The 57,671-nt window shown below is 58.2% G+C and carries 39 protein-coding genes and 1 tRNA gene (1 of these 40 running past the window's edge); 15 read left to right on the forward strand and 25 right to left on the reverse strand.

What is annotated here, in order from left to right:
• On the forward strand, window positions 1-243 hold a 243-nt coding region (locus CRI94_RS17780), incomplete at its 5' end, for a hypothetical protein (protein WP_218919379.1).
• A gap of 276 nt (window positions 244-519) precedes the next feature.
• Window positions 520-2,082: a DEAD/DEAH box helicase gene (locus tag CRI94_RS16365; RefSeq protein WP_098078618.1), complete on the forward strand. Its 1,563-nt coding sequence runs from the start codon at window positions 520-522 to the stop codon at window positions 2,080-2,082.
• A 124-nt stretch (window positions 2,083-2,206) separates the two neighbouring features.
• Here the strand turns inward: CRI94_RS16365 and CRI94_RS16370 are convergent, their stop codons facing one another.
• The 3 genes from CRI94_RS16370 to CRI94_RS16380 all read right to left on the reverse strand — a co-directional run bounded on the left by CRI94_RS16370 (window position 2,207) and on the right by CRI94_RS16380 (window position 5,361).
• The gene (locus CRI94_RS16370; RefSeq protein WP_098078622.1) at window positions 2,207-2,518 is read right to left on the reverse strand and encodes a GCN5-related N-acetyltransferase; all 312 of its coding nucleotides are present in this window, start codon (window positions 2,516-2,518) and stop codon (window positions 2,207-2,209) included.
• Between the two features lie 31 nt (window positions 2,519-2,549).
• Window positions 2,550-3,158, reverse strand: coding sequence for a short chain dehydrogenase (locus tag CRI94_RS16375; RefSeq protein ID WP_098078625.1), 609 nt, complete (start codon window positions 3,156-3,158; stop codon window positions 2,550-2,552).
• A gap of 73 nt (window positions 3,159-3,231) precedes the next feature.
• The gene (locus CRI94_RS16380) at window positions 3,232-5,361 is read right to left on the reverse strand and encodes a 3'-5' exonuclease (protein WP_098078629.1); all 2,130 of its coding nucleotides are present in this window, start codon (window positions 5,359-5,361) and stop codon (window positions 3,232-3,234) included.
• Between the two features lie 204 nt (window positions 5,362-5,565).
• Here CRI94_RS16380 and CRI94_RS16385 point away from each other — a divergent pair, with 204 nt between their 5' ends.
• From CRI94_RS16385 to CRI94_RS16405, 5 genes are all read left to right on the forward strand, one after another.
• On the forward strand, window positions 5,566-6,558 hold the full coding sequence (locus tag CRI94_RS16385) for a ligase-associated DNA damage response exonuclease (protein WP_218919415.1): 993 nt from the start codon (window positions 5,566-5,568) through the stop codon (window positions 6,556-6,558).
• 73 nt (window positions 6,559-6,631) lie between these two features.
• A complete protein-coding gene (locus CRI94_RS16390; protein ID WP_098078636.1) occupies window positions 6,632-8,260 on the forward strand; it encodes an ATP-dependent DNA ligase in 1,629 nt (542 codons plus the stop codon).
• Complete coding sequence (locus CRI94_RS16395) at window positions 8,257-10,806, forward strand: ligase-associated DNA damage response DEXH box helicase (protein ID WP_098078641.1); 2,550 nt, start codon at window positions 8,257-8,259, stop codon at window positions 10,804-10,806. Before CRI94_RS16390 ends, CRI94_RS16395 begins: the two co-directional genes overlap by 4 nt.
• A gap of 389 nt (window positions 10,807-11,195) precedes the next feature.
• Window positions 11,196-11,882 carry a ligase-associated DNA damage response endonuclease PdeM gene (gene pdeM, locus CRI94_RS16400; RefSeq protein ID WP_098078644.1) on the forward strand — a complete coding sequence of 229 codons (687 nt, stop codon included), beginning with the start codon at window positions 11,196-11,198 and terminating at the stop codon, window positions 11,880-11,882.
• Window positions 11,883-11,947: 65 nt separating this feature from the next.
• Window positions 11,948-12,208 carry a DUF3253 domain-containing protein gene (locus tag CRI94_RS16405; RefSeq protein ID WP_098078648.1) on the forward strand — a complete coding sequence of 87 codons (261 nt, stop codon included), beginning with the start codon at window positions 11,948-11,950 and terminating at the stop codon, window positions 12,206-12,208.
• 93 nt (window positions 12,209-12,301) lie between these two features.
• Here CRI94_RS16405 and CRI94_RS17785 read toward each other — a convergent pair whose 3' ends face one another.
• Window positions 12,302-12,463, reverse strand: coding sequence for an avidin-fold protein (locus CRI94_RS17785; RefSeq protein ID WP_179862367.1), 162 nt, complete (start codon window positions 12,461-12,463; stop codon window positions 12,302-12,304).
• Between the two features lie 99 nt (window positions 12,464-12,562).
• On the reverse strand, window positions 12,563-16,324 hold the full coding sequence (locus CRI94_RS16410) for an FG-GAP-like repeat-containing protein (RefSeq protein WP_098078652.1): 3,762 nt from the start codon (window positions 16,322-16,324) through the stop codon (window positions 12,563-12,565).
• A 481-nt stretch (window positions 16,325-16,805) separates the two neighbouring features.
• Here CRI94_RS16410 and CRI94_RS16415 point away from each other — a divergent pair, with 481 nt between their 5' ends.
• The 3 genes from CRI94_RS16415 to CRI94_RS16425 all read left to right on the forward strand — a co-directional run bounded on the left by CRI94_RS16415 (window position 16,806) and on the right by CRI94_RS16425 (window position 21,338).
• A complete protein-coding gene (locus CRI94_RS16415; RefSeq protein ID WP_098078655.1) occupies window positions 16,806-17,852 on the forward strand; it encodes a hypothetical protein in 1,047 nt (348 codons plus the stop codon).
• 256 nt (window positions 17,853-18,108) lie between these two features.
• Window positions 18,109-18,909, forward strand: coding sequence for a hypothetical protein (locus tag CRI94_RS16420; protein ID WP_098078658.1), 801 nt, complete (start codon window positions 18,109-18,111; stop codon window positions 18,907-18,909).
• Between the two features lie 497 nt (window positions 18,910-19,406).
• A complete protein-coding gene (locus CRI94_RS16425) occupies window positions 19,407-21,338 on the forward strand; it encodes a hypothetical protein (RefSeq protein WP_098078662.1) in 1,932 nt (643 codons plus the stop codon).
• 128 nt (window positions 21,339-21,466) lie between these two features.
• On the opposite strand, the gene CRI94_RS16430 is transcribed toward CRI94_RS16425, so the two are convergent.
• Window positions 21,467-21,814 (reverse strand): hypothetical protein, encoded by a 348-nt coding sequence (locus CRI94_RS16430; protein WP_098078666.1) that lies wholly within the window; start codon window positions 21,812-21,814, stop codon window positions 21,467-21,469.
• Window positions 21,815-22,596: 782 nt separating this feature from the next.
• Here CRI94_RS16430 and CRI94_RS16435 point away from each other — a divergent pair.
• Window positions 22,597-24,987 carry an outer membrane protein assembly factor BamB family protein gene (locus CRI94_RS16435; RefSeq protein WP_179862368.1) on the forward strand — a complete coding sequence of 797 codons (2,391 nt, stop codon included), beginning with the start codon at window positions 22,597-22,599 and terminating at the stop codon, window positions 24,985-24,987.
• A gap of 121 nt (window positions 24,988-25,108) precedes the next feature.
• Here CRI94_RS16435 and CRI94_RS16440 read toward each other — a convergent pair whose 3' ends face one another.
• The 5 genes from CRI94_RS16440 to CRI94_RS16465 form a co-directional block, all read right to left on the reverse strand.
• On the reverse strand, window positions 25,109-26,875 hold the full coding sequence (locus CRI94_RS16440; RefSeq protein WP_098078675.1) for an outer membrane protein assembly factor BamB family protein: 1,767 nt from the start codon (window positions 26,873-26,875) through the stop codon (window positions 25,109-25,111).
• Between the two features lie 66 nt (window positions 26,876-26,941).
• Window positions 26,942-28,807, reverse strand: a complete 1,866-nt coding sequence (locus tag CRI94_RS16445) for an AAA family ATPase (protein WP_098078678.1) — start codon at window positions 28,805-28,807, stop codon at window positions 26,942-26,944.
• Between the two features lies 1 nt (window position 28,808).
• Window positions 28,809-30,134: a PEGA domain-containing protein gene (locus CRI94_RS16450; RefSeq protein ID WP_098078685.1), complete on the reverse strand. Its 1,326-nt coding sequence runs from the start codon at window positions 30,132-30,134 to the stop codon at window positions 28,809-28,811.
• A 54-nt stretch (window positions 30,135-30,188) separates the two neighbouring features.
• Window positions 30,189-31,856 (reverse strand): outer membrane protein assembly factor BamB family protein, encoded by a 1,668-nt coding sequence (locus CRI94_RS16455; RefSeq protein ID WP_098078689.1) that lies wholly within the window; start codon window positions 31,854-31,856, stop codon window positions 30,189-30,191.
• A gap of 443 nt (window positions 31,857-32,299) precedes the next feature.
• Window positions 32,300-32,677 carry an avidin-fold protein gene (locus tag CRI94_RS16465; protein WP_218919416.1) on the reverse strand — a complete coding sequence of 126 codons (378 nt, stop codon included), beginning with the start codon at window positions 32,675-32,677 and terminating at the stop codon, window positions 32,300-32,302.
• A 208-nt stretch (window positions 32,678-32,885) separates the two neighbouring features.
• On the opposite strand from CRI94_RS16465, the gene CRI94_RS16470 reads away from it, so the two are divergent.
• Window positions 32,886-34,106, forward strand: coding sequence for a permease (locus tag CRI94_RS16470; protein WP_098078697.1), 1,221 nt, complete (start codon window positions 32,886-32,888; stop codon window positions 34,104-34,106).
• 58 nt (window positions 34,107-34,164) lie between these two features.
• On the opposite strand, the gene CRI94_RS16475 is transcribed toward CRI94_RS16470, so the two are convergent.
• The 5 genes from CRI94_RS16475 to CRI94_RS16495 all read right to left on the reverse strand — a co-directional run bounded on the left by CRI94_RS16475 (window position 34,165) and on the right by CRI94_RS16495 (window position 43,531).
• On the reverse strand, window positions 34,165-34,644 hold the full coding sequence (locus tag CRI94_RS16475; protein ID WP_098078702.1) for a GNAT family N-acetyltransferase: 480 nt from the start codon (window positions 34,642-34,644) through the stop codon (window positions 34,165-34,167).
• A 153-nt stretch (window positions 34,645-34,797) separates the two neighbouring features.
• Window positions 34,798-37,059, reverse strand: a complete 2,262-nt coding sequence (locus CRI94_RS16480; protein WP_098078705.1) for a sensor histidine kinase — start codon at window positions 37,057-37,059, stop codon at window positions 34,798-34,800.
• Between the two features lie 508 nt (window positions 37,060-37,567).
• Window positions 37,568-39,028: an MATE family efflux transporter gene (locus CRI94_RS16485; protein ID WP_245846238.1), complete on the reverse strand. Its 1,461-nt coding sequence runs from the start codon at window positions 39,026-39,028 to the stop codon at window positions 37,568-37,570.
• A 158-nt stretch (window positions 39,029-39,186) separates the two neighbouring features.
• The gene (locus tag CRI94_RS16490; protein WP_098078707.1) at window positions 39,187-40,227 is read right to left on the reverse strand and encodes a hypothetical protein; all 1,041 of its coding nucleotides are present in this window, start codon (window positions 40,225-40,227) and stop codon (window positions 39,187-39,189) included.
• A 448-nt stretch (window positions 40,228-40,675) separates the two neighbouring features.
• Window positions 40,676-43,531, reverse strand: coding sequence for a choice-of-anchor D domain-containing protein (locus CRI94_RS16495; RefSeq protein ID WP_098078710.1), 2,856 nt, complete (start codon window positions 43,529-43,531; stop codon window positions 40,676-40,678).
• A gap of 438 nt (window positions 43,532-43,969) precedes the next feature.
• Here CRI94_RS16495 and CRI94_RS16500 point away from each other — a divergent pair, with 438 nt between their 5' ends.
• Both CRI94_RS16500 and CRI94_RS16505 read left to right on the forward strand, forming a co-directional pair.
• Complete coding sequence (locus CRI94_RS16500) at window positions 43,970-45,130, forward strand: heparan-alpha-glucosaminide N-acetyltransferase domain-containing protein (protein ID WP_098078714.1); 1,161 nt, start codon at window positions 43,970-43,972, stop codon at window positions 45,128-45,130.
• A gap of 701 nt (window positions 45,131-45,831) precedes the next feature.
• Entirely contained in the window at window positions 45,832-47,091 is a 1,260-nt protein-coding gene (locus tag CRI94_RS16505; protein ID WP_179862370.1) for an OmpA family protein, read from the forward strand.
• A gap of 16 nt (window positions 47,092-47,107) precedes the next feature.
• Here CRI94_RS16505 and CRI94_RS17790 read toward each other — a convergent pair whose 3' ends face one another.
• Window positions 47,108-47,275, reverse strand: coding sequence for a hypothetical protein (locus CRI94_RS17790; protein ID WP_179862371.1), 168 nt, complete (start codon window positions 47,273-47,275; stop codon window positions 47,108-47,110).
• A gap of 427 nt (window positions 47,276-47,702) precedes the next feature.
• Here CRI94_RS17790 and CRI94_RS16515 point away from each other — a divergent pair, with 427 nt between their 5' ends.
• Window positions 47,703-48,200 (forward strand): hypothetical protein, encoded by a 498-nt coding sequence (locus CRI94_RS16515; protein ID WP_098078726.1) that lies wholly within the window; start codon window positions 47,703-47,705, stop codon window positions 48,198-48,200.
• Between the two features lie 280 nt (window positions 48,201-48,480).
• On the opposite strand, the gene CRI94_RS16520 is transcribed toward CRI94_RS16515, so the two are convergent.
• From CRI94_RS16520 to CRI94_RS16555, 8 genes are all read right to left on the reverse strand, one after another.
• On the reverse strand, window positions 48,481-50,886 hold the full coding sequence (locus tag CRI94_RS16520) for a PAS domain S-box protein (RefSeq protein WP_179862372.1): 2,406 nt from the start codon (window positions 50,884-50,886) through the stop codon (window positions 48,481-48,483).
• Between the two features lie 1,689 nt (window positions 50,887-52,575).
• Window positions 52,576-53,049, reverse strand: a complete 474-nt coding sequence (locus CRI94_RS16525) for an RES family NAD+ phosphorylase (RefSeq protein WP_179862373.1) — start codon at window positions 53,047-53,049, stop codon at window positions 52,576-52,578.
• A gap of 39 nt (window positions 53,050-53,088) precedes the next feature.
• The gene (gene parS / locus CRI94_RS16530) at window positions 53,089-53,550 is read right to left on the reverse strand and encodes a type II RES/Xre toxin-antitoxin system antitoxin (RefSeq protein WP_179862374.1); all 462 of its coding nucleotides are present in this window, start codon (window positions 53,548-53,550) and stop codon (window positions 53,089-53,091) included.
• Window positions 53,551-54,299: 749 nt separating this feature from the next.
• Window positions 54,300-54,373, reverse strand: a tRNA-Val gene (locus CRI94_RS16535).
• A gap of 158 nt (window positions 54,374-54,531) precedes the next feature.
• Window positions 54,532-55,455 (reverse strand): anti-sigma factor family protein, encoded by a 924-nt coding sequence (locus CRI94_RS16540; RefSeq protein WP_098078743.1) that lies wholly within the window; start codon window positions 55,453-55,455, stop codon window positions 54,532-54,534.
• Window positions 55,456-55,771: 316 nt separating this feature from the next.
• Window positions 55,772-56,806, reverse strand: a complete 1,035-nt coding sequence (gene holA, locus CRI94_RS16545) for a DNA polymerase III subunit delta (protein ID WP_098078747.1) — start codon at window positions 56,804-56,806, stop codon at window positions 55,772-55,774.
• A 77-nt stretch (window positions 56,807-56,883) separates the two neighbouring features.
• The gene (locus CRI94_RS16550) at window positions 56,884-57,468 is read right to left on the reverse strand and encodes a hypothetical protein (RefSeq protein ID WP_245846239.1); all 585 of its coding nucleotides are present in this window, start codon (window positions 57,466-57,468) and stop codon (window positions 56,884-56,886) included.
• A gap of 53 nt (window positions 57,469-57,521) precedes the next feature.
• Window positions 57,522-57,671 carry the 3' portion of a NuoI/complex I 23 kDa subunit family protein gene (locus tag CRI94_RS16555; RefSeq protein WP_098078750.1) on the reverse strand. The gene runs 570 nt beyond the window's last position, so the window shows 150 of its 720 coding nt (coding positions 571-720); its start codon lies off the right edge, out of view — the gene reads right to left on this strand; its stop codon occupies window positions 57,522-57,524.

A 57,671-nucleotide genomic window follows, 5' to 3' on the forward strand; every position in this document is an offset into this window, starting at 1 on the left:
TTTCAACTGCATCGCACGCGGCTGCAGGCCCCGGAGCGCATCGCGAGGCTCGTCCTTGTACTCAGCCTCATCTACGTCTGGCTCATCGCGGTCGCAAGCGCCGTCGTCAAGCGGGGCGACCGATGCTCCGTGGACCGATCCGACCGACGGGACCGAAGCTACCTTGCAATCGGCCTGCGATGGATCCGGCGATGTTTGCAGAACGACGCCCCCATCGACATGCGATTTACCCCCTATTTTTGAAAACTGTCCGGTAGCTAGCCTTGAACCTTGAACTCTGAACTGGCGCCAGCCCTCCAATTCACCCGAAGCAGACGTTGTGCTTGCATCTTTTCCCGGACTGGTTCCTTGAACTGGGATGTTGCCGCGAACTGGGTCGTCCGACTCGTGTGGAGCCGGTCGTCCCGAAGACGATGTTGAGGCTATTACTTGCAGGACGAAGACGCGGAGCACTTCGATTGTGCGGGGAACGAATCCCGATTCTCGGTCCCGCCTTCATTCTGCACGACTTCTTTCTGCATGTCTACGTCTTTTGCCTCTTTAGGCCTCAACTCGCATCTCATTTCCACGGTCAAGGATCTCGGGTACGAAACGCCCACCCCGATCCAGTCCGCTCTCATCCCCTCGCTTCTCGCCGGCCGTGATGTCGTCGGCCAGGCGCAAACCGGCACCGGCAAGACCGCTGCCTTTACGCTACCGATGCTGCACCACCTCGGCGGTGGCGTCGGCGTCATCCGCGGTCTCGTGCTCTGCCCGACGCGCGAGCTGGCCATGCAGGTCGCCAAATCCGCGAAGGCCTACGGCGCGAACGTGGGCATGAGCGTGCTTGCCGTCTACGGTGGGCAATCGTATAAGAAGCAGATTGGCCGCATCAAGCAGGGCGTCGACATTGTCGTCGGCACACCCGGTCGCATGCTCGATCTGATCAACAAGGGCCTCCTCGATCTCAGCAGCGTCGAAGTCGCCGTGCTCGACGAAGCCGACGAGATGCTCAGCATGGGCTTCATCGACGACATCGAAGAGATTCTCTCGTCGACGCCGCGCTCGCGGCAGACGGCCTTCTTCTCGGCCACGATGTCGCGCGGGTTCGAGCGCCTCGCGTCGAAGCACCTCGACAACCCCGAAACCTGCCGCTTGAAGGCAAAGAACCGGACGGCAGAAAACATCGAGCAGCGCGCGTACTTCGTCTCGAAGCGCAACCGCCTCGACGCCCTTCTCCGCCTCCTCGAAACCGAGCGGATCGACAGCGCCATCGTGTTCGCCCGCACCCGGGCCGATACGTTCCGCCTCGCCGATCAGCTTCAGGCGCAGGGCCACGCAGCCGGCGCGCTGAACGGAGAGATGGAGCAGTATGAGCGGCGCAAGATGCTCAACCGCTTCCGCAACGGCCAGGTATCCGTACTCGTCGGAACGAACGTGGCCGCCCGCGGCCTCGACATCGACCACATCTCGCATGTGTTCAACTACGAGCTGCCGACGGATCCGGAGGTCTACGTGCACCGCGTGGGTCGCACCGGTCGCGCCGGCAAGTCCGGGACCGCCATCTCGCTCGTGCCGAACAACCGGCGTAAACGCCTGCGCAAGATCGAGCGCTACACGAAGCGCGACATCTCAACGCACCAGCTTCCGTCGGAGGCCGATGTGCAGGCACACCGCGATGCTCAGGTCCGCGAAGAAATCGGCGAGTGGGTCGATGCCGACGACTGGAGCCGGGAGAAACAGATCGTCCACGAGCTGATGAATGAAGGTCGGAGCCCGGTGGACATCGCAGCTGCTGCGTTGAAAGCCGCCCGTTCACGCACCGAGACCGTAGCGGACGACAGCTCGACGGAGCGTGTCCGTGACTCCCACGAGGACGGCATGGTTCGCCTGAAACTCAACACTGGCAAGAAGAATGGCACGCGACCGGGCCAGGTCGTCGGGAGCATCGCCGGCGGCTCGGGCATCCCCGGAGGCTCGATCGGCAAGATCGACATCCACGGCGGCCACACCATGATCGACATTCCGGCGCAGTACGTCGATCAGGTCCTCGCCAAGAGCGGCCTCTACAAGATCGGCAACCGCCGCGTTCGCGTCGAGTAGCTCCTCAAACCACTTCAAACGCAACAATGCCCCGCTTCGGCTCAAAACCGGAGCGGGGCGTCGTTTATTTCGGGCACCTGGCAGCAAAGCGCGTCGTCCTCCCCGTCGGGATTATCAGGCGGGATCAAGAGGAGCGGCGATACGACAGCGATTTCCGGTTGAGTGCGTTCGCGCGGTCCGGCTGCTCCCGCATCGAGCGTAGAACGTCAATAGCGGTCGCAAGCTGCTCATCGGTCGCATATCGGTAGAAGGGGCGCTGGACCGACGCATCCCATTTCCTACCGACCGCCGCATCGAAGGCGATCCGCTTGAAGCAGTGGTCCTCCGTAACTGGATAGCGAGCGTCGGATTTGGCCTGCGCCGGTAACTCAACTTCGGCGAGATGCTCCATCGTCTCGACCAGACGACGCCGTCGGTGAAATCGCTCGTTCGTCATTGATCGTCGACCCGGACAGTCTCTGCTCCAATCATGCGTAGTCACGCGGATCCAGCACCTCGCCGCTCGCCGAGCCGGTGATGCTGTCGGCATACGCCTTCGCCACGACAGCGGCAGGCACGCCGTCGGACGGATCTTCGCCCATCTCCTCCAGCGTCTCGCTCACCCACGGCGGACTCACGGCGTTGACGCGTACCCCGTCCGGCGTATCGAGAGCCGCCGCCCGGATGAACCCTTCGATTCCGGCGTTGACCATGCTGATCGCTGCGCTTCCGGGCATCGGATGCTGACTCAAAATGCCGCTCACGAGGGTAAACGAGCCCTGACGCGGATTATCCAGATACGGTAGACCGTATCGGACGAGGTTGACCTGACCCATCAGCTTACTCTGAATGCTCAGGCCGAAGTCGTCTTCGCTGAGCTCGTCGAGGGGATTGAAGGCTGCGTTGCCCGCCGCGGAGGCGACGGCATCGAACGACCCGGCCTCCTCGTACATGTCGCGGATCGACTCGGGACTCTCGATGTCTACGCGGATGTCACCGCTGGTCCGAGCGACGCGAATGACATCGTGCTCGCTCTCCAGCGAATCGCATATGGCCGAGCCAATGGTCCCGGTAGCGCCAATTACAAGAATGGTCATGGTGTGCGTTAGAGCGTTTAGGCGTTGGTTCGTTCGAACGTGAGGTCGTTGGCGCCTTGGGTCATTGGCGCGTCTATGCGTCGAGAAGCGTCAGAGGAGCGTAGCGCAGGTTGAGCGTTTTCGTTCCACGGTCGTCGAACGTTACGGTCGCGACGTGCTTTTCTCCGTCCATCTTCACGTCCTGGACCGTTCCGGCGCCCAGCTTCGGATGTTCGACCCGGCGCCCGGCCTCGATCGCCGCGGCGTCCTCATCCGTCGGTCGCGTAGACGCCCTGGATGATGCCTGCTTCGTTCGCAGGCTGGCCCGGTAGTCGTTTCCGCTCTCCCACGATCCATCGCACGTCGGGACGGGGTCTAGCAGGTCCCAAAACCGAGATCGCGTCGTTGGCTCCTGGCGGCGACCGGTACCGCGACTCTTCGCCCAACTCAAAACCGTGTTCGACTCCGCCCGGCTGATTGCAACCGCAAGCCGCCGCTTCTCTTGCTCGATAAAGGCATGGCGACGCACGGCGTGTGTAGCGGGTAGACGTCCTTCTTCCAGCCCAAAGACAAAGACGAGCCGGGCCGTCACGTCTCGGACCTCGCGAAGTGTCGCGATCTGGATCTTAGCTGTTCGGTCAGTTGGCGAAAAGCCAAGAGCGATCGAATCGAGAAACGGCCTGAGTGCGTCGATGTCTCCACTAGCCGGAAGATCCTGCAGAAACCATTCAACCCGCTCCTCCCGCTCGATCTGCTCTCTCGTGCGTCCCCGCGTCACCGGCGTCAACAGTTCCGTGTCCGACAGCACGGCGCGCGCCACGTCCGCCGGCGACGCATCTCGTGCGTGCTGCACGAGCGGCTCCACCATCTCACGGAAGGCGCCAAGAACCCGACGCGCCCGGCTGCTCAGGGCTCCCTCCGATCGTGCACGGTCGATCGCCTCCCAGGCCGACAGGTCTCTCCCTGCGGCATACTCTCGGAGGCGCGCCTGCGTCTTCCGCCCGATCCCGCGTGACGGCCGGTTGATGACGCGAAAGAGATGGGGATCGTCATGCGGGTTGGCAAGGACGAACAGGTAGGACAAAACGTCCAGAATGGTCTCCTGTCCATGCCATGGCCGACCAAGAACCTCAACGGCCAGATCGCTATCGCGACACCTGTCGGCAATCTCATCGCGTAGTGACTGATTCGGTGCCACGACAGCGACATTCACCGCCCCGCCATCCCGTGCCTCCACCCTCTCCTGCATTGCACCGAGGATCCGATCCTGCTCGGCCGAGGCCGACGGCGCCGAAAACTTCTCCACTCGCCCCTCCGGCAACGTGTCGCTCCCACGGCTCGTTGCACGATCGCTACTCGACGACTCTTCTTCGATCAGCCTCCGTGCCGCGTCCAGAATCGGCGTGGTATGTTTGGCTGCGGCCAGCCATACACGGTCGTGGTCGTCGATGGAATCAAACCAATCGATCACGGCGGTTGAATCCGCGCCGAGCGAAGCCATCACGCAGGCTTCCGGATTCACCGCCGCCGTTACGGACTCCGGTCCCAAAGCCTGCAGGAGCAGCACCTCGATGGGCGACAGGTTTTCTGCATCGTCAATCAGGATGTGTGACACACGAACCGGGCTCTCCCCCGCTCGCTCCAGGTGCTCGACCGCACGCTGCACGAGGCGCGCACGATCCAGCGTTCGGGTTCGGTCAAGCGTAGCATCGTATCTCGTCCGCACCTCCGCCAGCGCTTCGTCCGTCAGAGGAAACGACGGGGGCACAGTTCGATCCCGCCCATTGGCAGCCTGCACGATCAACTCCCGCCAGACGTCGTACGGCGATTCGCTCAGGTCGTTGTATCCCATCGCCTCCAAAATGCGCCCGACACGGGCCTGATCGGCCTCCGGATGCGTGAGGGTCCAGTCGTCATCACCCAGCCTGCGGAGGATGTGCGCCGCTATCGCCGTCACCGTTGAGACCACGATGTCGGCGGCAGCATCGTGCGATGCGATCATGGACCGGCGTGTCTCTGCGCCCGTCCCCGTGTTTGCAAACACGTACACGGTTTCCTCTGGATCGATGTCGCGAGCACACCGGATCGCGCGAGCCATGAGCGCCGTCGTTTTTCCCGACCGAAGACTGCCGTAGATCGTTACCGCCCGAGCGTCGGACGATACCACGGCCCGCTGCCCATCCGTCCAGTCCGAGGGATCCATCAAGGGCAGTCGATCGGTCATGGAGTCAGCGAGCGGTGCTGGGTATGGGAAAATGCTTAGCGGAAGGATCCCATTCACGGATTGAAGCGGTGTTCCAGATCCCTCGCACCTGAAAAAATCTGGACAGATCCTTGGACGTCGGTTGCGAGCGAGATGTGCTACCGTGATACTGCCAGTCAGATCTCACACCTTTCGCTTTGCCTTTTTCACCACCGGTACTCTCCTGTGGACGGTTTGCTCACCGTATCGGACGATGGTCTGTACTGCCCGGCCGGGGACTTTCATATTGACCCGCATCGACCGGTCCAGCGAGCCGTCGTGACCCACGCCCACGGCGATCATGCCGCTCGCGGGTCGGAGCATTACCTGACGAGCGCCGAGGGCGAAGGCGTGCTGCGACACCGTATGCTCGACGGTGCCTCGATCCAGACGCTTTCATACGGGGAGACGCTCGACATAAACGGCGTCACGGTTTCGCTCCATCCGGCCGGACACATCCGCGGCTCGGCCCAGGTCCGCTTGGAGCACGGTGGCGAGGTCTGGGTCGTGACGGGCGACTACAAAGTTGCGGCGGACCGAACCTGCACGCCGTTCGAACTGGTCGAGTGCGACGTCTTCATCACCGAGTGCACGTTCGGGCTCCCGATTTACCGCTGGCCGGACCCGGCGGACGTGTTCGAGAAGATCAACCGCTGGTGGAAAAAGAACCAGGAAGAGGGCAAGACCTCTGTTCTCTTCGGCTACTCGCTCGGCAAGGCGCAGCGCCTGATCGCCGGTGTCGATCCGTCCATCGGGCCGATCTACTGCCACGGCGCGGTCCAGAAAATGAACGCCGTCTACCGCGAGGACGGCGTCGATCTGCCGCCCACGACGTACGTGTCCGACGAGAACGCGCTGGACGACTGGAGCGAAGCCCTCGTCGTCGCGCCCTCCAGCGCCGGCGGCTCTCGGTGGATGCAACGCTTCGACCCGGTGTCAACCGGCTTTGCCTCCGGCTGGATGCGCATTCGCGGCAACAAGCGCCGCCGCTCCCTCGACCGCGGCTTCGTCCTGTCGGACCACCTCGACTGGCCCAACCTGAACGCGGTCATCGACGGCACCGGGGCGGAGACCATTTACGTCACGCATGGCAACAACGACTCCTTCGCCCGCTGGCTAAACGAGGAGAAAGGCCTCGACGCCCGAGAGTTGCCCCTACGCTCACAATACGACGGCTAGCGCCGGTGTGAAAGTGTGGAGGTGTGGAGGTGTTAACACTGAACGTTGAACTCTGAACTTTGAACTCTGCCCCATGCAGGCCTTCGCTGAGCTTTACCGTCAACTCGACCGGACGACGAGCCGGAATGCGAAGATCAAGGCGATGGCGGCATATTTTGAGCAGGCGGAGCCGGCGGACGCAGCGTGGGCGGTCTACTTTCTGTCGGGGGAGCGGCCGAAGCGGCTTCTGAGTTCGACCGATATGCGGCAATGGGCCGCGGACCTCGCCGGCATTCCGGACTGGTTGCTCGAGGATGCGTACACGACGGTCGGCGACACCGCGGAAACGATCACGCTGCTCCTGCCCGACGAAGGCGGTAGCGCCGACAAGACGCTGTCGTACTGGGTCGAGGAACGCCTTCTCCCGCTCCGCAACAAAGACGACGAGGTTCAGCGCGAGGAGGTGACGGCAATCTGGCGGGAACTGGGCCGGTGGGAACGGTTCGTCTGGAATAAGCTCACAACGAGCGGACTCCGCGTCGGGGTCTCACAGGGACTCACGGTGCGCGGACTCGAAGCCTTCAGCGGCATCGACCGCGACGTGCTCACCGCTCGCATGATGGGCGACTGGTCGCCGACGGCCGAGTTTTTCAACAACCTGATCTCCAAAGACACCTCCGACGCCGACCGGAGCCGTCCCTACCCGTTTCTTCTGGCCCACCCGATCGACAACGACGCGCACCCACAGGATGTTGTCGGCGACCACGACCAGTTTCTCGCCGAATGGAAGTGGGACGGCATCCGCTCGCAGGTCATCCACCGCGAAGGCGAGGTCTTCATCTGGTCACGCGGCGAAGAACTGATCACCGAGCGCTACCCGGAGGTGGCCACTGCTGCCAAAGCCCTGCCGGACGGTGTCGTTCTCGACGGTGAAATCCTCGGCTGGAAGGACGGCGAGGTGCTCCCTTTCGGCATGCTGCAAAAGCGCATTGGCCGAAAAACCCTGCCATCGGACCTGATGGAAGAGGTGCCGATTTCGTTTGTGGCGTTCGACCTCTTGGAATGGGACGGCGAGGACATTCGCGACTGGCCGCTCCGAAAGCGCCGCCGGCAGTTGGAGTCGATCTTCGACGCCGGACATCATGGATCGGATATTCGTCTCACGACGCCGATTCGCGGCGATTCCTGGGACGACCTGGCCGATGTGCGTGCGGACAGCCGCGATAAGAAAACGGAGGGCTTGATGCTGAAGCGGCTCGACAAGAAGTACGCGGTCGGGCGACCGAAGGGAAACTGGTGGAAATGGAAGGTCGAACCCTACACCCTCGACGGCGTGCTGATCTATGCGCAGCGCGGCTCGGGCCGCCGGTCGACGCTCCACACGGATCTGTCCTTTGCCCTCTGGGATGAGAGCGACGAGCTCGTTATCTTCGCCAAGGCATACTCCGGCCTGACCGACGATCAGTTTCAGGAACTGGATAACTGGGTGCGCCGCCACACCGTGGAACGCTTTGGTCCCGTTCGCTCCGTCGAACCCGAGCATGTGTTCGAGATCGCATTTGAAGGCGTACGCCGCTCGAGTCGTCACAAGTGCGGCGTCGCCACACGCTTTCCCCGGATCAAACGCTGGCGCCGCGACCTTTCGCCGCAGGACGCCGATCGCCTCGGCGATCTGAAGGCTCTCCTCCCCGCCCTCCCCAATCACGTCGCCCCCGACGAATGAGTGCTTCCGCACCCTCGCCACGCCCTGCTGTCGATGCGGAGGCGTGGGGCGAGGCAGAATCTCGGCTTGAAGACTGGTTCTCGGACCGCGGCTGGTCGCCGTTCGACTACCAGCGCGACGTCTGGCGCGCGTACCGCGACGGCGACAGCGGACTCGTCCACGCCCCAACCGGGACCGGCAAAACCTACTCTGTCTGGTTTGCCGTTCTGATCGAGTGGATGGCCGAACAGATCGCCGCCGGGCGCAACATCGAAGCGTACGACGAGCTGACGCCCCCGCCGCTGTCCGTCCTCTGGGTCACGCCCCTCCGCGCCCTCAGCCACAACACGGTCACAGCGCTCCAGCGAGCGGCCCGCGACCTCCGTTTGCCGTGGCGCATCGAGGGACGCACGGGTGACACGTCGTATCGCAAGAAGAAAGGCCAGCTCTCGGATCCGCCCTCCGCTCTCATCACCACGCCGGAGAGCCTGTCGATCCTGTTGTCGTACCCGGACACGAAGGAGCACCTGCAGAACCTGCGTATGGTCGTCGTGGACGAGTGGCACGAGCTGATGGGCTCGAAGCGCGGCGTACAGGCCGAGCTCGGCATCGCCCGACTCCGCCGATGGAATCCCGACCTCCGGACGTGGGGCCTCTCCGCCACAATCGGCAATATGGATGAGGCGCGCGACACGCTCCTCGGTGAGCCCGACGCCGACGGACGACTCATCACGGCCGACATCAAGAAAGACATTCAGATCGACGCGCTGCTGCCCGAGGACGTGCACCGCTTTCCATGGGCGGGCAATCTCGGCCTGCAGATGCTTGACCATGTTCTCTCCGAGCTCGACACGGCGGACAGCGCCCTCGTTTTCACGAACACCCGCGCCCAGGCCGAACAGTGGTACCGCGCCATCCTGGACGCGCGCCCGGAGTGGGCCGGGCACCTCGCCCTGCACTACGGGTCGCTGAGCCGAAAGCAGCGGGAGGTGGTCGAGGACGGACTGGCAAACGGCCGGCTCCGGTGCGTCGTCTGCACCTCGACGCTCGACCTCGGCGTCGACTTTACACCCGTGGATCGCGTCTTCCAGGTGGGCAGTCCAAAAGGAGTTGCGCGCCTCCTGCAGCGGGCCGGGCGGAGCGGACACCAGCCCGGCGCGACGAGCCGCGTGACCGGCGTACCCAGCCATTCGCTCCAGCTCATCGAATACGCTGCGGCCCGCGACGCGATGGAAGCGGACGATATCGAGGCGCGTCCGCCCGTCCGCAAACCCATCGACCTCCTGGTTCAGCACGTCATCACCATCGCCATCGGGTCCGGCTTCTTCCCCGACGATCTGTTCGAGGAAATCCGATCGGCGTACTCGTACCGCAACCTGACCCGTAACGAGTTCGATTGGGCCGTGCGCTGCGCCTCGACCGGCGGCTCCGCGCTGAAGGCCTATGAGAAGTACCACCGGATCGAGAAGTACGACGGTGACCTCGAGAGATACCGCGGCATGTACGTCGGCACGAGCGACCGGCTGGCCCGGCGGCATCGCATGATGATCGGCACGATCACGAGCGACTCGAGCGTCGAGGTTCGCTACAAGAACGGACACACGATCGGACAGGTCGAGGAAACGTTCATCAGCCGACTGAAGCACGGCGACATTTTCAACTTCGCCGGCAAGACGCTCGAGTTTCTACGAATCGAGGACATGAAAGCCGTCGTTCAGAAAGCAAAGAGTGAACCCGACGGCGTCGTCCCGCGCTGGCTCGGCGGCCGACTCCCGCTGTCGAACCAGCTGTCGCATTGGATCCGGCGGCGGCTCGACGAAGCGGCCGAAGGCACGTTTCGCGGACCCGAGATGGCACAGGTCCAGTCGCTGATGGAATTACAGGGGAAGTGGTCGATCGTCCCGACGCACGACGATTTCCTGGTCGAGCGCGTGCACTCCCGCGAGGGCCATCACCTGTTCATGTACCCGTTCGCCGGTCGGCCGGTGCATCAGGGACTCGCCTCCCTCCTCGCCTACCGTATGGCCGAGGAAGTGTCGATCTCGTTTACGATGTCGTACAACGACTACGGCTTCGAACTGCTCTCGCCCGAGCCGGCGCCACTGCGCGACGCGATCGCGGGCGGTCTGTTCGATACGGAGAATCTCACGTCCGAGATCGAGGCGAGCTTAAATGAGTCGGAGATGAGTCGACGGCAGTTTCGAGAAATTGCGCGAGTGGCTGGACTCGTGTTTACCGGCTACCCCGGACAACCCAAATCCCTCGGCAAGATCCAAGCCTCCAGCGGACTCATCTTTGACGTGCTGGAGGAATACGAATCGGAGAACCCGCTGCTGGAGCAAGCGCGACGCGAGGTGCGGGAGCGGCAACTCGAGGAAGACCGCCTCCGCGACGCCCTCGACCGAATCCGTGACGCCACGCTTCACGTGATCGACGTGCCGCGCATGACACCCCTGGCCTTCCCGATCTACGTCGACCGCCTGCGCGACCGCATCAGCTCCGAACCCCTCGCCCAGCGCGTCCGCCGCATGCAGGAAGAACTGGAGGAGGCCGCGCGCTGGGAGTAAGATCGGGTATGGGAGAATAGGGGAGAGAGGGGGGAAAGGGAGCGGAGTGAGTTCAAAGTGCAGGGTTCAAGGTTCAGCGTGTATATGCTCCCCGGACCCTCACACTTTCACAACCTGTTTGGCGGATAGACCGCGACGAAGTAAACGCGGTCGTGCGTGTCTCTTCGCACGCCCGAAGGTGATTTTTTGGAACGGACGAGATAGACTCGATGCGTGAAATCAACGATGCCTCGTCTTGCGAGCATCGCGAGGCCCGACCACCAATAGGGCCCTACCTTTGGGTGGCCGGAGGCTGTCCGACGAACTGGTTTTTAACGTGACCACGTTCTATCAAACCAACGCCACGCACCTTCACACCTTCAAACGTCCACACTTTCAACCATTCGAGCATGCCGTCTTTCTCCCTTCCGCCACCGACCCAAGAGGCCGAGCTTGAGCTGTTGCCCGGACGGGCGGCGTACTGGGCGGAGCGGAAGACGCTGCTTGTTGCGGACGTGCACGTGGGCAAAGATGCGACCTTTCGGGCCGAGGCGATTCCCCTTCCGCTCGGGAGCACAGATAGCGACCTGCAGAAGCTAACGGGCTTGATTCGGCAAACAAGAGCGGAACGCCTGATCGTGCTGGGCGACCTGTACCATGCGCGGTCCGGCATGACGGAGGGCACGCTACAGGCGCTTCGAGCCTGGCGCAGCAACCAAAAGACGCTCAACGTCGTCCTCGTTCGCGGAAATCACGACCGGCACGCCGGTGCCTCCCCCGCCGACCTCGACATCGATGAGCACGAGGGTCCGCTGCACGAAGGCCCCTTCTGCTTCCGGCACGAGCCGAGTTCGTCCGACACCGGCTACGTCGTCTGCGGGCACCTCCACCCCGGCGTCGTGCTCCGCGGGCGCGGGGGACAGCGCGAGCGGCTGCCTTGCTTCCATGCGAATGAGTCCCGACTCATCCTGCCCGCCTTCAGCGAATTCACCGGACTACACATCCTCCATCCAGAGCCGGGCGATGACGTCGCTGTCGTTGCGGGAACGGATGTGATCGCAGTGTCTCCTGAGGTCCTGCGTTCGACACATCAATAGCCCGGCACGCCAGCGTTTGGTCACCCTCTCGCGTAGACGATCCAACCCTCGTACCCCGCAGCCCTATGCCCGACGAATCAACGATCCGATCGACGATTCTCGACCTTCTCTCGTCTCGTGATCCGGACGCGTCAATCTGTCCGTCCGAGGCCGCACGGGCTGTCTTCGACGACTGGCGTGAGCACATGGATGACGTGCGCGAGGTGGCTACGGAGATGCAGCAGGACGGTCTTATTTACGCCACGCAGGGCGAGGAGCGCGTCGATATCGGCGAAGCCAGCGGCCCGATACGCCTTCGTCTCGAGGAGCCGAACACAGACGAGTGAGCGGTTGAAGTCAGAAGATCGACTGTACCTTACAGTCACATCTCCTGTAAGCCCATCCGGTGACGTCAGCTCCCTGCTCGAAAAAATGCAGCATCAAGCGTAGTCGGGTACGTCATCACGATCCACCTCGATCAGTTCAGATGTCCCGTGCGACTGATCGCCGGTGAACCACTGCCATTCCTCCTTCAATACGAGGCGGTCATCCTCGTCCCGATGTGGGGTTGACGTGCACTGTCCGGCGCGCCTGTTTCTCATCGATTAAAACGTACCGGACGAACCCGAGTCTCGAATTGGAGCCCGGAGGGTTATATGGAACTTGGTGGGCACACCAAACCGCAAAAGCTCCTTCCGAAGTTAGCGTACGACTGTTAGGGAACGCGTGATTGATTGTCCACTGGCCTCAAGACGTAGAAAGTATGTCCCGCTCGCAAGTCCGGAGAGATCGACTTGCTTCTTTGCCCGTCCTCGGCCAACGCCGTGAGTAAGGGTACGGACCTTACGTCCAAGAACATCATAAAGCAGTAGCCTCATTTTGTCGCCATCGGGCACCGCGTACCGGAGTGTAACAGATTCACGCGCCGGATTCGGAACGGTCTTTTTGAGTTCTATCGGCGTTGTTCTTTCAATGGCTGCCGCGTCAGATAGGGTTTCGGATCCATCAACATCAATTTGCCGGAGCCGATATTCGATGCGATTCGCGTCATACGGAAGCTTTGTGTCCGTAAACTGATAGCTCTGTGGCTCCGTGGTCGTGTTCGCGCCTTCGACGAACCCAATTTCTGACCAAGCTGCAGCACCAAACTTGCGTTCGACCGCAAATCCAGCGTTATCAAACTCGGACGCCGTTCTCCACGTCAAGATTGCAGACTGGTTGCGCTCTGCGCGGGCCTCGAACGCTAGAAGTTCAACCGGTAGTACAGTGCTCTCTGTAGAGATGGCCTGATCGACTGTCCCGTCCCCGTCCGTATCTAGCATGACGGCCTTGTCGCCACGCTCATCGAATTCCCCTACAGACGTGCTCTCGAACGTCATGGAGTCTACATAGTCGATCTCCGCCGGGGAGTCGGGGTTGGGAGCCGCTCGCTCAAATCGAACGTTTCCAGCGACCGAGGACGTGATCCGTGAAACGTAGGTGCCTCCCGGTGGAACTGATATATATGTGCCTGTTTCGCCGGTCATCGAGTCGGTAATGACCCGTTCGACGACGGCTCCAGCTATTTCAGATACTCTCGTTCCATCGCCGAGGTACCCGGCACGGTCTCCTTGCTCATTTTCGACAATGACATACACACCTGGTGGTGTAGTTTTCGCGGTCGCATGGACCGACTCTGCGTTAGTAGACGATGTCATCACAGAACGTTTTGACGAATCGCCAGGGTTAAAGGCCGCGGCATAAACCTTCCCGGTATTGTCAACCAAGTCGGAGAGCGTAGACCTAAACCATTCAGAGTCTGGAAAAAACGGAATGCCTGTTGGGTCTACAGAAACCATCTTTGCAATTTGGAAAAGGTTCGATCCCGCCCCTAGGCCAGTAGCATATGACTTGAGGGTATAATCGACTGTGTCTTGCGCGTATATCAAGTCATATGTTGTGCCGCTAAAATTGCTATCATGGACTTCGATGATTTTATCTCCGCTTTGCTCAAGAGCGGTGATTTTTGTTGCCAGAACAGCGTGCCTCCCACCATCAGCATATTCAAGACCGATTATTGGAGTTATTCCGGTCGCCGTTATAAGCGTCTTCGCTCTGTCATACTCTGTCTGAAAGTTTGGAGATGCGCCAAGCCTGAACTTGAAGTCACTTAGACTTTGCGCGAGGTGGTAGTCAGCGATTTGCTGGCGGGTCTTCGTATCGGATTCTGGCTGTTCATATGTGGGGCCAGTAAACACTTTCTTCGTTGGGTCCGCAAAGTAGACGGCGGCAGTACCCGACATCCCAAAACAACGCCCGTCATTAACCCTGCTATCTTTGTATAGTGCAAACGCCAGACCGGCTAACCCTGGACCGGTTATTACTATCTCAGAAATCCATTCCTCTAGGGTTAAGTCCGTAAGATTTGGGAATTGGTACCCATCGATACGCGGGTCAAAAGGTCGGCCATCCCCTTGACGGCGAGCATAATATAGTGAGACGGATTCAGACGCCCGGTCTTGAGTGATAGACGCCGGGATAGCAGTAACCCGTACCGGAAGCTGTTCGGCGCCGCTCTCAAAGGTTTGGGAGGACACGAGAAGTACGTCTGCGTATCTACTATCCGCGCCTGTCTGTTCATGGTCGAATGGAAGTTGATCGATTCTATTATCGCCATCGGAATCGATGTTTCCGCGCATGACGGTCTGCATGACCTCGCCATTCAGCGTGGCCTTCACATCAATGTCGCTAGCCGATCCAGTAAATGCCTTATCGAGGGTTACGCGCGCACGAAGTACGACCTGATCAGCAGGATATCGCGTTGTTTCGATCGCTTGCGGAGTACCGATACTGACATCGGGAGCCGTCTGCAGCGTTAGCCGAGAGCCCTCAATCGATATATCCATTGGCGACGGTACGGGCGTAGCACTCGCTTCGGTAGCCAGGAGCCTCACGCTCCCGTCTGTCTCGAGCATCGTGACGCGATAGAAATACGTTGTACCGTTTACTACATCCGTATCGGTGAAACTATCATCAGGGATAAGAGCACCAGTCAGTCGCTCAGCATTCGCCGGGTCAGAAAAAGACGACGTCGAACGATACACGTGAAAGCCGGCGAACGTTGTGGGGATCGGGGCGCTCCATGAGATGTCAACATGACCATCTCCCGCTGTAGCCACAACGTCCGTTGGAGGAGGGGGTGAATCTGAGCCATCAATGCGTAGGTTCTCGAACCACAATACGGCCATATTCAGGTCCGTCGAGGACGACTCCCTGGTTGACAAGATGTCAACATCGCCGTCATTGTCCATATCTGTTGTGGAGGCGCACCGCACACTACTCATTGACTCTGAGATTTTGGAGGCAGTCCACGATGAGCCATCTCCGGTTCCAGATGTCCCATCGCCGTTGCTGAAGACAGCTACATCCGTGTAATCGAGAGGGGAGACAATGTCTCTATCTCCGTCCCCATCGACATCAGCGGTAGAGACACATTCAGCCCCCGCAGCGTTGGCAGTGACAACGACCTCCGTCCACGCCGAGCCATCTCCTGCTCCTGCAGTGGCATCTCCGTTCCGGTGCATTACGATCGTGTCATCGCCTGCAGCAACCGAGACTACGTCCTGGTCACCATCCCCATCAACATCGGCGGCTGACACACTCGCGGCGGCAGTAACGCTCGCAGTAATCACAACTCCGGTCCATACGGAGCCGTCCCCTGTTCCGGCTGTAGCATCCCCATTCCGATGCATTGCGATCGTGTTGTCACCCGAGGAAGCCGATAGGATATCTTGGTCTCCATCCCCATCCATATCAGCGGCAAACACGCTCTCTGCACCGATAGCACTGGTCGTGACCACCACCTCCGTCCATGTTGAGCCGTCCCCTGCTCCTGTACTCGCATCGCCATTTCGGTGGAACGCAACCTTGTCGTCCAATCGGGAAGCCCAGATCACGTCCTGGTCACCATCCCCATCAATGTCGGTGGTAGAGACACTGGCAGCTGCCGGCGCATTGACGGTAATGATCACCTCCGTCCACGCCGATCCGTCTCCTGTACCCGAGGTGGCATCCCCGTTCCGATACCATGCAATGGTATCCTCGCCTGGAAAAGACGATACGACGTCTTGATCGCCATCCCCATCAATATCAGCGGCGAAGACGCTGGAAGCACTTGGATCACTACCTGTGTAGTCGAAGAAGGAAACCGGGATCTCTTCCCATGAGGAGCCATCACCCGTTCCTGCGGTGGCATCTCCATTACGGTGGAAAACAAGTCTATTGTCGCCGCGTGAAGCCGACAAGACATCTTGATCACCATCCCCGTCGATATCGGCGGCATGAAGATCAACAGCACCAGTTAGCCCCGTCGAAATAGCGAGACTGTCTGAAAACGACTGTGCAGTCGCGATTGGCGTTGATACTCCCCACGCGACGGAAAGCGCAACGAGAACACAAATGTAAGACAAACGGCGGTCCATCATGTAGGTAGCGTGTGAGAACAAACGGGGATTAGTGCGAGACCGAAAACCGTATCTAAAGACAACACTCTTTCATCTAGCTCTTTGTTGTGTCCAATCAGTCCTTGCCGACTCTAACACCTGCTGAAACTGTCGTGCTACTAATTTCACTGCGTGTTCCAACGTCGGGTAAAGGGACTCGATGCAACCGGGCACAGCGGGAGCATCTGTCGCCCGCTCATCACGTGGATCGGTTCGCGAGGATTCTGCCACCCGCGCTGCGTGACGACCGGCTACTGAAGGTCACGTACTTCTAACATGAGAAATTCATCTTTGACGAAAGGATAAAGTGTGGCTATACTTTGGGCAAATCGTGTCGAATCGGAGTAGATGATGTCTCGGTTCGATCCCCCTACGATTCGTTTTCGTTTGCGTCGGTTTTATGGGATTTCCTGATTCCGCCCGATCCTCGCCTCGGCTACACCTTTCACGAGCATTAGCTTCCATGCTGGAAGGACGTGCCGGGCCCGAGGAAACCCGGACCGTTGTGACTATCTGCCATCGAATTGCCAAAGCATACCTGCAGACCTCGTATGTGACGAACCGATCACTTGCCGGACTCACGCTAGGCGACCAGGCGATGGATGCGATTGCGGATCTCTTTGAGCGATCCGGGCGACGCTTTCCGGTTCTGGAGGGATATTTCCGAGAGCCGCCTGAATTGATTGGTGCGATGTCGACAGACGAAATGATAGAGCGGCTCCGTCCGCTCGTACACGGCGTCGTGACGGACCGAATTTTCGAGAGCAATGGAGAGGTTGATGCATCGCTGTCTCGCCTCATCCGCTCAGTCAAGAGGGCGGTAAAGCAGAGCGAGGGAAGTACACTACAACGGACCATGAAGGCGCTCCACGTGGTGGTGCCCCCCGCGAACGTATCCCCTGAAGACAGTAGTCGCTCCGTGTCTCTTCCTACGATGCCCGTGGAGCGCTTGGCCGCTCATCTGGCACCTGTTGTCCGGTCAGGCGCGCAGGTCCCCGATTTTGTCGCCGCCGCAACTCACCTGCTCGACGCCCATCCGCGCTATGATCGGTCGGTGCCCGTTACGGCGATTGCTCTCGCGATCCGTGCCGCATCTGTTGAGGTTGGGCTGTCGACGACAGCATCCGGGCACGTCGCGTCTGTCGATAACACGATTCGTTCGGACGGATTAGATAATCTTGTAACTTCGGATATCGAGCGCCTCATCGATAAAACGATTGATCGGGTCCGAGCTGAGAAACAGTCACATTACGTGGAAGGAAATCAAGTTCCAGCGAATGTGTACGCCAGTTACTTCGAGGCCATTCGATCGTATCTCGAGGCACGGTATCTGCCGCCGACGGACGCTGATTTGACCCAGCACGAGGCACTTCGCATGCATCGATCTGAAATTACGCGAGAGATATATCGTGAGTGTCATCGATCAACCTTTGAATACCTCGTCCGTATCGTGCGCGACGACTTTGTGGAGACATTGCAGCGCCTTCATGATGACATCGACGAACCGTAACGGTATTCTGTCGGTACCGGAAATCAGAAGCTTGGTACCGTCCGCTTCCGTGGATAGCGGTAGTTGCCAATGTTGTAGAATTGAGACGAGAGTTTTGCTTAATCCAGCCTGTGGCGCCATTTAGATCTGGGTGCTCCATTCAATTCGTTCAGCAAAGAATCCCATTCGCAAGGATGTCTGAGCATGAGACTGCTAATGAACAAGACCCGATGATGCAGTCCCCCATCGCAACCTTGCCTCAATCCCCTGTCGACTCATGACAGATGAGGACGAAACCCTAATTGAAACTTACGTCCGGCGCCCGGATGCCCTTGACCCGACGATACGGCAACGGGTAGAGAAACTTGTTGCCGAAGATGCAGAAGCATCGGCGTGGGCGCGCATATTACAGTCAACCTATGAAGCGTTCGACACGATGAGCGGGGGGATGCCCGATGTTGTCGATCGATTTGTCGACAGCCTATTCAATCCACCGACGGTTCTTCCGCTAACGCCCGTAGACCGATCACGTCCCACCGTTCTATCTGCGGATTCCGGTCAAGCGGGACCGTTTGAGTCTATCGCCGTCTTATCATCGAAGGCGAATGGTGTGATGGTCCGTATCTTACGCGACAGGGAGCGAGATGAAGGGAGAGTTTACGTGCTGGCGCGTGATGCAGACGTATACGGGCATGCCCTATTTGAGTCAGGAGACAAGCGCCTTCAGGTTCCGCTTCCAAAAGATGGATTTGGCCGCTTTGACAACGTGAGTGAGGTACCAGAAGAGACGCTACAACAAGGTTGGCTTCGACGATGCCTTTGGAGCGGGCCGCTCGTGGCGGGAGAAGCGCCGGCCGATTTGCTACAAATTGCGAATGGATATGCTGTTCGCGCTGAATGGACGGGACCAACCACACTGGAACTACACTCAACTGCTCGCAGCGCAGATCGGCCTGCACTCTGCTGGGCAGGAATCGATGATGGCGACTCCGTCGATATCGTCGGATTCGAAGATGAAATGGCTACAATCGTCGTTCCGCGCGACGACGAGACGCGCGTTCTTCGCCTCTTCGGGTGAGTCCGTAATGTACACTCGGAATAGTAGCACGGCGTACGCTGCAGAGCGCTGATCTGGCATGTGCCGATTATGACGCATCCATATCTCAACCCCTCCTATTTTAAGGCCGACGTCTTCTCGTGCCGTCTTCAACCAACCCCTTCGTTATAGAAGAACGCTTTCGGACGGTATTTGATTACCTGCAGACGTCATCTGCCACAGCACGATGGTGTGTGCTCCAAAGCGTGGAGCGGCTCCCGTCGCCGCCGCTTCCTGGTGCAGAGCCATACCTTTTAGAATTAGCGGGTCCGCTGCATGAACAAGTACAACGCATGGATCCGCTGGGAACGACGCCTTGGCGATTGGAACGGGCGGCAAACCGCCTGCAAACATGGTGCACTGCCTGCCCCGCTCTGCATGACGTAAAACAGTGGAATGCTGCTATTCGGGTGCTCAATCGAGGTGCTGCTCACCTGTATGTTTTTGCCGGTGACCCCGTCCGAGCGGCGCGCGTGCTTATGCCGCCAACTGACGGGTCGCACACGCTCGTTCCCGTGTTCGATATGCCAAAGCGGTCGACGCGAGCAGAGATTACTCGTACCTTTCTCGATAATGTAGATCTCCCACCGCGTGTTAGAGGTCCTCTTCTTTCTGCACTTCGTGATCTTCACGATTACGATGGAGGCGTCAATCTACCGGTCGTTGAAACGCCGGTACAGGGTTCAAAGACCGATGGAATTGGGAGCTTGATTCAGCTTCGGATTGTGCAGGAGAGGGAATACGACGATTCATCCTCCTCCACATCGATTCGCATCGCAGGCGTCGATTTCTTCGGAAAGCGCCACATTGGTACGATCGAGCAGGCACTGCATACTGTTCTCAGTCGGCAGGGCCGAGATGAAGATGCCTCTCTTCATGGAACGAGTCAAGAAGTGACCGTCACCTGCCAACGAGACGATGCGTTGATTAATGGGACTTCATTTCAACTCGGTCTGGGCGGACTGGTGTTGAGCCGACTGGTCTCCCGCGAGATGAAACGTGTACGAGTCCGCATGACCCATGGCGTCGGCATCACAGGGGGGCTCAGTCCAGACGGAGCGGCCACGCAGGTGGACTCGCACACCCTGGACACGAAAGTAGAGGCCGCCTTCTTTAGCCCACTCCGTACACTTGCGGTTCCTTACGGCCAAGAATCGGCGGCGGCTGAAATGCTACACCGGCTGCAAGCCCGGTTTCCAAACCGCGACCTCCATGTGGTCGGCGTTCGATCCCTGCCTGATATTCTCGATCGGCGACGCCTTACACAGCGTACGGAAATCAGCCGGGTGCAACATGCTACGAGTCAAGCACGGGCCAACTGGGGAGTACTCGCCGGAGTCGCTCTTGTATCCGCACTAATCGCGGTTCTCGCCTACGTGCTTCTACCACCACAGGACCAAACCCCCGTCCGGGGCCGCTACTCTGGTTCGGTGCTAACCGTCGAAAACCGAGCCGGACAGGTTATTGAGGAAGTAGAGGTAGGAAGTGGAATCGTGAGGAAAGTTCGCGCACAGCGCCGGGCCCGGCCGCACGCCTTTCCCCAAACATCCGGCGAACACGGTGTTGGATTCGTATGGGCGGCGCGTGACTCGTCAGGCGGAGAGGTAATCCGGTCGCGACCGATCGGAACGGATCAACAGCAGTGGGAAATACCGGTTGCTCCGCAGGTTCAGTTTCCGCAGAAGCCATTCGCCAATGAACCGACATACGGCGTCGAAGACATCTACGCAGCAAATACGGATGGCGAACCGGGTGACGAAATCTACGCACTCTTCTGCCACTCACCGTATTTCCCCGCCCTCTTGGTCGAGATTGATGCTCAAACGGGTGATATCCTCCAGGCGTACGTCCATCCGGGTCATTTAACCGCTCGAATCCGTCATGTGGATTTAGACGGCAACAATCAACCTGAACTCGTTACGGGAGGATACAGCAACGCGTTTGACGGTCCCGTGGTCATCGCGTTGAATGCTGAGGACTTCAACGGTCATGGACCCGTAACCGCTGCATACACGCCGGCTGAAACGGTGCCAGCGCAGCATTACAAATACTTGCTGTTGCCGTCCAGCCCAGTGCAACGGGTCGCGGGCAAGACCAACCGACTCGTTCGATCGACGCGAATTTTGGAGGATGGAGTTCGCGTCCAGGTTGAAGATGGCACATGGGGCGAGGACGGATTGGTATCAGAGATCGAGTTATTCGTACGGTTCGATTCCCAATTGAACCCCGTTTCCGTTGTACCTAACAGTCAGCACGAACGACTCGCTCAAGAGCTTGTCGCAGAAGGTCGTCTAGATGCTGTTCCAGGCCCACAGGCGTTTCGAACGTACCTTAATGAGATTAAGTACTGGGATGGCACATCCTGGAAGCACGCTCCCTCAGATGGAATGCACGTTGAAGAGAGCAACTAACCACCCACGCGCATAGCCGTCCACTTCACGAGTCACGCCCAGAATAGGCTGTATAAGAGAATGAGCATAAGCAGTCCTATGATATTTAGAATTACGATAAGCTTAAGTATACGCCTAAAGGTTTCCATCTATCCTATATAACTCCCGCATACTTGGCACATGTCATCATCCTTCGGTGTTTCTTCTTTGCAATAGCGACACTGTTTAACCTCATCTCCTTCTGTGCTCTTCTCGTTTGAGTCTACTCGGCCATCAGAAGGGGGCTCGTCCGTTGTTTTGGCGTCACGATCTGGACGCGCTTCTGGTGAGGCTTCATTGACCAGCAAAGCCAACCGCCGATTTATTGACTTGAGTGTTGAAAGGATGTCGTTGATTTTCCAATACCACGTCACAAGCTCCCTTGCGACCAGAAAAATAACAATTAACGCGCCGAAGAGAAGAACGAGAAAGAATAGCGCACCGGCAAGTTTTTCCATGAAGTTGGGTTCCTCTGTGTGCGGCGAAATTAGAGCCTCGTAAAGACGGGTCGATTCCGAGGGCGAAAATTGGGAGCGCTAACTACTTGCGCCTCTCTCGGACGACGCGTTGATCTTTTCTCACGAATGACTCATTTCACATGACGCGCACTGCATAATCAAATTGTGACAAAAATGTAATGCACAGACATCGGTCCCAACAAGGGGCCTCTCTCCGGGCACGGATGTCCGTATAGTGAGTGCTAAATTGCGGACGATCGATTAGAAAAGAGAGTCATGGCATCTCTACTCTTCTATCCGTGCGATCGGCGATCATGGGCCTCTCGTCAATGGGTCGTTCGTCCGAACCGATGGAGGCGCATCGTACCATATCCGATTTGAAAACGGCTTTGTAGTCGCTGCAAATGTCGTAAAAGGGCTCACATGTTTTCAGCAGCAACGATGAATCGTCAGGACAACACCATGCGGTGCCCAAGAGCAATCCTGACAGCCCGACGTTTCATCCAATGGTCCCTGATTCCTGTCTCTGTAGCCGGAAGCTAGCATCGCTTCCTGCTCATGACCTTCCCCCACATTTCAGCGGGATCTTTCTGCTAGTGGGGTTCTTCTTATCCCTGACTATTTCCAGTGCGTCTGCACTGAGCGACTCGGACACTCGGGTGTTGAGCCATGCGGATGAAACCGAGTGGAGTTGCGTTCCTCCGCAACACAATGCGCTCATCAAAGAAGGAAAAACGAACAGGCCCGTTCGCCACCGTGATTGGTCGACGATAGTTTCATCGATGCCTAAGACAGCATCGCCGCCTCTCGAACGACCGGAACGAGATATTGCCTGTTCTACGTTAACGATTCCGGATGACTGGAGCGCGACGACCTCTGGACGCGAAGGAAAGGTCATTCGTGTTTTCGACCAGACGTACCGGGTCCACCAATATCTGGCTCCCAATGTACTGGATGGAGTCCAAACGGTGAAACGTAGTGCGGCGATCGTTCCTGTCGTTACAGCGGTATCTGACCCTGCCCGGCCCTCGGACGATCGTTCGATTAATTCCGGCGACGAGTTGCTCGGCGTACTGGCCCATTACATGAATGTTAATTCGAACGGGCTTTCTATTCGAGTCGAAAACGAGTGGGCCAAACGTGCACGCGAGTGGAAAGAACAGCGTCTAAATATTTATGACCCACGGACAGGAAAGGTAGCAACAGGATTAATCCAGGGAGGGAAGCTTTTGACCTCGGCGGGAGCGTCGATGGCGACGGCCGATATTACGGGATTGAGCAGCATCTCCGTGACAGCAGCTGATTTCGTCATCAACCTGGGCTCGACGACTCTCAGCTTCTTTGAGTCGATAACAGCCACACCTGACGACCGAAGTCTTGCCCCCGCTATCGCGGCGCTGGGAGACCTTGATCCAGAGTATCGCCGCAAAGTTATGGAGTTGCAGGGAAGCCGGCGCTACCTCCGCCGGTATTATGACGTCTCGTCTGACTTGGATGATGTGAGAAGCAATATTCAGTTCGCGGCTACTGAGTGGAAGAACATTTCTCGGGCCATTCAGAATTATCGTGCGGCTACAGACCCCGTCCTCATTAATACACGGGGTGGAAAACAGGCTCTCAGTAACGCCCATGAATTTATGGGTGCTTCCCTGGCCAGCGCGGGTCTGAGCGTTGCTGAAGAACTGGTCTTTCGGGACGTAGACGATCTCACGAGCGGCTTTAACGAGCTCATTTACACGGCGAATCTCTATGCGACCGTTCTGGAAGCTTACGCACGCCAGTTAGAGATGGAACAGTCTCGCCTAAATGAACCCGGTGGGTTTAATTCGTGGACCTCGTACGCTGAGGCCCTTGCCCAATACCAGTACCGGGTGGGGCGATATCATGAGGTAAAACTGGGGTTGATCACCAATCTGTATGAGTACGCGAACAAGCTGAATAACGTCTCAGGCTTAGGGTTCGGCATTTTTCCATCCATGTCTTCACTTTCGATTCCCGATGAGTCGGTCGAGACTTATCGAAAGCTCATGAGAAGACAGCGTGTCACGTATGAGCGAGTCCTCAAAGAGGTGACGGAGCAAATGCACGTGATCGACCTCACAGAGAAGCTTTATCCGGACTATGCAGAACGTGCGTGCTCAGAAGCCACACGTGGTATCTCAAAAGGTCCACTTCCTACTGTGAAGGAGTTGATCACGCGCAACGATAAAGTGTACGCACTTACCGAAAACGACGACGGTGAGAAGCTATGGAAGGAGTGGCTAAAGACGGAGCGCCCCGAGGCTCGCATTGCGCATCAGACAGAGCGTACGGCCTATGTTGTTGATGGTAAGGCATATCGAACGCGGGAGTCCAATTTGTATGCGCTGGCAATTCGAACAGGACAAGTACGCTGGAAGAAGGAGATCGGCGGATATCGACGAGCCAGCGTCGCGGCTGTGCGAAACGATACGCTGTTCGTTTCCCACACGGCGGGAAGCACATCCTCCCGAGTGTTAGCACTTGATGCTGCTACAGGAGACAACCTGTGGGTCTTCGACGAACACTATTTAGTCGCGTCTCGCTTTTCCTTTCATAGCGGCGTACTTCTTTTCGTAGACGGGGGCACTCCTTACGCAGGGTCTGGAGCTCGTTCTACCTCCTCCCTTTATGCCGTAAATGTTGAAACCGGAGACGGGCTCTGGTCGAAGGAGCTAACAGGTCGAACGCGAGCGCCCAACTCGAACGTCGATTACAGTGTTCGCGGAGAGGTTGTCGAAGCAAAAAACACCCGGACTGGGAAGACGTATCGACTCGACCTGCGAATCGGAGAATCGCTACAGCCGGAGAGGGTCTCTCGCTGCGACCGCAGCCGAGAGCAAGAACTCATTGAGTCGGCATTCGGCGAGTTCGCACCAAACAGTCCTGTGCCAGATGCGAGTGTTGACTTGAACAACGATGGAGTCAACGAACGATTTTTTCAGCAACTAGGGACAAACCGGAGAGGGCAAATTTTAGTCATCGCGATCAGTGGGGCTGCTCCCTGTCGTCAACTCTTCTCTTCGATCTTTTTTGATTCTGACTGGGATGAAACCCTTTCCCTGATGAGGAGACAACGGAATGGCTACGAGGTGTTTGAGGTCGAAGGTCGCACCTATGCATTCGATGGTGAGAGATACTCCAGAATCGACTAACAAAGCCGATCGTCTTCGCCCCGCTCCAATGGTATAAAGGAAAATCCACCCGCATCGTCTGATCGACATGGGTGGATTTCCCATCGGTATCGGGACTTTCAGGTTGTATACTCTCTAACATCTACTCTCTATCGGTGTCTGAAAACGCATAGAGAGTGCCCTGAACGTCTGCGAGATAAATAGTTCTGTTTGCTACAGTGGGAGCAGACCAGAATATATTCCCTTCGATCTCGTGCTCCCAGATCCACCGCCCCGACTCCGCATCCAGCGCGTAAAGTCTTCCTGCCTGGCTTGCGATGTAGGCGCGTCCATTCGCTATAGAAATCGGGGTCGAGACCTCCGCCTCCGTGTCAAAGCGCCATATTTCTTCTCCTGTATCTGACGCCAGAGCGTGTACTGTCTTCTGACCTTCGTTTGCAATATAAACGCGGGTATCGTCCACAGCCGGGGATGTGCGTATCTCACCTTCGGTGCTGAAGCTCCACGCCCGTTCCCCCGTATCTACGCTGATGGCAAGCATTTCCCCATAAGCTCCGCTGATATAGACATGGTCTGAATCCACAACCGGGGCGGACAGGCTTGCACTCCTGTGATCGATTATGTGCGTCCAAATCTCGCTACCGGATGCTGCTTCGATCGTAGTCACCCGCGTTTTGTACATATCATTCCCCCTATAATGACTCGTGACGTAAACACGACCATCTCGGTAGGCGAGAGTCGAAACGATTCGCTCATCGGTTTCGAACCGCCATAATTCTTGACCTGTGTCCGTGTCCAGGGCATACGTGGTGCCCGATTCCTCGCCTGCGACGTAGATAACGCCATCGTGAACGACCGGTGATGCAAAGATTCGACTTCCGGTATCAAACTCCCAGATCTTGTCTCCTGACTGAGCATTTAGCGAATATAACCGCCCATCCAAACTTCCGATATAGACATTCTCGCCGGAAATAGCAGGAGCCGTAAACACGGCGTCTCCGGTTTGGAAATTCCATATCCTCTGCCCCGTGTTCGTGTCTACAGCATACAGATTACCATCTCGGTGTCCAGCATACGCCACTCCGTCTTGTACGGAGATCGGTGAAAAGGCTAAATCATAACCCTCATCTGCTTCACTGGTCGGTGGCGGCGTAAACATCCATCGAACAACGGGTGCTTCTCCTGTCCTAAGATCGGGACCGGGGGCGTCGTAGTAGCCTGTTCGCGCAATACTACCTCTATACGCGGACCCGTCTGCGCCATTAGTTACCGTAACGGACGATCCGAACCACGCAGCGAGGGAGATTCCCAAGAGGGTTGCGCCGATGATCAGGCCTGCTCTTCGAGACACGGGCATAGACCACCCTTCGAGGCTTTCGGACACCAACGTCCCAACATGCTGCATTCCTCGAGGAAGAAGCTGCTTTACTCCATCTACGATGCCCTTGACGCGCCCACGAACTCTCGATTTTGTGTAGCTTACGTCTCCAGTTTCGGTTAAGTAGAAATTGATCTCGCGTAGTTGCCGATCAATGCTAGACGCTTCCTTCTCGGCCGTTCGTTTCTTACGTCGGAGGCGGCGACGATCCTCGCGATACGTGTCGTCATCAAGCGCACCGGCCTCATGCAGCGACGTTACCTCATCCAGTTCTTCTTTGGCTTCTTCGACCAGATCCTGTTGGTGAGCCAGGCGGTTCTCCAGTTCGAGCTTGCGAGTTTCTCCCTCCTCGGTGAGAGTTTCGATCGCCGTTTTGCATGTATCGAGCGTCTCCTGGTAGCGAGAGGCTAATCGCTCATAGCGCGACGAGTCAATCTCGTCTTTCTTAGCATTTAGGCGCTGGAGAAGCTCTCGGGTCTCAGCTAGCTCGTCTTTCAGTGAGGGCAAGTCAGCAAGCGGGCGATCGGGCATTCGTTTTCGTGTTTGTTAGCGCTAGAGCATATAAACCAATTGAAGCGGACAGAGAGTACGTCCGGTCTAGTCCACCACCTGTACGCGAGGACGGACAAAAGGCCCGTTCAGTCGTACGGTCAGCTTCGATCCACTAGCGGACACGGACGTCCCCGTCCACACCCTCATGGCGTCTGTAACCGATGACATCGTTCTAAAAGAAACGTCATCCATCTGCAGCTCAAGATCTCTAAACGAGGCGTCATCACCCGAGACCCGAATGTGTCCATCAGCTTTGAAGGTACCCACTCCCGTCTCCAGCGAAGACTCGCGGAGCGTGATGACTTGATTCTTATGCTCATAGTCGAGGTAGGCATGGACACCTTCTCGGAGCACGCTGGGCTCTAGACCTGAATCATCGAGCCGACGTTTCACCACGTACGGAAGACGCCCCGTAATCCGGCCGTTCTCAAGGCGTGCGATGAGCCGACCCTCTGGAAGCGGCGACGAACTCCCGAATGCGTAGGTGATTGGCGTATCGGTCCAGACTTCCACCTCGTCCGCCTGATACGTTGCGTCTTCTGAAAGAGCAGAGCGTACGTCAGTGGTAGACCATTCGCCCGTTACCTCCATGCGTGTTGGTTCGGGAGGACCGGCCGTCTGACCAGAGTAGTATATATTCGTCGATACGTCGAGGTACGAGTCGGGGTCTTCAACCACTAGATCAGAGATCCGCAGGACCCGCTGCTCCGGGTCGACGCTTGCGGTGAACTCGATCGACGACGCGTCAGATACGCCTTGCAGTGTCTCCTGTCGAACATCGTCCAGCTTTTCGATGGCGGCGCCCCCGGCGTCAAGGTCAGAAATCTCGACCGTTATCCGCTGTGGATGACGAAGAAGCTGGTCGAGATCGCCAGAACGTATCGTTCTCGTTCTTACACGTCCATCAAACTCTATGGTGGCTTCCGTAGCGTTCATCTGAATATCTTCATTCCCGACTCGCAGACCGGCTGCGGCGAAGCCAATGCTATGCACTTCCTCGATGGGGTTATCCATGAGAACATCCCAAGCCATCGTCGGAGACAAATCCAATGTCGCGGATCGAAGCTGAAGAGAACTGTTCTGTCGCTCGTCGACATCGACGAGGATGTCCGCGACGGAGACCGTCTGGAAGAGAGGGCTTACGGAAACATCTCCCCAGTTGAGACTGAGCGCCCTATTGTCTCGCTGCCACTGATACGCCTTCCGGGTCATGGCCTCGTCGACGGAATCGGCAAGATAGCTCCCCAGGACCGTATTCAGAAGAATTGTAAGTACCAGCACAGCGACTCCATACCACAGGTAGCGCGTTGAGGGCGGGCTCGTAGCTGATGGAGTCCCGAAGATGTCCGGACGCCCGAGCTGGGTCAACTGGGACGGGGTGAATCTTGAAACCCAGTCCGCACTGTTCGAAATGACTCGCCGGAAGTACGGGGAAACCGCTTTACCTGTCTGGCCTGTTAGTTCTTGGAGACGTGTTTGGACAGAACCATCGGCCGGCCGGGCCCGGATCGACGTAAGCTGATCCTTTAAAGTGGCCCGCTCTTGTTTCGCAGATCGTATATCGTTCTTCGCGTTGCGCCGCTCGAGTCGAATACGCCGCTTCTCGGTTCGGTACTCATCTTTGGGGATGAGTTCTTCGTTCCAGAGGTGTTCTATTTCCTCTTCCTCTGTCGCAAGCGCGTCGATCTGCTCCTGACAAGACTCGATGCGCTCCGTTAGATCATCAAGACGATCACGACCCTTTGTCTCCAGACGATCAATCTCTGAAATCAGGGTTTCCTCACGCTTCTCATAACGGCGCAGGAGGCGCTTTTCTCGACCTTTCTCTAGGTCAAGATCTTGTGATTTGACGTAAGAGTAGAGCTTTTGGGCTTCACCAAGATCGCTCCTCAGATATGGTAGACGTTTCATTTTATCTAGTAGATGCGGTTCCAAGATACATAATGCCAAAAGCACTGCCTATTAAGGCTACAGACATAAGGGCTCCCACTGATACTTTCTTCATCGTTGTCCAGTCATCGTCGTTATTTCCGGCTATACGCGCATCATCGAGCTCGAACTGGAAACTGGTATCTGGTCGAACGGTGACGCTTTTTTCTTCATCTCGAAACCCGTCTTTCTCAAGACGGATGTCATATTCTCCGTACTCGAGCGTGAGCGTGGTCGGTGTTTTTCTACCCGTTAGTTGGCGGCCGTCAACGTAGATCTGTGCTCCCGGGGGCTCGGAGTCGATGGAAATCCGGTACGTCTTGGGTTCGAGCGAATAGGATAGTGAGGTTTGTTCGGAGCCCGCAACTCTCATTTCGACGTTCTCCGGCTTATGATACTCAGCATCAATAGCAACCTCGTACTCGCCGACGGCCAGTTCCAGATTCGAAATCGGCGCCCGTTCGGAGAAGGATGATCCGCCGTCGAATGTCGGGCTGATATTCAGGTTTGCTCCCCGCGGGTAGCCAGAAATGCTGGCAAAGCCGAGGTCTCGCTTCAGGGAAAATGTGTACGTTTCATCCCCCCCGGGCTCTACGCGTATCGTTCGCTCACTCGCTGCAAATCCCGGTGACTCAACCCGTATGCGGTGCAGACCACGCGTGAGCGAAGCGCTCGTGTCCCCGGTGCCAACCTCTTGATCATCGACAAACACGGTCGCCGAATCCGGCGTGACATCAAACTGAGCTGTTGCGTTGTCGCACGACAGACGAACGCTGACTTTTGTCGCCTCGCTTCGACGGACTTGAACCTCTTTCGACGCCGACCTACATGCCCGGGACTGAACTTTTACAACGCGCCGTCCCGTCTCTGCAGTGACCTCTGCATTTCCAACCGTTACCTGTTTTCCATCCAAGTAGACCGTCGATGAAGCAGGATTCACTCGAATGTCCAAGGTGCCAACGGTTCGCACCTGGCTAAACGAAACACGTTGACCCGCCGATACATCGGTGAAGTCTGATCCGCTTACGACAGCCGTTGTATCTTGCGAGCGAGACACTGAACCTCTCCCCCTCTCCACAGTGACCTCTTGGCCAAAGGTCTCTTCCGTTCCATAAATGACGGCTTCAACACCCGATTCAACTTGTAAGCCATCATCAAGACTCACCGTCACCGATTCGTCTGATACCGAGAGGACCGTAGCGTGCGTTACTTGATCCTGTCCGTACAGTATTGCCGTTCGTGTTGACCAGGCGCCGACCAAGATCAACGTTGCTACAAGTATCCTGAGGACGTGCGATTTCAATCTCATATCCAGTGATTTAAAAATAGGGGAAGGTTGCAAATAGGTGCTAAAGCCTTCAGGCTATCTGAAGGCTTGGAGCTGGTTGCCTGACGCTACCAAGAGCATCGACCCGGCGGCTACGGGTGAGGTGGTTGCCGTCTCCTCTGTTTCGAGTGACCAGTGTGTTTCCCCTGTGTCCAGACCCACAGAAAGCACGCTGTGTCGGCTTCTCAGAATGACATGATTTCCCACTACGGCCGGGGAATAGCCAAACGGCTCATCATAAGCCGTCATCCACGCGCGACTCCCGTCTTCGAGACGGTAAGCCTGGACTTCCCCGCTCGTTGTTGAGGCAATGACGTAATCCCGCGACACGGCTACAGATGCCGAACCTCCTCGGTCAACATCTTGTCTCCAGAGTCGCTGCCCTGAGGACGCCGCGAAGGCGTAAATGGCACCTTGCCGACTCCGGACAATGACCTTTCCATCTATAAAGGGCGAGGTTGCGACAACGCCGGCATCGACTTCCGCAACCCATTTCTCGTTGCCAGTCTCAATGTCAAAAGCATGCACGAGTCCTTGCTCGTTTCCGACAAATACGGTCTTGCCGTCGCTCGATGGGGAGGAGTAGACTTCTCCACCGGTGTCTGCCTTCCACCTGAGATCGCCATTTGAACGATCTAACGCATAGATTTGGCCATTTCGACTACCAACGTAAACGACTTCATTGACGAGTAGCGGAGAAGAAATTACCGCGGCCCCGGTATCATAGCTCCAGACTTGTGCTCCGGACTCTGCATTTAGAGCGAGAACCTTCCCATTCATATTGCCAATGAAGGCTGCGTCCTCACCGACTGCAGGCGATGATGTATAAGACCCGCTGGTTTCTGTCTCCCATAACGGTTGCCCGTTCTGAAGAGCGGCCGCAAACACCGTCCCGTCGTCTGAAGCCAAGTACACGGCATCATTAGCCACTGCGGGAGTCGACCGAATCCGTGACGTACTTTGAAATGCCCATGCTTCGATCGGTCTGGCCAAGATTGCCTCGTAGGAGTAGAGGCCTGTTCTTGCTTCGCCTCCCCGATACATGGTCCCCGGATCTGGCTGCATCGTTATGACATGAAACAGCCGCTGCGCACTCCAGGAATTTTCCTGGATATGTGGATAAGTCAATGCGCCGACACCAACGATCAGAACTACTACGACGAGGACGCGAAAATACCGCGTCTGTCGCATAAGCCAAGTTAAATCTAGGAACCGGTACCAAGTGTCAGACATCCAGGCGGTAGAGTCCGAAAGACGATCTCTGACCTTCTCTTTGCTGTAGCTAACATCGCCAACCTCATTGAGGTAAAAATCAATCTCGTCCAGTTCCTTCCGTAGACCTCGTAGCTTACGTTTTGCCCCCTCTTTGCGTAGAGAAAAGCGTTGTTTCTCTTTCTGGTGATCATCTTCGCTAATCGCCCCGTCTTGGAGTAGCGAGTCAAGCTCGTCTATTTCCTTCCTGGCGAGACGTATCCGCAATCGTTGATGAACAATCTCGTCCTTCAACGATGCTGTCTTCTCTTTTCCATCTCGCGAAAGACTCTGGACTCTTTCCTGAAGATGATCGAGCTTTTGGGAATACTTCGCCTCAAGGTCATCGTACCGAGACGTAGATACATCATCCGCCCTTTCCTTTAGTCGAGCAAGGAGAGATCTCGTCTCTCGGAGGTCAGACCGGAGACGGGGCAAATCTGCTAGATCCATCTAGACGATATATTGCTCCTTTAGCATGATTTTATCCTTATTCATTCCGAGAAGCGAAATCTGCTGAATCGCGAATGTAACGCAAACGAAATCCAATGCTGTGATCATATCTCCAATGTTTTTTAATGACCCTAAAGAACAGCTGGATTATGCGGTGCAAGTAAACATAAATTGCACTGGGGTGAGTCCAAGCATCGGTCCGATCATGGTGAGGCTGCTGGTGAGATAGTAACAGAAGGCTTCCGCAGTGGCTTCGCGTTTTTTTACGGACCGCATTTCACGAGAGCGCACCACCGCGGAGTCAGCGCGCGTGTTCAGTACGACCGAGTCCGTCCAGTCCAGGACGCCAAGCCCGGCCGGACGTGGACGCCCTTCCGCCGGCTTCCCGCTGACCCGTGCAGCCACTCCGAAACGGCACCACTGGTCAAGATGCCACGTCACACCTAATCGGGTACCTCGTCACGATCGACTTCGATCAGTTCCGACGTCCCGTGCGACTGATCGCCGGTGAACCACTGCCATTTCTCCTTCAACACGAGGCGGTCATCCTCGTCCCGATGTGGGGTTGACGTGCACTGTCCGGCGCGCACGTGGGCATCCGTCGTGACGTGGTGATAGCAAAACTCCAGATGCCCGTCGGGGAAAACGCGACCCATCAGGTGCCCCTCCGCGATCGTTCCGCCGGCATAGGTGCCCGTCAGCCGATCCTCCGTTTGTTCGTAGCGAAAATACGTTTCCGCTCCGACCTCGCCGTTCTCTGTGTTCTGGCGTACGCGAAAGACGCGCTGGTCGTAATGGATCGATGGGTCTGAATCGGACATCAGTCTGGCGATTTTGTTGATATCGTTGGAGAGACGAGAAAGCCCCATCACCATCTCGGTCGAGACGTTTCCAGTTGAGAGAACGTCACGTCTAGGCTGCTCGCTTGCTCTCTAATGCAGAAACAGCTCCGAAAATCCAGCTGTTTGCACATCGTGCTCTGAAAACAAGACTCTGTCGCGTCCTCTTTCAAACGATGCCACAGACAGCATGTCAACCTCTTTCTGGGCCTCGTACGGCGAAGCGGCAAAGACAGCCGTCGGCTTCTTCTGGAAGAGCGGTTGGGCCTTCGTGCTCGGGTACACGATCAGCGCAATGATCCAGTCGTTCGTGCCCAAGGCCCGACTGACGCAGTACATGGGCGATCCCAATCTGAAGAGTGTCGCCCTCTCAACCGTCTTCGGCTCGGCATCGTCGTCTTGCTCTTTCGCCGCGCTGGCTGCGGCCCGCTCACTCATAGCAAAGGGCGCCCACTTCGTCGCGGCGGTGGCGTTCATGTTCGCCTCCACGAACCTCGTGATTGAGCTGGGCATCCTGATCCTGATCTTTCTCGGCGCACAGTACCTTGCGGCGGAAATCATCGGCGGGCTCATCCTCATCACGATTTCCAGCACGCTGATTCGATGGACCTATCCAGACTCGATGCTGGAAAAGGCGCGCGAGAAGGTCCAACGCGAAGCGCCGGACATGGAGGAGGACTTTGACTGGAAGGAGCGGATTCAGAGCCGGAAAGGCTGGTACCGCGTCGGACAGTCGTTCACAAACGAGTGGGGGATGGTCTGGGAGGAAATCCTGATTGGCTTCACGGTTGCTGGATTCGTCGCTGTGCTGGTGCCCGAAAGCTTCTGGCAGGCCCTCTTCCTCACCAACATGCAGGGGGAGCTGCCGGCCTGGTTCATCGCCCTGGAGAATGCTTTGGTCGCCCCGTTCGTCGCGGCCGCTACGTTTATCGGCTCGATGGGCAACATTCCGCTCGCCACCGTCCTCGCGTCGAACGGCGTCCTCTTCGCCGGCATCATGGGCTTCATCTATTCTGACCTGATGGTCCCGCCCCTCGTCGCGACGAATGCGAAGTACTATGGCTGGCCGGTCGCGCTCTACGTTGCCGGGATCATGTTCGTGAGTATCGTCGCCACGGCGCTGATCCTCGACGGGACGTTCGCCTTCGTGGGCTGGGTCCCGGAAGGAGCTCGCGAGATCGCCTCTCTCACCCAGTTCGCGATCGATTACACGTTCTGGATGAACGTGGCTGCTGCCGTCCTGGTCGGTGTCAACCTGTACCTTCAACGGCAGCACGAATCCGACCATGACGGCCACGACCACGGAGCGGACGACGAAGGCCTCTCTGCGAAGCAAGCGGTTGTGTACATCTTCATCACGGTGCTCATTGGCGGCTTGGTCGCCTTCGCCATCACCGGCGGCACGGGCTGATGCTACACTTCCTCGGTAACCGAATCTCCCGTCTGGGCTGTTTGCGTGTTGGCCGCACTCACAGACGTCGTTTGAGCAAGACACGATGCTCGCCTGGCCCGGCATGGTCGAGCGAAACGTCTACGCCGTCGATGCGATCAGGTTGGCGCTCAATCTCGAATCCAAGCGCTCGGTGGAATGCGATGGATGCGTGATTGTCCGGCGTCGTGATGGCCCGGACAACCGCACGATTGGCCCGCCGTGCCACAGCAAAGAATCGCTCGTACAGGCGCCCTCCCACGCCCTGCCCCCGCTCGTTCGGGGCCACAGCGATGAATCGGATGTACGACTCAGCCACCCGCGTTTGCGAGAGAAAGCCGCTTACGATCCCAACGCGGCGTCCCGCCCGCCAGGCAACCGGGTGGGTTTCTGTAAAGTGCTCAATCAAGTGGCGCGGAAGAAGGAACGGGTTCGCATCCAGGTCGAGCCACTTGAGAGACAGCTCACGTAGCGCGGCGGCTTCGTCGGGACGAGCAACGGTAACGGTTAGGTCGGACATGCACGTCGGACGCCAAGGTAAGACAGTGTGTTGTCGGACGATCGATACTCGGCTTCGTTCGGTCGAGCCTGCACGTTCCGCCCGAGCACCATGACACACGGACAACGACGTAGCAGGACCGCTCCCACCAATCGATGTTCTTTTTTTGTCGACTCAGTCGCCGACCGGGACCGCGTGCGTCCGTGGCAGGACGACCGTGAAGCACGTCCCCTCGTCCTTCGCCGTCTCCACGTCGATGCGCCCCTCCATAAGGACGGCCAGCCGGTGAGCGATCGCTAGCCCAAGACCGTTTCCCTGGTAGTCCCGACTGACGCCCGTCGATTCCTGGCGAAAGGCTTCGAACAAGTAGGGCACGAACGCATCGTCGATCCCGATTCCTGTATCCTCCACATCAATCAGGACGTTATCAGATTCGGTGTGCACGCGAACCGTGACCGTGCCATCGACATCGGTAAACTTGACGGCATTGCTCAATAGGCTATCGAGAATACGGCGAAGGGCACCACGGTCGACCGTCATATCGACCTCCGTCGCCGGCAGATCGAGCACGAGGTTTACGCCCGCCTCTCCAGCTTTTTCCTGATACTCCTCGACCACGAAGGCAACCTCATCGCAGACATCAACGGGAGCCGGCTGTATCGGCATCGAACCCGCCTCTAATCTTGAAAAGTCCAGCACACTATTGAGTGTTTGGAACAGCCGCTTTCCGCTTTTCTCGATCAAGCGGGAGAAGTGCAAAATGTCCGTGTTTTCCCCTCGTGAGGCATCCTCGCACTGTGTCTCGCCAATCATTTCGGCAAAGCCGATAATCGACGTTAGGGGCGTCCGGATCTCGTGGCGCATGTTCGCGAGAAAGACCGACTTGAGACGATTTGCCTCCTCGGCCTGTTCTTTCGCTGCCACGAGGGCCTGCACCTGATGCGTCCGATCGAGCACCACCGCGGCATTGCCAGCAAGAATCTCTAGAAGCTGAACATCGAGGTCGGTGATGCCATCTGGCTCGTGGCTTCCGACGGAGATTACGCCGTGCCCGGCAAGCGGCACGTAGACCATCGACCGAACGGGAGGGGCATCCGTCCCCGAGGGCGTCCCAATCCACGTTTCTCGAACATGAAGCGTCTCACCGGTACAGTAGGCTTCCGCGACGTAGCTATCGCCCGTGATGTGGTAGGAGGGCCAGATACTTCCATTCTCGCTCCCCTGTCCATTCTCGTGAACCTGCCCCGACTGATCGACTGGGACAAGAATGCCGTTTTCAAAAAAGCGTATGGCGGTGATCGGATATGCAAGCGTATCACGGACAAGCCGCTCGATCTGAACCGCGACGTCTGCCCGACTGCGAGCGCGAAGAAGGTTTTCCATCGCACCGTAAAGGGAGCGGATTGTCGCTCGACCCGAGCGCAGTTCGGCTTCCATGCTGTGCCGGTTTGTGACGTCCTGCAACGTACCCGCCACTTCGACGACCTCTCCATCGCGACGGACGGCACTACCTCGAACCTCCACCCATTTGCCTCTCCCCACGTCTAGCGGAAGCTCAAGCTCAAACGGTTCGCCCGTCTGGATGCACCGGCTCACCGCGGATCGAAACGTGGCATTTGCGCCGTCCCGAATAGGCGCGGAAAGCGTATCGAACGTGATCGTCGTCTCGGGCGACCGCTCATAAATACGATAGATCTGCCGCGTGCAGGAGAGCGTGTCATCGACCAGATCGAGTTGCCAGCCTCCGATGTTTCCGACCTCCTGCGTTGTATTTAAGAGCAGTTGGTGTTCATCGAGCGCTTTTTGCGTCTCGCGCCGGGCGGAATATTCAGACCATCGATTGTTATACAGAAGCACAGAAATGCCTGTCATCAGCGCCGCGGCCACGCCAATCACGGGAAGGTGCTCGAGCATATGCACGGCACCAATCAACGTCGGGGAAACAATAATTCCGGCAATCCCGACACCGAGCGCAAGGACTTGAAGCGGCCGAAACGGAATCGCTATGACCGCGACCATGTAGATCATGGAAATGAATCCCGGGCTCTGGATCGTTCGGCCGTACAGGATATCGTCGTACAGCATCACGGCTCCGCCCAGAAGAAGGACCAGGGCGGTCAAGATACGCCCGGCTCGCAACGAGCAGCCTTTCCATCCGAGCAACAAATAGAGGAGGGAAACGACCACCATGTACACATCGTCGATCAGCAACACGACCGACTGTTCGACGGGCGGCTCCGGCGTCAGAGCCATGGGACGGTCCAGCACCAGGACATTGATGGCCACGTAACAGAAGGTATTCACAAGACCAATCATCCCGGCCCAGTACAACCCTTGCTGCATGACCGAACGGAGCGACTCCCGGAAGCCGGGGTCACTGTCGTGAGCGGCGGACGCGAAAAGCAGCGTCCAATTGTCCATACGGGGCTTTCCCATAAATCGAGTTTTCCCGTGACGGCGGCATCACAGGCACAAAATGGGGACGTCAGCGGCAGCAAGAAGAGCTCAATGACACGTTGCAGTTTCAACCGTTGCGGACATTCACCTGCCAGAGCGAGGTCAAATCACACGTGAGGTCTGTCCGAACGATTACACCAGAACCGAATCACACAAAGTATAACGCTTTGACAACCTGTTTGGCGTACGGCCTTCGGCGATCCAACGGTGCAGACTGCCCGGCGGTCCGTCCTCGCAAGGCTCACAATAAACAACTCGGTTGACCCCGTGCACCGTATCTACTGCATCATCGTAAAAAAATCACCGTTCGTCCAAGAATAGCTATAACCAACTGTCTTTTCGTTTCGCGCTCCATCCACCAAGCAGGTTGTGAATCAACTGCAATGATAATAAGGGCAACCTAAAGGAAGCTTTAGAGGATCTTTTTTCCCTGACAGACCGCCCAATCACGCTCTAAATCCACCATGTGCGGGACCGGCACGGCCATTCACCCCGGTCTGGAGATATTTCTCTGAGATCGGAATGCAACGTCATTCCAGCGTCCGCTTCGATATCGCATGTAGAGAATTGCTGCGGGAACGCCGGTCTCGAGAATGAGCGCGGCGTAAAGGCCGTAGAAGCCAAGTTCTGTCGTCGCACCGAGGTAGGCTGTCGGCAAGGCACAGATAACGAGGCCAAACACCTGTGCGTAGAACGGCCACCGGGTGTCGCCCGCGGCCCGAAGCGGGCCCAGTGCACCGTTCATCAGCCCCCAGGCAAGCACACTCAGGCAGGTTGCCCGAACGAGTGCAATGGTAATTTCAAGCACCTCCGGATCCTGAACGAACAACGTGCTTATCGGTCCGGCGAATGCGAACACACACAGAGCCGTGACCCCGTACGCGGCGACGGTAAATCGTAGAGCATCCTGCGCGTAGCCGGTTGTGGAGCGTGCGTCGCCCGTCCCCATCGCCTGTCCGACGAGACTGCTCGACGCCAGCCCAAAGCCCCAGCCGGGCGTGTTCATCAGCGCACGCACGCGCAGCGCCACGACAAAGGCGGCCACAGCATTCGGGCCAAACAGGCTGACGATCGCCAGCATCGGAAACTCCCCGCCATTCAGCGCGACATTGCGCAGCACGAGAGGGGTGGCGATTCGCCTCAGCGACCGTGCTGTTTCCCCGTTCCAGAAGGGCGCCGCCCGATGGAGCCGAAGCGGCAGAGCTCCGATCATTGGCAGGTGACCACGGAGGAGCCCCGCGGCGAAAAACGCAGTCGCTGCCGCATTGCTGATGAGGGTCCCGAGCGCCGCTCCAACCACACCCAGGTCGAAGACGAAGATGAGCGGCACGTTCAAGACGATGTTTCCGACCGCCGCGCCCGCCCGAATCATCATCGGCGTCTGGGCATCGTTTGCCCCCACGAAAGCGCGGCTTGCCACGAGGTTGAGGGCCGCAAAGGGCATCGCCAGACTCGCGACGCGGAGATAATCCGCACCGTACGTAATGGCCTGCTCGCCGGAGCCGATGATCTGAATAAATGGCTCCGGAATGAACCCGAAAAGACCCGCGAACGGGATCGTGACGCCAGCGGCCACGATCGCGCTCACCGTGATCGCAGCATCTACACCTCGCTCCTCGTCCGCACCCACGCGCTGGGATACAAGGCTGATCGTTCCGCCAGCGACGCCACCCCCGAGGATGAACGCAAGCATCCAGAAGGGCAGCCCATACCCGACGCCGGCAATTGCCGCAGGTCCGAGCGCGATGCCGACCATCGCCACGTCTGCTGTCGACTTCGACATGCGAGCAATCCCGGTGACGATCCGAGGCCACGCCAGGTCAGCGATCCGGTAGGCCCGGTCCCCATCGATCCAGCCCAGATAGGTCAGCAGGCGACCGATGCCTTCAATGGTAGCACGAACGGGGTTCAGAATCGGCGCAGTGCCTTTTTGATTGGGGGGCAACACGTCAGACCGTGCCGTCAGAACATGTACGACCTGTAGACGAATGACCGATTCTCAGAGTTGGAGGTCCGCTGCCCGCGCCCGTTGTCTACAGTTTTCATCACTTGTAACATGAGCCGTCCAGGGCGAGGCAGGAATCGTGCACGGTTGGACCGTTCCCGTTAGCTACCCTCGTGCACGGCGAGGTCTTGCTTCTCCGAGGGACTCGAACTCACTGGCCACCGGATGGCTTTCCACGCCGTGAGGGCGAGCGCGCCGCTTCCGAGGAATACAGCGATGGGCGTCACCACACTGCCGAAAAAGGGCAGCCATCCGGCAAGCAGCAGAAAGACGAGCCCAGACGCGGCCGCCCGGTATGGATGCCAGGCCTCGTCGTGCCCACGGAACCGCGCCATCACGTAGTCGCCGAGACGGATCCCGGAAACGATGTAGCCGATGACGGCTGCCGCCGGCAACAGGATGAACAGAATCCCGAGGGCGATGGGAATACCGACGAGCGTCGCGAAGAGAGCGCCCGCAACGAGAGGTAGGCCGGCCCACACCGCAAGCCCTGCCAGTACAGTCGCTCCGACATCATCGGTGATGAGCGCCCCCATCTCACGCATCTTCTTCGGCGCCACTGCCGCTGCAATCAGTCCCGCACCGATGATAGCGACGGCTCCTCCGAGAGCTACGAGCACACCGAAAAGCAGTAGACCGTGCGCGATCGGATACTCGAGTCCAGACTGAACCCTCCCCCGAATCGCCACATCGTCTGTGCGCCCCAGATCCGATGCCACGAGATGCACATCGTTCCGAATCACGGTTCCATCGGAGAGGTCCGCCCGCCCGTCGATGACCACTAGCGTTCCGACGTTTGCTCTTCGAAATGTTGCGTCCCCGTTGACCACGACGACCGCCTCAACGGTTCCCTCCACGACGAGATTGCCATCAATCACGATCACAGCCCCTTCTCGCTCCTCGGCTGCCACCGTCATATCACCACCGACGCGCATCCGAAGACGATCGGGCGTGAGCGCATCGACGGGTTGAAATGGTCCGTGCTCTGTCGTATCGGGACGAAGCTGGTCCAGCGCCTCCGCACGGGCGAGCGGCGTCGTGGGGTGCGCCGTCCACAGGGCAAGTAAGAGGACGATCCACAGCATCGACCGCAGTGACTTGCTCCAGACCGTCGCAGGGCATACATCATCGATTATGTTCATCGTTCTACCGGCTCGGATGAAACGCATTCCACGCACTCGGTTGGACGCCCTGTATCTCACGGGGCGCAGCGCATCCCGCCCCGCCGGCCCATCAACGTTGGTGCTCCAGGGATAAATCGAGATCCCCGCGGATCGCCGTACTCGGACGTCTCCTCTCCCAAGATGACGATAACAAGAGAATGCGTCGTGGTATCGATCGCTGCATCCGCTATCGAGCCAGACCGACGGTTAGTGTAGGACAGCGCCCCGCGTACACGAGACCGGCGATCGGAGATGTTCGCGAGCGACAAGACGTGGCGGGTAGAATCGCACGCTCCCGATCGTCAGCGTCGGTCTGACGCATCTTGCTCCCTGCGCTCCTACCTGGCATGCGAACCCAAAAGCGCCCTCCCGGGACTATTCCAGGCAGGGCGCTCTTGCTACCGAAGAACTGTATGGGCCGTTGGGGCTAGCGAACGACAGTGAGTTTCTGCGTTTTCACGTGCCCCCCGCCCATCAGGCGAAGGAAGTACGCTCCCGTCGCGAGCCCGTCAACGTTCAACGTCATCTGCTGACGTCCAGCTCCGGAGACGCTGTGCGTTCGCACCTCGCGTCCGAGCAGGTCGTAGAGCACCAGGCGCGCATTGCTTACGTCCTCCGGTACCGCAAACCGCACCGTGGCCTGCGTCCGGGCCGGGTTCGGGTACGTCCCGAGCAACTCCATCTGACGTGCGCCAGACGGCGTTACGACGATCTCTTTCGTGAAGCTCTCCGAGCCGTCGACATCGACCTGCCGGAGACGATACGTCAGCTCTTCCGCCTCGTACGGAAGGTCGCGGTCCGTGAACTGGTAGGTTTGCGCTTCCGTCGTCGTCCCCGCACCGTCCACGCGCGTCAGCGAGGTCCAGCTCCCGGTGCCGATGCGACGCTCCACGTCGAAGCCGGCGTTTCCGGTCTCCGTCAACGTCTGCCACCGAAGCTCAACCGTGCCACCGGATGGGGTCGCCGTGAATCCAGCCATCTCGACCGGGAGCGCCATCACATTGCCCGATAGCGGGAGCGATGCGAAGGTCGCCGTCGCCTGTCCATTCACGGTGGCGAGTTCGCCTCCCACAACCGTGAGGTCCGATGGTTTGTCGAGCAAAAACTGCATGCCGGAAGTCGACGCTCCGGCGTCAACGTCAATCGCGAGAATCACGTATCGCGTATCGGTATCAACCGCTTCGTTGAACGCTGTGAAGGCGAGGCTTGCAGGCGCATTCGAGTTGTCGACATCGACTTCGCCCAGCTTCGTGTCGGTACCCACATCTAGCGTGGCATCCTCTGACGCGAAGAGACGCGCGACCGAGACCCCGGCCACACCCGGAGCACTGTTCGTCAGGGTCACAGCCTCGAACGTCGCTCCGACCGACCCGGCCGACAGCGTAAACATTCCGACGACGTTATTGTCTGTACCCGGATCGACATTTACCGTCAGATCGAGCCCGCTGGGAGAGCCGTCGGTCACAGCCAGATCCGGCACGTCGGTGACGGTGAGGGTGAACGTCTCCGACGTCGTGTTGTCCGACTTCGTGCCGTCACTGACCGTCAGGGTAATTGTTGCCGTCCCGCTTTTGCCAGCCGCCGGCGTAATTTCGACGGTTCGATCGGCACCCGTTCCAGCAAGTGTTATATTCGCATCAGGAACCAGATCCTGATTGTCTGATGACGCGGTCACGACAAGGTCGGACGCCGCTGTCTGTGAGTCGCCGACGGTGAAGTTAAGCGGCCCGAGCGTACCGTCCTCCGTGATCGTCTGGTGTGCGATGGTGCCAATGGTGGGTGGCTCGTTGCTTGCCTCTCCCTGAAGGTTCACCACGCGGGTCCCTTCCGGCAGATCGGTGTTGATGTTCAGGCTTCCAGATGCCCCACCGCTCGTAGTCGGTGAAAACGACACGTCGATCTCACAGCTCTCAGACGCTGCGAGCGCAGTCGGACAAGCGTCGGTCGATGCAAACGGAGCGTCTGTCTCAATCGACGAAATGTTGACCGTGGCTCCCGTACGATTCGTAATGATCACCGATTCGGTGCCGCTTGTTTCACCCAACAAAACAGAGCCAAAATCGATGGTGGAACGCGAGACCTCCAGCCCGTAGCCTCGCAACCGCTCTCCGTATGACCGGAGGAAGATGTCTCCATTCTCTTCGTAGAGAAAGAGAACGTCGCCATTCGTGCTATTAATGTCCGCTTGAGCGATCGAGGTTGTCGAAACGGTTGTCGGCGTGCCAAACGTCGCTCCGAGATCCTGGCTCACGACAAACTTGACCCTCGCATTCTCTACGTATCCCGTGACGACATTTCCATATTCATCTGCCGCAAGCGACCGTCCCTGAGAGGTCTCGGCTTTGGGGGCCGGAATGATCTCGGACGTTTCCTTCCCAAGATCAATTTTGTAGGTTTCCGAGCCGATGCCTCCACCGACAAACAGGAACCGTCCCTGACTTCCACTCGAAAGGGCTCCGACCGAGTAGTAAACATAGGGATCATCGGATGGCGTGATCGGCGTACCGAACGTGGTTCCGAAATCCGTACTCACCGAATACGTCACGTCCGGGTCGTCGAACTGAGCAATCACATCCCTGGAAATAGGATCGACCAGGATATCAGAAAAGATCGAGGACTGGCCCGTAGGCGGTTCCTGAAACGTCTGGCCTCCATCATTGCTGACGACAACTTTCGTCCCTTCGCGTCCTACAAAGTACAGATTGTTGCCGTCGGTCGCGAAGTGAACAGAGAGAGACCTAAGCTTCGCGGCGTCCACAGCCGCAGCGAACGTGCTTGCACCATCCATGCTCTTTGCGACCATCAGCCGGTCATTTTCGACCCAGGCCACGTACACGGCTCCGTTCGAGGATACGTCAATCTCGACCTCCGCATTCGTAGACGTGACCGTCACGGGCGACGAGAACGAGGCGCCGTCGTCCATGCTCTTGACGACCTGAATGCCATTTCCGCCGTGATAGGCAACATAAATGGTTCCATCCGCCCCGACAGCAATATTGTCGGACGTGTTTGCACTTGCGATGGTGTTTCCGCTCGCTGTTGAGGGACTGACGGCCACCTGCGCGAGAGCGGGTCCGGAAGACAGGAAGAGAAAAAGGATTGCGACCAGCAACGCGGCCCCTCCACGAAAGAACGGAACGAGCGGTGTGACGCGCTTCAGAAGACTGTCAGGATACGATCGGGGATAGAACATGATAAGTGAAGGGGGCGAGACGGAGGGAAAGAGGCGATCCGCTGACCCGGTGACGTACTGAATGTCCCCGAGACAGTGAATCGAAATCATCGAGTCTAGCCGTCTTCGCGTGCACCACGAGTGCGACGAATGACCAGCCGATCCTGGCTCCACGCCAAAGAGCGGAGGTGGAATCGATCTCTGCCTCCGAATCTGGTCCTACTGCGAGGAGCCGATTCTACTCACCGGTTAATTAACACCGTCGGGACGACTTCCTTAGTGCGCACAGATACGTAATTTGGAGTCATGTCCCTCGAGACCGTCGACGCGAACGAATGACAGTTCGTGTCCAGGCCATCAGTGTCCACCTTTCCATCGAGCGGAGGAAGCAGGCATCCGTCGGCAGGCGAACACCGACGCGAGTTCTGAATCGCGAGAGTCACTGTGACCTCTGTTCACCACCGGGAGCCTCCTCGCCCGGCCTCGGTAGGTATCGTATGGTCGTTCTCGCTGCCGTCTGTCGTTTTCCTTGAGCCCGATACCACCTTCATGTGTTCTGGAGATGAGGAAACAGGCGATACTTCTCCGCCCGCGCGATACCGCTCGCTCGACGCTTTCCGGGGCGTGGCGGTCGTTCTGATGTTCAACGCCCACGTCGTCAACACGACGCTACGCCCCGGACTGCAGGAGGGTCTTCTCTTTCGCATCGTCGACCTCATCAACGGGCTCGTCGCGCCCGTTTTTCTCCTCACCGCCGGTCTCGTCTTTGCGCTGGCCACACCTCCCTCATCGACCGATCGGATCGCCACCGTAAAAGGATGGGGGAAGCAGCTGCTCCTGATCTGGGTCATCGGGTATCTGCTTCGTGCGCCCGGCCTCATGCCCGAATCCTGGCACCACGCGGGAGCGCAAGACTGGGATCGGTTCCTGAAGGTCGATATCCTGCACTGCATCGCGCTCAGCTGGGTCGTGCTGCTCTCGGCCTACGTCACGATCCGATCGGCCGCCACCCGACGACGCGTTCTGGGCGGACTGTGTATAGGAATTGTCGCCGCTACGCCCGTCCTGTGGTCTGTGTCCTTTCCGTCGGTGATCCCCGTCGCGCTCGCGAACTACGTCACGGCGGAGTACGAATCTCTCTTCCCGTTCTTCCCCTGGGGCGCCTACGTTTTGGCTGGTACCGTGGCGGGACGCGCGCTCATCTCGGCCGACCGCCGGAATGTTGCGCGACAGCATATGCGTCGCCTCCTGCTTGTCGGCGGCGTCGGCGGCCTGAGCCTCGGCCTGCTGGCCTTCAACGGACACCGGCTCTGGCCCGGCGTAGGATGGGACGGAGATCCTGTCGTCATCGCGGCCTACCTCCTGCTCTCCCTCGCCACGATGGCCCTCTTCTATCTCGCACTGGAGCCCACGCAATCCGGACAGGCGCAGCCGCAGGATCCGGGTTGGCTCGAAATCGTCGGGCAGGAGTCGCTCCTTCTCTACGTTGCGCACCTGCTGGTGCTCTACCGCCTGGGATGGAACGAACACACCCTGGCGTCGACCTTCGGCAATGCACTCGGCCCCTGGGGCGTCATTGCTCTCTTCATCGCCCTCTCCATCGCAATGGCGGGTCTGGCCCTCGGCTGGCAGCGGACGAAAGAAAACCGAAGCCTTCGCGTCTGGGTACAGGTCATCGGACTCACCATCGCGGCCTATGCTCTGGCGTGACGGACAGGGCGAACATCCATAGCCGATACGAAAAACGTTTTCTAAGTCCCACCGAACCTCGCCTCTCAACGACTGAGAAATCCTCAACCTGTTTGGTGGATGGGTCTCAAAAAATGCAAGTGCGGTCGTTCACGCCTATCCGCAATCCTAATCGTGCCCCCTTGGCACGTTCGCCATCGACACGATGCGCGAAACAAACGAGACCGGATCGTGCAAGCATCTCGAGGACCGACCGTCGGGAGGTCCGTCCTCTGGGATGGCCGAAGGCTGTCCGCCGAACAGGTTCTCAACCTGGATCGTCCGTGAACGGTCCGTTACATTGGCAGTCATGTCACTGTCTTCGTCGCACCGAACGGTTTCAGGGTCCGAATCGCATTCTGTTCACTCTGGTTGCCGCCCGATGAATCGCAAATGCCGCTTGCGGGTCAGATCCGTCCGGTGGGAAGACCACCAACACTAGCCCGTCTCAGATCGATCTCTCCAAGCCTGTAACCTGTGACAGCGTCGCATTTTCCTCCGACGGAGCAGAGAGATCAGTCGGTATCGTGAGGAACGTTCCAGCAGAATGGGGCCAATCTCGATTGAAGGCCACCTTCGAGCCCCGAATATCAAGACCGGCCCGTTCCGCGTTCATTTTGTAACAGAAACGGTCTCACCGAAATAGCATGTCTTCGCTCGATCACAAACGACCGAACCCCAACATGCCATATCTCCCTTACCACGGTATTTCCGGGTCATGGCTAACGCCCTTTCTCGTCTGCGTCTGTCTTATAGCGACCATCGAGCCACTGCACGCGCAAACGAATCAAAGCACGCCGAGTGCACAGGACGTAGATGTGCTAAACTTATCCAGTGGGGCCATCGTGCTTTCCCACTCCGGGCAGTACGACGAGGAGTGGGCGGCGCTTCTTCTCCTCGACGATACGGTTGAGCACGGATGGTCGGCCGCGGAGGGTGCTTCGTTTCCCCATGAGATTCTTATTGAGCTTCAACAACCGACGGCGCTCGACTCCATCGCATTTGACAATTCGACCGCGGAGGAAGCCGATTACCCTGGCATTTCGGCCCGGCATGTCGAAGTCTGGGTGTCTACAGACGGGCCGGATACAGGATTTTCGAAAGCGATCGTTCGGGAAGCCGCTCAGGGCGCTCGGTCTGTATTTTCATTTCCAGAATCGACGCCGGCCCGCTGGCTCAAACTGGTAATCAAATCCAACTGGGGCCACGAATCGTACACCGAGTTGATGGAGCTAGAGGCATACGGCGAAACGTCAGGGAATGCAGACTCCAGGTCTACGATCTCGGGTGTCTACGATACCAACTACGACCTCATGCGCATCGAACAGCGTGGAACACAGATCTACGGTTGCTACGACTACCGCGGGGGAACGCTGACCGGCAGCATCGACGACAATGTCGCTCAGTTCGAGTGGCGACACAAAGGACGAGACGAAATCGGTACAGCGATTATGGTGCTTTCTCGTTCCGGGAATCAACTCAACGGACTCTGGTATGAGGACGGACAGTACCAGGGACTATGGACGGGCTCGCCAGCGGAGGGGGGAGAACAGCCCGCGTGTACAATCCCAACAGACGGCAACATTGCCCAGTCCCTTTCTACGAGCGGTCGCGCCATCGTATATGGGATCCGATTCGATGTCGATTCGGCACAGTTGCGAGCGAAATCGGAGGAGACCTTGCGCCAGGTACGTTCGGTATTGAATGATCAGCCCGACTTGCGTCTGGCGATCGAAGGGCACACGGACAATACCGGTAGCACGTCCTACAACGCAGAGCTTTCGAAGGATCGAGCCCAGTCAGTCGTCCAGTGGCTCACGGAGCGCGGCATTGATGCTGACCGGCTGGAGGCGCGGGGTTACGGTGAGAAACAACCGGTGTCGACCAACAGCACGTCCCAGGGCAGAGCACTGAACCGTCGCGTGGAGCTGGTTCGACAGTAAGAGAGGCGCGACGAGATCACGCGACGCCCTCACCTTCCGTCCCGGCGTCATTGTCCATGCGGCCTGCTGCCCCCTCCGTAACGACAGCCGGTACCGAGTTGAAAGTAGAACTTGCATTCGCTCCGTCCCGACAAACGGACTGTCGCGTACGCACGTCCGACCCGGAAATGTAGATAGATATCATCGGCGATCGGGACAGGCTCTGAATTAGAAAATTCCGGCAACGGATTCAGAAGGAATCCGCCGGGTGCAATGCCCCGTGCGCGACTGCTCTCGATGCCCGGCTCAACCGACTCGGGTACGCCGAGGTCATCGGCAGACGCCACGCGAGATATCGGGCCCCCGCGAATGGCGATTCCGCCGGACGTTTCGGTGTCGATCGCATTTACATCTTTGATCGGTCCGCCGATGACATTCACCATTTCGGGGCTTCACCTCACCGAGCCCCCTCGCCTCCTGCCCATATGCACGTTTATCAATTTTAATTATAGTATATTTACTATTGTCTAATAATACGGTATAGTATTGTTACATTGACTATCAGTATTATAATCTTTAATGTTAATAACCCTACTACATCATATATCTCATACAAGCAAAAACGATCGATCATGGAAGCCACGTCCATTGCAGAACCGACGCAGGAAGAGAAAGAGATGTATTTCCAGATGGCCAAGAAATCATATCGGGAGAAAGTTGCTCATCTGGAAGAAGCAAGCACAAAAAACCTGGAGTTTCAGAAGTCTTTTGACGTAACGGCTGAGTCCGTCGCCCACCACAAAGCCAGCGGGAATTTCGCTCTCGCATCGGCCTTTATCTGGTCAAAGGTTTCGTCGGTCAACCCGATCTCGATCGACGATAGCGCAAAAGTTAATTTCGAAGGCCAGGCGTGGGGAGTTGGCCTCGGAGGCGGCGACATCTGGATGGGAGGCTGGCTCGCGAACGCAAATGTGTTGAATGGCGACGTAAAATTTCAGTTCGTGACGCACCCCGCGGTTACGGAGATTAGCTTCTACAAGAACGGTACGTGTGTCGGTGTACTCGCCGGCGGCGGACTGAATGTCCAGCTCGGCAGCATGGGAGGCAGCGGGACGTTTTCCAAAGCCTAACCAGCGACGCCGATACAGGCGGTGCGCCTGCAACCGCCCATTCCATTTGAAGGTGCAGCGGCTATCATTGAATACGGGCCTGATTTTTCAGATCCGTACGCCGCACCTGAACGCCCGCAGTCGCTTGGCTGCGGGCATTATGTTTGCCCATCCAGAACGAGAAGTGGACTTCGGCTCATGACGGAGGGGATTCTCTCGTTCGACCGCCCGCTCGCGGAAATGTCGTGACACGCCCCGAAGCCCGCATTTCAGCCACTGCTGAGGGACAAGCGAATGGACCTCAAGACATTCGTTTGGGAAGCCGGATGAAGACGGTTGTCCCTTCTCCCTTTTCCGACTCGATCCACACGGTCCCCTCCAGAAGCGATACGTATTTCTGCACGAGGGCCAGACCCAGACCGCTTCCTTCGAAGTGACGGGCTGTGCCGGTAGATTCTTGCTCGAAGGCATCGAATGCCCGTGTCAGAAAGCCAGAATCCATTCCCACGCCCGTGTCCTCAACGGTAATCAGTACAGACGCTTCATTCGGATCGGTGTTGGCGTGATTGCCATCGACGGGTCTCGTCTGCCGCCCTCGAATGGTGATCTTCCCCCCCGGCTCCGTGAATTTGATGGCGTTTGCAGCGAGGTTGACCAACGTTCGATACAGCAAACCCGGATCCGTCTCCATCTGTACGGATTCGCACTGCGCCCGAAGGTCGATTTCGCCTGCCTGAGCCTGCGGCTGCAGGTCGCCGGCGACCTCCTCCGCCACGTGCCGGAGGCGCACCGACTCAACGTGCGGGTCCACGACCCCGGCCTCCAACTTCGACAGATCGAGAATCGCGTCCAGCGTTTGAAGGAGACGGTTTCCGCTGCGCTCAATGTGGCGAGAGAACTTATCGAGCGGAGCGGGAAGCCCCGCCGAACTAAGGATTTCGGAAAATCCGATGATCGACGTGAGAGGGGTTCGGATTTCGTGACTGATATTCGCAAGCATGGCGGACTTCAGGCGGCTGTTCTTCTCCGCCAGCTCTTTGGCCGCCACGAGCGCCTCACGACGCTGCTGCTCCTCCGTCGTGTCGCGCATGTTCGCCAGGATTTGCTGACGCCCGGACTCGGACAGGATCTGGCGTCCACGGATCGACAAGTACCGCCATTCACCGTTCTGATGGCGATATCGACCTTCTACATCGACCGTCTGCGACGAATCGAGCAACGCGTTCTCAAACGCCGCCTCAAAGCGTGACACATCCTCCGGGTGAACAATCGCCAGCCCGTTTCGACCGAGGAGATGAGCCCGTGGATACCCCGTGACGCGCTCGATCGATGGTGACAGGTAGGTAAACGTCGCATCTGGATCGATAATCGCGACAACATCGACGGCCTGCTCAACCACCGCGCGGAACCGCTCTTCGCTGCGACGAAGCGCCGTTTCCATACGACGTTTTTCCGTAATGTCCTCCAAAACAAAAACCGCACGAGTGGGCTCGTTCGAATACTGCGTCGAACCGACGGTCTGGGTTTGACGTGACGCTACCGAATCCGAACGATCAATCCATCCTCTTTCATCCACGGGCTCATCGAACAGCGGTGCCCCATTGATGGACAGGAGGCGCTCCGAGCCGTCGCTCCGGGTAATCGTGTGTTCAAGGTCGTACACGGACTGCCCCATTCGCATGACCCGCGCAAACGGGAGGTCTTCATCCGGGATCCGATTTCCGTCGACATCTCTGATTTCCCAGAATGGATCGTTATACGCTACGTTGTCCACGACGCGCGGCGCGATACCGAGGACCTCTTTTGCGCGCTCACTTACTCTAACCAGATCGCCCTCCGCGTTAAATACGATAATAGCAGCGGGGCTCGCATCGAAGATCCGCTGGAGGAGATCACGTTCACGACGCAGATTCCTCTGAGCCCGGTGCGCCTCCGTCACGTCCATGTGCGTCCCGACCATCAGAAGCGGCGATCCATCGGGCGCTCGCTTTACGATCCGGCCGCGGTCCACCACCCAGCGCCATGCCCCGTCCTTATGGCGCATTCGAATCGTGATGTCCATCATTTCCGTCTCCCGCTCGATACACGACTCAATCGCTTTCCGGACGCGCGGCTGATCGGCGGGATGGACGTGATCGAAGAAAAAGTCGGCGTGGTTCTCGACCTCATCGAGTGTGTAACCGAGGATTTCGGCCCACCGCTCCGTGTACACTGCGCGGCCCGTCTCGAAATACACCTCCCAGGCGCCGAGGTCGGCCCCGTCGATAGCCATCTTCAGGTGCACCTCTTCGTTGTCGAGAGCGAACGACTCATCTTCGACGCGGCGCGGCAAGGACGACCATGCATCAACGCACCTTCGGCTGTAAATGGCAATCCCCTCCCCCGCCGGATACAGGCGCAAGTGGAGTTGCCGAACCCCTGATGGAGACGATACGTCCACGCCGGCCGGCTCGCCATCTTGCGCACGATCACAAGCCGACGCGAATCCGGGCGAGGCAAGGATCGGGACCTCGCTCGATGGCGTTCCGACAAGCATTTCAATCGGGCGACCCAGAAGATGAGACGCCTCCGGTTCTACGTGGGAAAAGCATCGATTGCTGTCAAGGATGAAGACCGCCTCCCGTTTGGACTGGCGCGGGTAGTAACATGGCTCCGGGAGCGACCACCGACGAAGCACCCGAGAAACGGAGAGGACAGACTCCTCCATCGAAGAGCCTCTGGCGTGCCGTCCTGCCGTATCCATCGCTGTTCGTCAAGATATTCGTGTTGCCGCAGAACAAACGTCCATCTGCGCCAACGCACCGGTCCCTCGCTGGATGTGCCCCTTACAGAGACATGAGCCAGATGACGACCGGCTTATAGCCTGAGGAGCATCTGCGCTCGCGAATCTGGCTTCGTTTCCGAAACGGGGATACACTCGCGACGCGAGCGGGACGGGGGCGGCGTGACAAGTGGTAGACGAGAACGCATGATCGAATCGCTGAAGCGAGTCCGGGCTGTGCTTCTCGCATTTCCGATCCTGCTCTGCCCTAAATCCGTGTTGACGGTTCTTCGGAGTCGGCGTCTTCCGTCTCCAATGCGTCGCAAGGCCACTGATCGATACGCTCGCATTTTAACACATGTACCCTATACCTTTTACAAACGTACGCAATTAAACGGAGTCCGAAGCAATTCCCTGCAGACGCCGCGTGGATAATGCGCACGCTGAGCTGGGAAAACGTGTTTTGCCTTCTCTTCGCTCGTTGTCCTTCAACTTTACGGCGTCTTGTCTTCCTTCTTATGCCATCATCCGCGACTTCCGTACAGGTGTTCAGGCCAGGTCATCCCAAGTGGGGGCGCGGATTGGGACTCCTGTCAATATTGTGTATCTGCGTCATCGCTCCGCCCCTATGGTGGACCGGGCTACCACTTTATCCGGACATCCTTTGGCGAGTGAGCATCATTGTCATCGTGATATGCGGACTTAGCGTCACTAAATACTACGTAGAGGTGCCAAAACGCATAGAAGTTAGCCCTCATGTTGTGACCGTTCATCGGCGATTTCGAGACCCGATCGATTTTCCGCGTCAAGAGATCCGAAATGTGTCGTACAGGGAAAAGACACAAACCATTCGACTCTTCACCTCGGAGACTGGGCGCTGGTTTCCGCAACTTTCGATATACACGAGCGGTCTCAATCGTGCGGATCGACAAGCACTCATTGAAATATTAGATCCTTCGCCACCGACCTCATCTTGACCCGATGATACCATAACCTTATCGGGGCAAGGGTATGGCGGACGACCTAACATTTTGGTTCAAAGTTTAGGGCGGACCTGGACGAAGTCACTATTCTACACACCGCAACATTCCTTCACTGCGGTCTACACAAATGCCACCGAGATCTCTCGGAAGAGAGGACCTATCACTACCGCTGTCACCCCAACCTTCATTTACGATTCCTGCCTGCTCGAGACCCCAGAAACGGGACGAGGGAGAAGGTTAAGACCCCATCCACATTCAAGGGCGAGTTGTCACGCCCATATTCATAGGAGACGGAAGGTTGTCGTCCGGCCTAAACACCTCTGGCTCTCTCCCGAGAGTTCGGTGACGCATGGATTCAGTCCGAGCGCTCGGTGGCGATGCGCATTCCCTCGGTGATTGTCCCGCGCGCGTGAAACGTCGTGTTGAACCCGGCACATCCTGCAGACAGCGAAGGGGGAATCGTGACGATACGGATGCTGCCCCCTACCGAAATTCTTTCTATCGCTACGCTTCACGGGGAGGAACTCATACCCTGTCTACAACAGCGGGTCACTTCCAGGCCCCTCATCAGTAGCAGGCAGCGTGAGCCGAAAAAAAGACGGTCTTGCTTGCTGTCTTGATGCAAGCCGGTGGGACTCATGCCGGATGGATCTTAGACGTTGGATTCGCTGGATACGCCAAGGCGCGTATCCACGGGAAACGGGATCGGCCCGTCAATCGCAAGATTGGCAAACCGGGGATGCTGAATGTTTAGCAGGACGTTCCGGTGGATCGGGATCACGGCGGAGGGAACGGAAAGCGCGAGGGAATCCCGGCGTTCGTGCCAGAAGGTCCCGATCTCCTGCGTGGATGCGGGCCACGGCCATTCGCGCCAGTCGGATGGGAGGTCCGCATCGGATAGCGTAAGGAGGTCTTGGTCTTCCTGTAGTTCAATCTCGAACAGCACGTAGTCGGTGGTAACGAGGTCGGCGCGCCCCGTGTGGACGAGCGTCTCCAACAATGCGGTGGCGGGCTGATCGGCGGCGTAGACCATCGGGACGCCCTGTTCGTGCCATCGGCCCCGCCCGCGAGAGCCCCTGAACGCAGTTTCGGCGTACTTCGCTTTGGTAAGACGGTAGATGGTCACAAGACCTCGCGGCGCGATGGGCAGAGCACGAGCGAACGATTACGCGGCGTTGGTCTCGTCGATCGTGGTCAACAGATCCTCCACTTCGCGTAGGCCAGGCTCGGTATCCAGCCGTTCCAGCGGCGTTTCTCCATCCAGGAGTCCATGCGGTGTTTTGAGCCACATGCGGGCTGCGTCATCCGAGTGGAAGGCCGTCCGACTCCGCGCCCAGATGTGCAAGAGGCGCCAGAGGCGATCCGATTCGACAGGTGTCAAACCTTTGCCTTGCTTCCGGCGGCGCTGCAACGTGCGGACGGACAAATCGAGAACGTCCTCCAGATCGGGTTGGCTAAGATCGAGCGCACTGGCGACCGCATCCATCTCGTCTATTCCCAACCCTTCACGGACCCGTTCGATATCCGGCGTTGCATCCGCAGTCTCAACACGTTTGGATTGAAAAGAACGCAGTGCGCTCTCGAAGGCCTTTTGGTTCGTACGCTGCGGCGTGGCAGTAGCGGACATGGCAATATGGACCTGTGCCGGATATCGGTGCACCTGTACTATGCGACACATGTCGCCCATGTTTCCGCAGATGTCGCATATAGCCGCACGTTAGCAGGTTGACCTGACCTATCCACGAAACCGAGAATACGGAGATGCACTATATTCAGCTTACGGCAAAACTGAAAATAAGACCTTTCCCCACGAGGATGTATCGCATCACACCAGCCGCGTGCGTTCCTCAGCAGTTGTTGCATCATGCCCTGTTTGATGTCCTGCATCCTATCGCCGCGGGTCTATAGCGTCTCGATATCGGTGTCCATCCACAGAGCATCGTGTCAACGGCTATTTGTTCTTCAGCGACCGGGAGTACCAAGTCAATATTTTCGATGTCACCGTGGTACCAAGCGTGCTGTCCTCGATCTCCGCCAAAGGGTCTCAAATTGCATAATAGCAGGTACTTTTGATCTATTTCGTCTCCAGCATGATTTCGCCGAACTCGCTGGTTGAGTAGTGCTCTCCGTTATTCCAAAGAACAGGGGGGCGAAAGCACCATCCCGACCAGAAGATCGCCGGCTTGCACAACAAAGGTCTCTTCGTATGGTTCTGCGTAGCAGTGTAGGCTTTCCCTAAATTGGCCCGGTCGAAAAACCTTCAGGACGAGATCGTCACCCCACAACCATTCTGAGTGACTGCCTCACTCGCACCTGTCATGGCCGGTACAAACAGAAAAAACCGCCGCTGCCAGAAACTGGCGACGACGGTCGGGGTGGGCCCTCCTGGATTTGAACCAGGGACCTCTCGCGTGTGAGGCGAGCGCTCTAAACCACTGAGCTAAGGGCCCATTCTAAGTGTCGTCGTTACGGACGGGCGGTGCGCTTTCACGGCGGGCCGTGCATCGTTCGTAACGGATGGGCTGCAACGACAAAAGCCACATCAGGATCCATCGTGCTCGCGTATCTGCGTCAAGAAGTCGCGAATGTAGCGGCTCACGCGGAGATCCTACGGACGGTTGTACGAGATCATCCGATCTGATACGGTCTCTTTCGGCGAGGATGCCGATCTCGTCGAGGCGTCCCCTGGCATCAGCGGTAGCGTGACCCAGCCGGCGTTTACGGGCGCGGACCACTTGCCCGACGACAGGATCGCCTGAAGCGGCCCCGGCCACATGGTCATGTGCTCGCGGTCAGCCTGGAAGGCAGACGCGTCTAGTGGCAGGTGTAGTGGGGCGAGCGACGGAGTCGGGGTCGAAGCCGACCACGTGGACGAACGAGTGGGCGCATCGGACGACGGAATCGGGTCGACGGGCGAGGCGGATATGTTGTACGTCACCTCCTCACCTGCTCCGGCGGTGGAGGACGAAGACCCTGCATCTGCCTGGACGATCGGCTCTTGCGTAGAGGGACTCGAAGACTCGCGTGACGACACGGGCTGTGATGCGTAGGAGCCGCCGGACATCGCGGCCGAAGGCGCAGTGGAGACGGTTCTGCGCGAGGCGTAATCGGATTCGGGCGCGAAAAGAAGCGCGCCGGTGAAGATGCCTACGACGAGGGCGACGGCCATTGAGGAGGCGATGCCGAGCGCGGCGCGGGAGTGGTCGCGCACCAGGTCGGCCAGGGATTCCTGCTGGCGGAGCATGTCGCATTCGACCTTGCGACAAACCCGCGATTGAACCCGGTTACAAACCCGCCTACGCTTCTCGCGCGAGGGCGGCGCCGGTCGACCGCGATTCCCGAGCAGGTTGCGCGTCTCGTTTAACTGCTCGATGTGCGCTTTGAGCTCCGGGTTGGCCTCGACGTACGTTTCGAACACGGACTCCAGGGACGGATCCATCGTGCCGTCTACGTACTCGCACAGCCATTCGTCCAGCCAGGCGTAGGAGGCGTCGTCGCCATCCAGGGGGGGCAGAGATGCGTGATCATTCATGACGGGCGTCGGCCGAGTCAATACCACAGGGCCGCCGAGGCGTAACGTCGATCATGAAACCAATCGAACGTATCTAACGGGGGAAGACCTCGGACAGCGAACGTCGTCGTCGCAGTCGCGCACACTCAATCGCGCTTCCTCCTGCGACTACTGCGAGTATGACCGCTCTGGGTTTATGTTTCTCAACATTCATACTTCCTCCGATCGATCCCCACCCCAGAAGGGCGGAGCGGCGGATGTCTTTCGAATGCTGCAACGACCAGAGCATCCGGCTGGATCCACGACGATGAACGGTTTCTTTCAACCGGGTATCGGATCAGGCCGTCACACGCTGTGGCAGCAACCGACGAACCAGCAGGGTCAGGATCAAGCGAGGATCGCGTCGGGAGCCTCCTTTCAACTCGTAGTCGGCCGCGAGCAATGCGGCATGTGCGTCCTGTACGGCGCGCATGGAGTAGCGCCGGGCGGCCTGCTTGTATTCCTGCACAAAGTACGGGCTGACGCCGATGTGTCCGGCCAGCTTATGCTTCGACATTCGCTGCGCCTGCGGCATCTGAAGCTTCCACAGCTTATCGACATACGCGTTGAGCACGGCGACGATCATGATGGCCTCGCTGTGCGCATTAGAGGCCTGCTGCAGAATGCGATTGGTGATGCGCATGGCGTCCGCGTACTTCCCCTCGCCGATCGCGCTCTGAAGCTCGAAGACATTGAACTCGCGCGTCTGCCCGCTGGCGTCGAGCACGTCGTTCGCCGTCAGCGTGTCGCGCTCCCCGGCAAACGTGATCAGCTTCTCGACCTCGCTGGCCGCCGTCTGCAGATCGGTGCCGACGTAATCCGCAAGCATCTGGACGGCCTGCGGCTCGATGTCGTAACCCTGACCGCGCACGTACTTCTTGATCCAGCCGGGCATCTGGTTGTCGTACAGCGGCTTGAAGTGCGACCACGCGGCCTTTTTCTTCAGCGCCCGATATGGATGCGCGGAAAGATTTGGCTTGTTGGTGCACGCGAGGAGCACGACGGCCTCGGGATTTGGGTCGTCCGCGTAACTCTTGAACTGGCGGTTGTTTTCCAGCTTCTCGAACTCCCGCACGATCACAACCCGGCGAGGCGCCATCGCGGGATAGCCCTGACACAGACCGATGACCTTCGAGGCTTCGGTATCGGACCCGTAGACGATGTCGAGATTGAAATCGTGCTGCGACGGCTCCAGCGCGTTCTCAATCAGGATATCCTGGAGCTCGTCGATTAAAAACCCTTCTTCACCGAACAGAAAATACAGCGGCTTGAAGTTCTGGTGCCGAAACGACGTGGCCAGATCTTCGAACGAAAGACCGGTCTTTTTAGCCATGGCGAAGTGCGGGATTTGAAATGCGAAATACGACGCCCGGCTCGGTGATCAGAAAAGGTGGACACGTACCCCGCCCCTTACTCCTCACCCCGATCACTCAGATCCGCGTCGTGAAGGCGGTAGCCAAGATCTCGCAGCCGCTGAAAGTCGTCGGTGGCGAAGCGGTGGACGAGTTCGAAGAGCGTCAGGCTCTCGCCCTCAACCTCCACCTCACGCATCCACGTTCCGGCATCGAGATCAGTGAGGTTCGCAACAAGGTCGCGGCGGGCATCCTGGACCGCATCTAGCACGACGTCCAGGTCGCGATCATTCCAGTCGCCACGGCGCACCCGTTCGGTCGCCTCTGCTGGCGACAGGGTGGGCGTGTCCTCGTCTCGGGCGCGACGAATCCAGTCGGTGCGCTCATGCCGATCGAGTTCGGCGATGAGGCCGTACAGCTCCTTCATCGACAGGTCGTCATCGGTCGGCCGGCCGGACTGAACCGGCTCCGGTACGGTGTCTGTGACCGTGCGCAGGGCTTCGACTTCGTCAATCAGGTACTCGACCTGCTCGATCAGCGCCGTACGAAGGTCCGCGCGCTGGTCTTCCGGGACCGAGCGGAGGTCGGTCACCTCGTCATTTGACGTTGAGGAAGACGCGTTCCGGGAGGAGCTGTCAGTCATTCGATGACCGTGACGTTTCGCAGAAAGGCAAAAAAGAATCGTCAACGCGCGCGTTACTCCGGCGCGTGCTCACTGTACGCTGACTCTTCCCGCTCGGAGCCCCACGACTGCTCGCCGCTGGTGGCCTTCCGATCGTCACGCAGGTGCGTGTTTTCGAGACCGTGCATTCCCTCCTCCGCCAGCCAGTCGAGGAAGTGCTGGTC

This window comes from Longibacter salinarum, from assembly GCF_002554795.1.
GTDB lineage: Bacteria > Bacteroidota > Rhodothermia > Rhodothermales > Salinibacteraceae > Longibacter > Longibacter salinarum.

Excerpts from the sequence above, each read along its gene's own strand:
- CRI94_RS16365 (WP_098078618.1), top strand. The coding sequence starts at position 520 with ATGTCTACGTCTTTTGCCTCTTTAGGCCTCAACTCGCATCTCATTTCC.
- CRI94_RS16370 (WP_098078622.1), bottom strand. The coding sequence starts at position 2,518 with ATGACGAACGAGCGATTTCACCGACGGCGTCGTCTGGTCGAGACGATG.
- CRI94_RS16375 (WP_098078625.1), bottom strand. The coding sequence starts at position 3,158 with ATGACCATTCTTGTAATTGGCGCTACCGGGACCATTGGCTCGGCCATA.
- CRI94_RS16380 (WP_098078629.1), bottom strand. The coding sequence starts at position 5,361 with ATGACCGATCGACTGCCCTTGATGGATCCCTCGGACTGGACGGATGGG.
- CRI94_RS16390 (WP_098078636.1), top strand. The coding sequence starts at position 6,632 with ATGCAGGCCTTCGCTGAGCTTTACCGTCAACTCGACCGGACGACGAGC.
- CRI94_RS16395 (WP_098078641.1), top strand. The coding sequence starts at position 8,257 with ATGAGTGCTTCCGCACCCTCGCCACGCCCTGCTGTCGATGCGGAGGCG.
- pdeM (WP_098078644.1), top strand. The coding sequence starts at position 11,196 with ATGCCGTCTTTCTCCCTTCCGCCACCGACCCAAGAGGCCGAGCTTGAG.
- CRI94_RS16405 (WP_098078648.1), top strand. The coding sequence starts at position 11,948 with ATGCCCGACGAATCAACGATCCGATCGACGATTCTCGACCTTCTCTCG.
- CRI94_RS17785 (WP_179862367.1), bottom strand. The coding sequence starts at position 12,463 with ATGAGAAACAGGCGCGCCGGACAGTGCACGTCAACCCCACATCGGGAC.
- CRI94_RS16410 (WP_098078652.1), bottom strand. The coding sequence starts at position 16,324 with ATGATGGACCGCCGTTTGTCTTACATTTGTGTTCTCGTTGCGCTTTCC.
- CRI94_RS16415 (WP_098078655.1), top strand. The coding sequence starts at position 16,806 with ATGCTGGAAGGACGTGCCGGGCCCGAGGAAACCCGGACCGTTGTGACT.
- CRI94_RS16420 (WP_098078658.1), top strand. The coding sequence starts at position 18,109 with ATGACAGATGAGGACGAAACCCTAATTGAAACTTACGTCCGGCGCCCG.
- CRI94_RS16425 (WP_098078662.1), top strand. The coding sequence starts at position 19,407 with ATGCCGCCAACTGACGGGTCGCACACGCTCGTTCCCGTGTTCGATATG.
- CRI94_RS16430 (WP_098078666.1), bottom strand. The coding sequence starts at position 21,814 with ATGGAAAAACTTGCCGGTGCGCTATTCTTTCTCGTTCTTCTCTTCGGC.
- CRI94_RS16435 (WP_179862368.1), top strand. The coding sequence starts at position 22,597 with ATGCCTAAGACAGCATCGCCGCCTCTCGAACGACCGGAACGAGATATT.
- CRI94_RS16440 (WP_098078675.1), bottom strand. The coding sequence starts at position 26,875 with ATGCCCGATCGCCCGCTTGCTGACTTGCCCTCACTGAAAGACGAGCTA.
- CRI94_RS16445 (WP_098078678.1), bottom strand. The coding sequence starts at position 28,807 with ATGAAACGTCTACCATATCTGAGGAGCGATCTTGGTGAAGCCCAAAAG.
- CRI94_RS16450 (WP_098078685.1), bottom strand. The coding sequence starts at position 30,134 with ATGAGATTGAAATCGCACGTCCTCAGGATACTTGTAGCAACGTTGATC.
- CRI94_RS16455 (WP_098078689.1), bottom strand. The coding sequence starts at position 31,856 with ATGGATCTAGCAGATTTGCCCCGTCTCCGGTCTGACCTCCGAGAGACG.
- CRI94_RS16465 (WP_218919416.1), bottom strand. The coding sequence starts at position 32,677 with ATGTCCGATTCAGACCCATCGATCCATTACGACCAGCGCGTCTTTCGC.
- CRI94_RS16470 (WP_098078697.1), top strand. The coding sequence starts at position 32,886 with ATGTCAACCTCTTTCTGGGCCTCGTACGGCGAAGCGGCAAAGACAGCC.
- CRI94_RS16475 (WP_098078702.1), bottom strand. The coding sequence starts at position 34,644 with ATGTCCGACCTAACCGTTACCGTTGCTCGTCCCGACGAAGCCGCCGCG.
- CRI94_RS16480 (WP_098078705.1), bottom strand. The coding sequence starts at position 37,059 with ATGGGAAAGCCCCGTATGGACAATTGGACGCTGCTTTTCGCGTCCGCC.
- CRI94_RS16490 (WP_098078707.1), bottom strand. The coding sequence starts at position 40,227 with ATGAACATAATCGATGATGTATGCCCTGCGACGGTCTGGAGCAAGTCA.
- CRI94_RS16495 (WP_098078710.1), bottom strand. The coding sequence starts at position 43,531 with ATGATTTCGATTCACTGTCTCGGGGACATTCAGTACGTCACCGGGTCA.
- CRI94_RS16500 (WP_098078714.1), top strand. The coding sequence starts at position 43,970 with ATGTGTTCTGGAGATGAGGAAACAGGCGATACTTCTCCGCCCGCGCGA.
- CRI94_RS16505 (WP_179862370.1), top strand. The coding sequence starts at position 45,832 with ATGCCATATCTCCCTTACCACGGTATTTCCGGGTCATGGCTAACGCCC.
- CRI94_RS17790 (WP_179862371.1), bottom strand. The coding sequence starts at position 47,275 with ATGATATCTATCTACATTTCCGGGTCGGACGTGCGTACGCGACAGTCC.
- CRI94_RS16515 (WP_098078726.1), top strand. The coding sequence starts at position 47,703 with ATGGAAGCCACGTCCATTGCAGAACCGACGCAGGAAGAGAAAGAGATG.
- CRI94_RS16520 (WP_179862372.1), bottom strand. The coding sequence starts at position 50,886 with ATGGAGGAGTCTGTCCTCTCCGTTTCTCGGGTGCTTCGTCGGTGGTCG.
- parS (WP_179862374.1), bottom strand. The coding sequence starts at position 53,550 with ATGTCCGCTACTGCCACGCCGCAGCGTACGAACCAAAAGGCCTTCGAG.
- CRI94_RS16540 (WP_098078743.1), bottom strand. The coding sequence starts at position 55,455 with ATGAATGATCACGCATCTCTGCCCCCCCTGGATGGCGACGACGCCTCC.
- holA (WP_098078747.1), bottom strand. The coding sequence starts at position 56,806 with ATGGCTAAAAAGACCGGTCTTTCGTTCGAAGATCTGGCCACGTCGTTT.
- CRI94_RS16550 (WP_245846239.1), bottom strand. The coding sequence starts at position 57,468 with ATGACTGACAGCTCCTCCCGGAACGCGTCTTCCTCAACGTCAAATGAC.